General features: G+C 46.4%; 58 protein-coding genes, 3 tRNA genes, 2 pseudogenes and 1 riboswitch (2 of these 64 running past the window's edge). Of the genes and pseudogenes, 35 read left to right on the top strand and 28 right to left on the bottom strand.

Going from position 1 to position 57259, the window contains the following annotated elements; translation table 11 throughout:
• A protein-coding gene (locus OCV82_RS06410) for a type IV secretory system conjugative DNA transfer family protein (protein ID WP_004320491.1) crosses the window boundary here: on the top strand, positions 1-695 show its end. The gene continues 1492 nt to the left of window position 1, outside the view; 695 of the gene's 2187 nt are visible here — the last part of the coding sequence; its start codon lies beyond the left edge, outside the window; its stop codon occupies positions 693-695.
• 87 nt (positions 696-782) lie between these two features.
• On the opposite strand, the gene OCV82_RS06415 is transcribed toward OCV82_RS06410, so the two are convergent.
• A complete protein-coding gene (locus tag OCV82_RS06415; protein WP_004320495.1) occupies positions 783-1997 on the bottom strand; it encodes a PDDEXK nuclease domain-containing protein in 1215 nt (404 codons plus the stop codon).
• Positions 1998-2145: 148 nt separating this feature from the next.
• Here OCV82_RS06415 and OCV82_RS06420 point away from each other — a divergent pair, with 148 nt between their 5' ends.
• A complete protein-coding gene (locus tag OCV82_RS06420; RefSeq protein ID WP_008782490.1) occupies positions 2146-2328 on the top strand; it encodes a hypothetical protein in 183 nt (60 codons plus the stop codon).
• Between the two features lie 68 nt (positions 2329-2396).
• Complete coding sequence (locus tag OCV82_RS06425) at positions 2397-2540, top strand: Fic family protein (RefSeq protein ID WP_157447996.1); 144 nt, start codon at positions 2397-2399, stop codon at positions 2538-2540.
• 102 nt (positions 2541-2642) lie between these two features.
• Here OCV82_RS06425 and OCV82_RS06430 read toward each other — a convergent pair whose 3' ends face one another.
• The 10 genes from OCV82_RS06430 to OCV82_RS06475 all read right to left on the bottom strand — a co-directional run bounded on the left by OCV82_RS06430 (position 2643) and on the right by OCV82_RS06475 (position 9736).
• A complete protein-coding gene (locus tag OCV82_RS06430) occupies positions 2643-3023 on the bottom strand; it encodes a hypothetical protein (RefSeq protein ID WP_004320499.1) in 381 nt (126 codons plus the stop codon).
• 33 nt (positions 3024-3056) lie between these two features.
• Complete coding sequence (locus OCV82_RS06435; protein WP_004320500.1) at positions 3057-3329, bottom strand: hypothetical protein; 273 nt, start codon at positions 3327-3329, stop codon at positions 3057-3059.
• Between the two features lie 7 nt (positions 3330-3336).
• Positions 3337-3612, bottom strand: a complete 276-nt coding sequence (locus OCV82_RS06440) for a hypothetical protein (protein ID WP_004320502.1) — start codon at positions 3610-3612, stop codon at positions 3337-3339.
• 441 nt (positions 3613-4053) lie between these two features.
• Positions 4054-5781 carry a ParB/RepB/Spo0J family partition protein gene (locus tag OCV82_RS06445; protein WP_004320504.1) on the bottom strand — a complete coding sequence of 576 codons (1728 nt, stop codon included), beginning with the start codon at positions 5779-5781 and terminating at the stop codon, positions 4054-4056.
• Positions 5782-6218: 437 nt separating this feature from the next.
• The gene (locus OCV82_RS06450) at positions 6219-6473 is read right to left on the bottom strand and encodes a hypothetical protein (RefSeq protein WP_004320506.1); all 255 of its coding nucleotides are present in this window, start codon (positions 6471-6473) and stop codon (positions 6219-6221) included.
• A 7-nt stretch (positions 6474-6480) separates the two neighbouring features.
• Complete coding sequence (locus OCV82_RS06455; protein ID WP_004320508.1) at positions 6481-7236, bottom strand: ParA family protein; 756 nt, start codon at positions 7234-7236, stop codon at positions 6481-6483.
• A 280-nt stretch (positions 7237-7516) separates the two neighbouring features.
• Positions 7517-7879: a hypothetical protein gene (locus OCV82_RS06460; protein ID WP_004320510.1), complete on the bottom strand. Its 363-nt coding sequence runs from the start codon at positions 7877-7879 to the stop codon at positions 7517-7519.
• A gap of 10 nt (positions 7880-7889) precedes the next feature.
• On the bottom strand, positions 7890-8231 hold the full coding sequence (locus tag OCV82_RS06465; RefSeq protein WP_004320512.1) for a hypothetical protein: 342 nt from the start codon (positions 8229-8231) through the stop codon (positions 7890-7892).
• Between the two features lie 600 nt (positions 8232-8831).
• Positions 8832-9464: a hypothetical protein gene (locus OCV82_RS06470; RefSeq protein ID WP_004320516.1), complete on the bottom strand. Its 633-nt coding sequence runs from the start codon at positions 9462-9464 to the stop codon at positions 8832-8834.
• A gap of 47 nt (positions 9465-9511) precedes the next feature.
• Positions 9512-9736, bottom strand: a complete 225-nt coding sequence (locus OCV82_RS06475) for a DUF7688 family protein (RefSeq protein WP_004320520.1) — start codon at positions 9734-9736, stop codon at positions 9512-9514.
• 284 nt (positions 9737-10020) lie between these two features.
• Here OCV82_RS06475 and OCV82_RS06480 point away from each other — a divergent pair, with 284 nt between their 5' ends.
• The gene (locus tag OCV82_RS06480; RefSeq protein WP_004320523.1) at positions 10021-11295 is read left to right on the top strand and encodes an ATP-binding protein; all 1275 of its coding nucleotides are present in this window, start codon (positions 10021-10023) and stop codon (positions 11293-11295) included.
• 5 nt (positions 11296-11300) lie between these two features.
• Here OCV82_RS06480 and OCV82_RS06485 read toward each other — a convergent pair whose 3' ends face one another.
• Positions 11301-11954: a M23 family metallopeptidase gene (locus OCV82_RS06485; RefSeq protein ID WP_004320525.1), complete on the bottom strand. Its 654-nt coding sequence runs from the start codon at positions 11952-11954 to the stop codon at positions 11301-11303.
• Positions 11955-12173: 219 nt separating this feature from the next.
• On the opposite strand from OCV82_RS06485, the gene OCV82_RS06490 reads away from it, so the two are divergent.
• From OCV82_RS06490 to OCV82_RS06570, 17 genes and pseudogenes are all read left to right on the top strand, one after another.
• Positions 12174-12932 (top strand): DUF4099 domain-containing protein, encoded by a 759-nt coding sequence (locus OCV82_RS06490; protein WP_004320528.1) that lies wholly within the window; start codon positions 12174-12176, stop codon positions 12930-12932.
• An 18-nt stretch (positions 12933-12950) separates the two neighbouring features.
• Positions 12951-13175, top strand: a complete 225-nt coding sequence (locus OCV82_RS06495; RefSeq protein WP_004320530.1) for a hypothetical protein — start codon at positions 12951-12953, stop codon at positions 13173-13175.
• 16 nt (positions 13176-13191) lie between these two features.
• Positions 13192-14769, top strand: coding sequence for a hypothetical protein (locus OCV82_RS06500; RefSeq protein ID WP_004320531.1), 1578 nt, complete (start codon positions 13192-13194; stop codon positions 14767-14769).
• Positions 14770-14772: 3 nt separating this feature from the next.
• Positions 14773-16161, top strand: coding sequence for a toprim domain-containing protein (locus tag OCV82_RS06505; RefSeq protein WP_004320533.1), 1389 nt, complete (start codon positions 14773-14775; stop codon positions 16159-16161).
• Positions 16158-16655, top strand: coding sequence for a PH domain-containing protein (locus tag OCV82_RS06510; protein ID WP_004320535.1), 498 nt, complete (start codon positions 16158-16160; stop codon positions 16653-16655). Before OCV82_RS06505 ends, OCV82_RS06510 begins: the two co-directional genes overlap by 4 nt.
• A complete protein-coding gene (locus OCV82_RS06515) occupies positions 16636-17325 on the top strand; it encodes a hypothetical protein (protein WP_004320537.1) in 690 nt (229 codons plus the stop codon). The genes OCV82_RS06510 and OCV82_RS06515 overlap by 20 nt, the downstream gene beginning before the upstream one ends.
• 13 nt (positions 17326-17338) lie before the next feature.
• Positions 17339-18022, top strand: a complete 684-nt coding sequence (locus OCV82_RS06520; protein WP_004320540.1) for a hypothetical protein — start codon at positions 17339-17341, stop codon at positions 18020-18022.
• Between the two features lie 13 nt (positions 18023-18035).
• Positions 18036-18701, top strand: a complete 666-nt coding sequence (locus OCV82_RS06525; RefSeq protein WP_004320541.1) for a hypothetical protein — start codon at positions 18036-18038, stop codon at positions 18699-18701.
• Positions 18702-18726: 25 nt separating this feature from the next.
• Entirely contained in the window at positions 18727-19557 is an 831-nt protein-coding gene (locus OCV82_RS06530; protein ID WP_004320543.1) for a M23 family metallopeptidase, read from the top strand.
• Between the two features lie 23 nt (positions 19558-19580).
• The gene (locus tag OCV82_RS06535; protein ID WP_004301295.1) at positions 19581-19862 is read left to right on the top strand and encodes a hypothetical protein; all 282 of its coding nucleotides are present in this window, start codon (positions 19581-19583) and stop codon (positions 19860-19862) included.
• 8 nt (positions 19863-19870) lie between these two features.
• Positions 19871-21670: a hypothetical protein gene (locus OCV82_RS06540; protein ID WP_004320545.1), complete on the top strand. Its 1800-nt coding sequence runs from the start codon at positions 19871-19873 to the stop codon at positions 21668-21670.
• Positions 21671-21697: 27 nt separating this feature from the next.
• Positions 21698-23959: a MutS N-terminal domain-containing protein gene (locus OCV82_RS06545; RefSeq protein ID WP_004320548.1), complete on the top strand. Its 2262-nt coding sequence runs from the start codon at positions 21698-21700 to the stop codon at positions 23957-23959.
• A 12-nt stretch (positions 23960-23971) separates the two neighbouring features.
• Positions 23972-25528, top strand: coding sequence for a glucosaminidase domain-containing protein (locus tag OCV82_RS06550; RefSeq protein ID WP_004320549.1), 1557 nt, complete (start codon positions 23972-23974; stop codon positions 25526-25528).
• A 272-nt stretch (positions 25529-25800) separates the two neighbouring features.
• On the top strand, positions 25801-26409 hold the full coding sequence (locus OCV82_RS06555) for a hypothetical protein (protein WP_004320554.1): 609 nt from the start codon (positions 25801-25803) through the stop codon (positions 26407-26409).
• A 5-nt stretch (positions 26410-26414) separates the two neighbouring features.
• Positions 26415-26915: pseudogene (locus OCV82_RS06560) on the top strand (ArdC family protein); the annotation flags it as partial.
• A 566-nt stretch (positions 26916-27481) separates the two neighbouring features.
• The gene (locus tag OCV82_RS06565; RefSeq protein ID WP_057258715.1) at positions 27482-29293 is read left to right on the top strand and encodes a reverse transcriptase/maturase family protein; all 1812 of its coding nucleotides are present in this window, start codon (positions 27482-27484) and stop codon (positions 29291-29293) included.
• Between the two features lie 13 nt (positions 29294-29306).
• Complete coding sequence (locus OCV82_RS06570; protein ID WP_253280247.1) at positions 29307-30614, top strand: zincin-like metallopeptidase domain-containing protein; 1308 nt, start codon at positions 29307-29309, stop codon at positions 30612-30614.
• 52 nt (positions 30615-30666) lie between these two features.
• Here OCV82_RS06570 and OCV82_RS06575 read toward each other — a convergent pair whose 3' ends face one another.
• The 4 genes and pseudogenes from OCV82_RS06575 to OCV82_RS06590 all read right to left on the bottom strand — a co-directional run bounded on the left by OCV82_RS06575 (position 30667) and on the right by OCV82_RS06590 (position 32682).
• Positions 30667-31041 (bottom strand): hypothetical protein, encoded by a 375-nt coding sequence (locus OCV82_RS06575; protein ID WP_004320558.1) that lies wholly within the window; start codon positions 31039-31041, stop codon positions 30667-30669.
• A gap of 14 nt (positions 31042-31055) precedes the next feature.
• Positions 31056-31310, bottom strand: coding sequence for a hypothetical protein (locus OCV82_RS06580; protein ID WP_004320560.1), 255 nt, complete (start codon positions 31308-31310; stop codon positions 31056-31058).
• On the bottom strand, positions 31307-31774 hold the full coding sequence (locus tag OCV82_RS06585; protein ID WP_004320562.1) for a hypothetical protein: 468 nt from the start codon (positions 31772-31774) through the stop codon (positions 31307-31309). The genes OCV82_RS06580 and OCV82_RS06585 overlap by 4 nt, the downstream gene beginning before the upstream one ends.
• A gap of 426 nt (positions 31775-32200) precedes the next feature.
• Positions 32201-32682: pseudogene (locus OCV82_RS06590) on the bottom strand (hypothetical protein).
• A 517-nt stretch (positions 32683-33199) separates the two neighbouring features.
• Positions 33200-33391, top strand: a riboswitch (cobalamin riboswitch).
• Positions 33392-33644: 253 nt separating this feature from the next.
• Between OCV82_RS06590 and OCV82_RS06595 the strand changes: the two are divergent.
• The 3 genes from OCV82_RS06595 to OCV82_RS06605 all read left to right on the top strand — a co-directional run bounded on the left by OCV82_RS06595 (position 33645) and on the right by OCV82_RS06605 (position 35742).
• Positions 33645-34598, top strand: a complete 954-nt coding sequence (locus OCV82_RS06595; RefSeq protein WP_154043668.1) for an IS110 family RNA-guided transposase — start codon at positions 33645-33647, stop codon at positions 34596-34598.
• Positions 34599-34702: 104 nt separating this feature from the next.
• Entirely contained in the window at positions 34703-34900 is a 198-nt protein-coding gene (locus OCV82_RS06600; RefSeq protein ID WP_154043669.1) for a hypothetical protein, read from the top strand.
• A gap of 263 nt (positions 34901-35163) precedes the next feature.
• The gene (locus OCV82_RS06605) at positions 35164-35742 is read left to right on the top strand and encodes a porin family protein (RefSeq protein ID WP_154043670.1); all 579 of its coding nucleotides are present in this window, start codon (positions 35164-35166) and stop codon (positions 35740-35742) included.
• A gap of 143 nt (positions 35743-35885) precedes the next feature.
• Here the strand turns inward: OCV82_RS06605 and OCV82_RS06610 are convergent, their stop codons facing one another.
• On the bottom strand, positions 35886-36401 hold the full coding sequence (locus tag OCV82_RS06610; RefSeq protein ID WP_154043671.1) for a flavin reductase family protein: 516 nt from the start codon (positions 36399-36401) through the stop codon (positions 35886-35888).
• A gap of 323 nt (positions 36402-36724) precedes the next feature.
• Here OCV82_RS06610 and OCV82_RS06615 point away from each other — a divergent pair, with 323 nt between their 5' ends.
• Both OCV82_RS06615 and mutS read left to right on the top strand, forming a co-directional pair.
• Complete coding sequence (locus OCV82_RS06615; RefSeq protein WP_154043672.1) at positions 36725-37537, top strand: CPBP family intramembrane glutamic endopeptidase; 813 nt, start codon at positions 36725-36727, stop codon at positions 37535-37537.
• Between the two features lie 103 nt (positions 37538-37640).
• On the top strand, positions 37641-40265 hold the full coding sequence (gene mutS / locus OCV82_RS06620) for a DNA mismatch repair protein MutS (RefSeq protein ID WP_235340564.1): 2625 nt from the start codon (positions 37641-37643) through the stop codon (positions 40263-40265).
• Here the strand turns inward: mutS and OCV82_RS06625 are convergent.
• Entirely contained in the window at positions 40258-41004 is a 747-nt protein-coding gene (locus tag OCV82_RS06625; RefSeq protein ID WP_154043673.1) for a NigD1/NigD2 family lipoprotein, read from the bottom strand. The two genes, mutS and OCV82_RS06625, sit on opposite strands and share 8 nt — an antisense overlap.
• A 316-nt stretch (positions 41005-41320) precedes the next feature.
• Between OCV82_RS06625 and OCV82_RS06630 the strand changes: the two genes are divergently transcribed.
• The 7 genes from OCV82_RS06630 to OCV82_RS06660 all read left to right on the top strand — a co-directional run bounded on the left by OCV82_RS06630 (position 41321) and on the right by OCV82_RS06660 (position 49404).
• Positions 41321-42604 carry a site-specific integrase gene (locus OCV82_RS06630; RefSeq protein WP_071150061.1) on the top strand — a complete coding sequence of 428 codons (1284 nt, stop codon included), beginning with the start codon at positions 41321-41323 and terminating at the stop codon, positions 42602-42604.
• Between the two features lie 69 nt (positions 42605-42673).
• Complete coding sequence (locus tag OCV82_RS06635) at positions 42674-43969, top strand: PDDEXK nuclease domain-containing protein (protein WP_154043674.1); 1296 nt, start codon at positions 42674-42676, stop codon at positions 43967-43969.
• A 7-nt stretch (positions 43970-43976) separates the two neighbouring features.
• The gene (locus tag OCV82_RS06640; protein ID WP_154043675.1) at positions 43977-44996 is read left to right on the top strand and encodes a hypothetical protein; all 1020 of its coding nucleotides are present in this window, start codon (positions 43977-43979) and stop codon (positions 44994-44996) included.
• A gap of 220 nt (positions 44997-45216) precedes the next feature.
• The gene (locus OCV82_RS06645; RefSeq protein WP_025066904.1) at positions 45217-45525 is read left to right on the top strand and encodes a DUF3853 family protein; all 309 of its coding nucleotides are present in this window, start codon (positions 45217-45219) and stop codon (positions 45523-45525) included.
• Between the two features lie 14 nt (positions 45526-45539).
• Positions 45540-46616, top strand: a complete 1077-nt coding sequence (locus OCV82_RS06650) for an AAA family ATPase (RefSeq protein ID WP_071150059.1) — start codon at positions 45540-45542, stop codon at positions 46614-46616.
• A gap of 207 nt (positions 46617-46823) precedes the next feature.
• A complete protein-coding gene (locus OCV82_RS06655) occupies positions 46824-47777 on the top strand; it encodes a toprim domain-containing protein (protein WP_154043676.1) in 954 nt (317 codons plus the stop codon).
• 226 nt (positions 47778-48003) lie between these two features.
• On the top strand, positions 48004-49404 hold the full coding sequence (locus tag OCV82_RS06660) for a coiled-coil domain-containing protein (protein WP_154043677.1): 1401 nt from the start codon (positions 48004-48006) through the stop codon (positions 49402-49404).
• Between the two features lie 48 nt (positions 49405-49452).
• Here the strand turns inward: OCV82_RS06660 and OCV82_RS06665 are convergent, their stop codons facing one another.
• Positions 49453-49947: a nucleotidyltransferase domain-containing protein gene (locus OCV82_RS06665; protein ID WP_087408334.1), complete on the bottom strand. Its 495-nt coding sequence runs from the start codon at positions 49945-49947 to the stop codon at positions 49453-49455.
• Positions 49948-50030: 83 nt separating this feature from the next.
• Here OCV82_RS06665 and OCV82_RS06670 point away from each other — a divergent pair, with 83 nt between their 5' ends.
• Positions 50031-50207 carry a hypothetical protein gene (locus OCV82_RS06670; RefSeq protein WP_262543153.1) on the top strand — a complete coding sequence of 59 codons (177 nt, stop codon included), beginning with the start codon at positions 50031-50033 and terminating at the stop codon, positions 50205-50207.
• A gap of 180 nt (positions 50208-50387) precedes the next feature.
• Here OCV82_RS06670 and OCV82_RS06675 read toward each other — a convergent pair.
• The 4 genes from OCV82_RS06675 to rbr all read right to left on the bottom strand — a co-directional run bounded on the left by OCV82_RS06675 (position 50388) and on the right by rbr (position 52777).
• Positions 50388-50461: transfer RNA gene (locus OCV82_RS06675), tRNA-Asp, on the bottom strand.
• A 29-nt stretch (positions 50462-50490) separates the two neighbouring features.
• A tRNA-Asp gene (locus OCV82_RS06680) sits at positions 50491-50567 on the bottom strand.
• 171 nt (positions 50568-50738) lie between these two features.
• Complete coding sequence (gene eno, locus OCV82_RS06685) at positions 50739-52019, bottom strand: phosphopyruvate hydratase (RefSeq protein WP_154043678.1); 1281 nt, start codon at positions 52017-52019, stop codon at positions 50739-50741.
• 179 nt (positions 52020-52198) lie between these two features.
• Entirely contained in the window at positions 52199-52777 is a 579-nt protein-coding gene (rbr, locus tag OCV82_RS06690; protein ID WP_154043679.1) for a rubrerythrin, read from the bottom strand.
• Between the two features lie 216 nt (positions 52778-52993).
• Here rbr and OCV82_RS06695 point away from each other — a divergent pair, with 216 nt between their 5' ends.
• A complete protein-coding gene (locus tag OCV82_RS06695) occupies positions 52994-54688 on the top strand; it encodes a SulP family inorganic anion transporter (protein ID WP_154043680.1) in 1695 nt (564 codons plus the stop codon).
• 292 nt (positions 54689-54980) lie between these two features.
• Here OCV82_RS06695 and OCV82_RS06700 read toward each other — a convergent pair whose 3' ends face one another.
• From OCV82_RS06700 to OCV82_RS06720, 5 genes are all read right to left on the bottom strand, one after another.
• A complete protein-coding gene (locus tag OCV82_RS06700; RefSeq protein WP_154043681.1) occupies positions 54981-55601 on the bottom strand; it encodes a lysine exporter LysO family protein in 621 nt (206 codons plus the stop codon).
• The gene (locus OCV82_RS06705) at positions 55598-55876 is read right to left on the bottom strand and encodes a LysO family transporter (protein ID WP_154043682.1); all 279 of its coding nucleotides are present in this window, start codon (positions 55874-55876) and stop codon (positions 55598-55600) included. The genes OCV82_RS06700 and OCV82_RS06705 overlap by 4 nt, the downstream gene beginning before the upstream one ends.
• Positions 55877-56248: 372 nt before the next feature.
• Positions 56249-56319: transfer RNA gene (locus OCV82_RS06710), tRNA-Gln, on the bottom strand.
• Between the two features lie 125 nt (positions 56320-56444).
• On the bottom strand, positions 56445-57218 hold the full coding sequence (locus tag OCV82_RS06715; RefSeq protein ID WP_154043683.1) for a metal ABC transporter ATP-binding protein: 774 nt from the start codon (positions 57216-57218) through the stop codon (positions 56445-56447).
• A gap of 2 nt (positions 57219-57220) precedes the next feature.
• Positions 57221-57259 carry the 3' end of a metal ABC transporter solute-binding protein, Zn/Mn family gene (locus OCV82_RS06720; RefSeq protein ID WP_154043684.1) on the bottom strand. Its footprint extends 846 nt past the window's final position, so 39 of the gene's 885 nt are visible here — the last part of the coding sequence; its start codon lies off the right edge, out of view — the gene reads right to left on this strand; its stop codon occupies positions 57221-57223.

The raw sequence follows: 57259 nt of genomic DNA on the forward strand, positions 1-57259 counted from the left end.
TGAACCGTCTCGTTACCCGTGTGAACACCGGGCAGGGGAAAAATATTCCGGTCAGCATCATCGTGGATGAGCTACCGACACTGTATTTCCACAAGATAGACCGACTGATAGGTACGGCGAGAAGCAACAAGGTAAGCGTAACGCTGGGTTTTCAGGAGTTGCCGCAGTTGGAGGCTGACTACGGAAAAGTGGGAATGCAAAAAATCATCACGACAGTGGGCAACGTGGTAAGCGGTTCAGCTCGCGCAAAAGAGACACTGGAATGGTTGTCGAATGACATTTTCGGCAAGGTGGTACAGGTCAAAAAGGGCGTGACGATCGACCGGGACAAAACGAGTATCAATCTCAATGAGAACATGGACAGTCTTGTACCCGCCTCGAAAATTTCGGATATGGCGACGGGATGGATTTGCGGACAGACGGCACGTGATTTCGTGAAGACGAAAACCGGTACGGGAGGCTCGATGAACATTCAGGAGTCGGAAGAGTTCAAGACTACAAAGTTCTTCTGCAAGACGGATTTCGATATGAGGGAGATAAAAGCGGAGGAAGCGGCCTATGTACCGCTACCGAAGTTCTACACTTTCAAGTCGAGGGAGGAACGGGAACGCATCTTGTATAAAAATTTCATACAAGTCGGACAGGATGTAAAAGACATGATAGCGGATGTACTGAACAAGCGTGGGGCGAAATAAATCAAAATCCCTGCAATAATTTACGTGGTTATTGCAGGGATTTTTGTATTCCATTCAGCTACCCGAAATCTTGCGGACATAAATGAATCATCTGACAGTTTCCGATTTGGAATCGTTTTCCGACAGCAGATTTTGTAATTTGTCGATGTCCGGTAGAGTCTTGCGCAAATTTTCCGGCATTTCTTGGGCTGTGCGGTATGTCGCCACGCCCATAGGCTTATCATAGTCGCGCACCATGATTTCGACAAATTGGCGGTTGGCATCCTGACATAGGACAATACCGATTGAAGGGTTCTCGTGCGGTTTCTTGTCGGTCATATCATATACAGTCAGATAACCGCTAAGCTGTCCGAGATAATTCGGGCGGAACTTGCCCCGTTTCAATTCCACGATTACGCTGGCATTCAGTTCTCTGTTGAAGAATACAAGGTCAGCAAACATTTCCTCTCCGGCAACTATCAGGCGATGCTGACTGTCGATAAAAGTGAAGTCGTTTCCAAAACGGAGAATGAACTGCTTGATATTGGTTACGATTTGGTTTTCGATGACCTTTTCGTTCCAGTCCTGTTCGCGTTCTCCCACATTCTCCAGATTAACCATTTCGAGCATATACTCATCCTTGAACGCCAATGTCGCTTTTACGGCATAAATGGCTTCGGGCAGCACTTGAAGGAAGTTGCTCGGCAAAGATCCGCGATTTGAATAGATGTCTTCTTTCAAGTAATTTTTGAGAGAGGATAGCGACCACGCATTTTGAGCGGCACAATGGATATAGAACAATCGTTCTGCGATGTCTTTTGAACGAGTCAGGATTTCAATATGATGTGAAAAGCTAATCTTGACAAAATCGTCCCAGGTAAATTCGGTATTGACCGGTTGCCCGATAAGTTGCAGCAGTAGATGCTCGTCAATATCCAATTCGCCCAACGCTGTTGGATGAATTAAAGCCGTACCCTTTTCCGACGAATGGTTTTCCAATTCGCCCAACACTGTTGGACGAATTAAAAACGTCCTCCATTCCTCATAGAATGAGCGCATCCGTTTCAACCCCGATTCAGAAAAGCCGTGCAGACCGGGCAACTCCCGTTGAAGGAGCTTTGATATGGTAGGCAATGCTTTAGTACCCCAACAGCCGATGCGGGAATTTTCAGACACGAATTTCCCCACTCCAAAATACAACGAGAGAGTTTCTTTGTTGACCGCAGCCGCACTTCTATACCGGCAGCGTTCGATGGCATGTTTGATTATCTCTACTGCCTCTGCATATTGTGTATAATCCGATGGGATAACTTGTTGTTCCATATACATACGTTTTTGTGCCGCAAAGGTACGAAAAATACGGGATATACAGGGCAGAATGCCAACATATTATAGTGCCGTGTGGGTCTTATTCGGTATTTTTAGCGTTCCGGTTTCCTGCACTCGCTTTGCTGCCAATCTACTCACTTAGATGTTCATGTGTCTGGGGCGTGCCGAGAAAGCCGGTAGCGGTGTGGATAAGATTGTGAGCGGTTGGCAGTCTTTGGGTTGGCCGCTTCCTACTGTAGCCGAGGAAACACGTCCGGACTATGTTGTGCTGACCTTGCAGTTAGGGATGAAAACCCGACAAGAAAACCTCGCAAGCAGGATTTGAGAAAAGAGCAAATCTTGGAGTTCTGTGTTGAGCCGCAATCCCTATCTGATATTTTGCAACATTTAGGATTGAAAGATAGGGAAAATCTTATGGAGGTCTATATCAATCCGATGATTGGTGCAGGGGTATTGGAAATGACGGAGCCGGACAATCCCACAAGCCGTAACCAGATGTATGTAACGGTAAAAGTGGAACAAGAATTTCAAAAGTAAGTTTATAATAGGATATTGCGGCTTGGACGCATCCAACCTCATACAAATAACACTGCCCGCGTGAAAATGGGGGCAGTGTTATTTATATGGTAGTTCGCTTATTTAAGCTCGTGTACCGCTTAAAAGTTCGGCAAGTTGCCGGTCGCAGAATTTATCGTATTCCTCCTTGTCTGTACCGCTTTCGATAGCCCGGTCGATAACATCGCCCAGTTCGTCGAAGCAGACTTCTTCATTGACACACTTTGCATTGCTATCATCTTCTTTCAGTAGATAGACCTCGTAGTAATCAGAGCCGTTGAGAGCGATAACGACATATCCGGCGTGTAACCGTCCGTTTACTTTCAGCCGCAGTGCCGGTAATTCTTGGAATACCGTAGCGACAAATTCGCTGACTCCCCACGACATAAAGACGGGTATGGGGGTAAATGACAGTAATTGTTCTTTGATGGTCTGTGCGATGTGCATTACATACTCTTTATCCATAACTTTGATTTTTAATATGATTATTGATTTATGTTAGTTGAACCATTCGGGGTTATCCTCTTTTAATTCCGTGATGAGTTCATCGTCCGGTAATTTGAGGGTCTTCGCATCGGCGAAAAAGAAAACCTCGTCATATATTTGTTCGGCTTCCTTACTTGCAAAACCTTCGCTCTCGTCCTCGAAACTGCCCGGATGAAGTGCATCGAGCAGAGCGGTAGAGCCGATAAGTAGTTCTTCACCTTCGTTGGATTTCACGATACGGCAGATGTAGATATTGCCGTCAAATTGTAGTTCTTTCGTTTTCATACGCCTGTTATCTTAATGGGATATGTCTCCCGTTTGCCTTGAGGTATTCCATGATACACTTCGCTTCTTCGTGCGATGCACGGTTGCGGTCATCGTAATTGCGTGTCTCGTCTGCCATGACCACGATACACTCCTTTACCAACCTGTAAAGGCTTTGCTGCAGCGTGGGGTGCATTTCGGGGATAGCGGCTGCAAACCGTTTGGGATTGAAGCCGTAATCGTTCACTGCTCTTTCCCAGTCTTTGGCGAGCTGGTACTCCTTGCTTTCCTTGATGTTGTCCATAATCTTGAATTTTAATGATTTGTTTTTTATTCCCTCCGTTCGATTCCTTTCTGTCGGAACCGCTTTGGGATTTTATAGATGCGGTAAACGGTTGTCGGTACAGCTTCATACGGGAGGCTTTTCCTGCCAATTACTCTTTCTGAGGGAAGGAAGAATTTGCAGGAAATACATTTCAAGCCGCCGGATCAAGCGCGACGGCCGACCTTTGCATCTGATAAAACCAAACCGGGGCTGACAGGGAATGAAGCTGGGGAAACGCTATAAAAGGGAAGTTGAAAATGGTAAAAAAGAGAGGAAACGAAAGCTATGAATGGAGGAAGGGTGGGTGGTGACGGGTTCGTCAGAAAGTTAAAAGAGGTACTTGGGTCCTTTGTCCGGAGCATACAAAAATGAATAGAGGGCGGATTTCCCCCCCCCTATTCGTTATGACAACAACATTTGTCAGGCAGCTATTTCTTCCGTTTGCGGTTCGGTCTGTGCTTCCGCTTCGGGTTGCGGTTCATCGGGTTGTTCCGCTTCCTGCGTGGCTTGTTCCTGCAAAGCGGCTTTTTTTTCCTTAATGCGTTGGTGCCGCTTTTCGTACACTTCATTATATCCGTCTTGGATATTGGCAAGTTCTTCGGGCATATGCTTTTGGGCGAAGCCAAGCAACAGGGAGGCTGTGGCGTTGTTACCGAATGCGTCCTTGAAATTGGCAATCAGATAATCCCTGCGGATAACGGCTTTCTGCTTGGCGGTAAGGTTCTCGATGATGCGCATTTTGTCCTCGCTCGTAAGGTAGTAATAAGAACCTTTATCTTCAATTCCCACCTCATTGAAATGCTCTTTGCGGAGTGAGGAGAGCAGGAAGAAATACACCATTTTCTCCTCGTCCTGTCCAAATTTGCGCTCTGACATATCGACCTCTAAAATCCGCTTTTTGGTGTCTTCAACGGTCTTTTCGAGGGCAATCTCCTTGTTGCGTTTGTCCTGCTTTTCCAACTTCTCGATAGGTGAAAGCGGCATTTCGGTTGCTGTACCGTTTACGGTGGTAGCGGTATTTGCAACATAGCACAGTGTAATGTCGTTGCTCTCAATACGGAGATAGAGGGAGATTTCTCCTGCTTCGCTTCGGGTGCGGATTGCTTCGCATTTTTCGGTGTAACCGTTCAATTCCTGCCCGTAATCCTTTTCTGCATCCTCGTATTCCTCGGTGGTATCATAATCCTCTTTTTGAGGTGCTTGGGGGCTTTCGGGGTATTTCGTTGCATAGGTTTTAAGGCTTTCCACTTCGTAGCCCATAGCGGTAAGTCGGTCGATGACAGCTTCATTGTAATTGTAGCTTTCGTGGCAGAGGGGAACGGCAGGGTGCTGTTCCATGAGCCGCATAGCCTTTTCGGTAAGGTGCGATGTGTTCATTTCCACCAAGCAAGCGCGGTTGGCGCAATTTCCGCAACCACCCTCACAGAACAACATCATATTATTGGTATTGTGAGGGCATGAAAGACAAAGGGTTTTGTCGAATGAATAGCGATTGAGGTCTGCGGTGTATTGCCGTTCGATGCTTTGTGCCACCTCGGAAGCTTTCATGCCTCGCCAACTATTGTACTGCACCCCCTCTTTCAGATGTTGGTCGTACACCTCACGCTGTATCTCTTCCCCATAACGGCAGATTTCACTTGCCACGCTGATTGTGATTTCGTCCTGCTCCAACAGCAAAGCGATTTCGGGTATCAAGGAAACGAATTTAAGTCGTGTACGGATATATGCCTCCGTCTTGCCGAACTGCACGGTCAAGGACTGTACATCGTGGCGACCGCTGTCTATGAGCTTTTGGTAGGCGTTGGCTTCCTCAATCGGGGTCACATCCTTACGCTGCAGGTTCTCGGTAATCGCCATTTCCTCGGCTGTCTCGTCTGAAATTTCCATGACGATAGCCGGAATTTCCGCCAATTCAGCCATGAGGGAAGCACGGTATCTGCGTTCTCCGAATACAATCTCGAAACGGTTGTCCGCAATAGGGCGCACACCGATAGGCTGAAGCACTCCCTGCTGACGGATGCTCTCGGCAAGTTCCGCAAGGCTTGTCTCGTCAAAGTTCTTACGTGGGTTGTAGTTACTCGGCTGAATGTCTGCCAATGCTACCGATGTGATGTTCTTCTCTACTGCTTGAACTGCTGTTGTTGCCATAATCATAAAATTTAATTGGTTGATATTTGATTTTTTTATTTTCCCTTTTTTCGGTTCTTTTCTCTGCCTGAACCGCTTGGGATTTACAGATGCTTCAAGGGACTGACGAACAAGCTATTTTCAACGCTTTTTCCGGAAAATTACTCTTTCGCAGGAAGGAAGAATTTTACGAGAAATGCACTTCAAAGCGGTGAAATCAAGCGCGGCAGTCCAAATTTGCGTCTGGAAAACCAACCGGCGATGGCAGGAACGAGGCCGGACAAGCGGCAAGTGGAATAAATAAAAAAGTAATACAACCATGCGGTTATAAGAGGTAATAGAACAGGAGAACACCCAGGAGGGTATAAACAGGAAAAACGCTACCTTGTGGACGTGCCCATAAGATAGCGGTATGCTATAAAAGGTATATCGGATGGGGACTACAACCGCCGTACCGGTTATTTCTCGTGCTTTTCCAAATACTCTTTCATCGCCTCGTTCACGATGTCCCGTAGAGACATATTCTTTTCGATGGCGAGGTACTTCATCCGGGTATGAATACTTTTGTTTATGACAAAGTTGCAATGTACAGCAGGCTCTTTTTCCGTTTTGACCGGTGCAGGTTCTTTCTTTTGCGTGGACTTCCCGGTGGATGACAGCAAGCCGTCCAGTCCGCTTCTCATGCCGTTTTTCAATGAATCACTTTTGCCCATATCGTTTTTATTTTAATTTCAACACTTCTTTTGCTAACTCCATGTAGTCCTTTGCCCCGTTGCTGTTCTTGTTATACTCAAAGATATTCATGCCTTTTATCGGAGCTTCGGCCAATGATACATTGTCCCGGATGACGGTCTTGAATACCTTGTCGCAGAACGATTCGCTGATTAGTTCCGCCACACTTTTGTTGAGCGTCTTGCGCTTGTCAAACTGGGTGATGACAATGCCGCCGATATTTAGGTTTGGGTTCAAACGTTCCTTGACAATCCCGACCACATTTGTAATCTTTGCCATTCCGCGCATGGCGAGGAACTGCGCCTGTACCGGGATAATCAGGAAATCCGCCGATGTGAGGGCGTTCAGTGTCAGCAAACCCAGCGAGGGCGGACAGTCAATCAGGATATAGTCGAATTTACGGGTTTCAAGCAATTTTGCAATCAGCCCTTTTAGTATTAATTCCCGCCCCGGCTCGTTGATAAGCTCGGATTCTGTCGCCGACAAATCGAGGCAGGACGGTACAACGGAAAGACCGTTTTCCAACTCGAATACCGGTAAGGTATATTCGCCTTTCATCGCTCCGTACACCGTCCGTTCCTCTTCGATGGAGAGACCGCAGGATTCCGTGAGGTTTGCCTGACCGTCCATGTCGATGAGCAGTACACGCTTTTTCTTCTGCTGCAATGCGGCAGCAAGATTGATGGTGGTAGTTGTCTTTCCGACACCGCCCTTGTGGTTCAAAACTGCGATTATTTTTGTCATAATTTCGTGTCTTTATATCTGATACAAAGATAATACTATTTTTAGTATTTACTATTATTAGTGTATACTATTTTACTACTTTTGTATATTTTAGTATTATAGCATCTACTACTATACTAAAATACTGATTGACTAAATGTAGTGCATTCTATCATTTCTGATGGGATATTTCCTAATATCCTACTTTACTAACCTTAGTATATACTACATTTAGTATTTGTTGTATAACAGCAAAATAAGCTCATTTTGGAATTAGTCTTATAAATCATCATCATGCGCATTAGATAAATTCTGTCTCAAGTGCTTCCAACAAGTCGTGTATTTGTTTTTCCGCTTCCTCCATATCCGATACAATGTCCTTGATGTGGTAAGGTGCGCCATTTTTACCGTGCCCATCATTTCCAATCCATAGATAGGCTTCGTAATCCGGGTCAAAACCCTCGAAATATTGTTCCATGTCAGCAATGAGGGTATCAATGTCCTCACATTTCATTTCGGCACTGAAATTAAAATCCTGCCCATAGTTGGTATAGCGTTGGAAGTCGAACTGAATATTTGATTTATTTTTGTCATCCACACTTATACTCCAGCCTTTGCTTTGGGATATTTCCGTTACTTTTTGTATCTTTTCTTGAGCGGTCATAGTTTTGAGTTTATAGTGGGGAGACTTCACACCGTCCTACCGATTGCTTTAATCCGTTATTTGAAAGTAATACTCCTGCAGCTCGTCTGGCCATTCGGCGGTCATAGAGCGTGGCTTTCTGGTTGTCCCGCTCGTGCCATTGCCAAATTTTGTGATTAAGTACAAGGCACAGCTCTGTCCAATGCTTGTAGTTATCTTTCCATTCTGCCTTAACCTTTCTGTATGTGTCAGCTATGGCTTCATTCCCGAACTTGTCTGCCATAGAGAAGTCCTGCCAAAAGGTTGTCATCGGGTCATAGCCAGTAATTTCCGCTATATTCCACTTGGGAATTACTATTTTTAATATTTCCATACTTATTATTGTTTTTGTAATACTCATGAATCAAGATTACTATTTCCCTTTGTTCGGTCTGTTTGCGACCGCCGGGAAGATTTTTCTGCTTTCAGAAGGTGGCGGGGAACAATCGGACAAGGCTGATCCGGAAAAATACGCTCGACAGCGGAGAGGAAGATTTTTACGTGTCATTTGCGGCAGTATGCCGGCATTGGCAGGATTGGAGCCGCCGGTTACCTTTGCGGAAAATTCTGTTCCGTAGGTCGCACGGCAGCGGACTTGGGTTTAATGGGAATCCGTTAGAAAAGGAAAGATTTATGAATAAAAGAGTGAGGCGGCCAGCCGGGACGGACTTTCCGATGGACTGTCTTGGGACTACAGAGGGCAGGATTTATCCCGCCCCCTGTAATGCCAAGTCTGTCCGTGTCCGTCCTTTTGCAAAAAGGGGCTTCACGCACTTTATGTAACGTGTTACACAAAATGCGTGAGGCTGCTTGAAGCAAACTGGCCGCAGGATGTAAGGCTATATGAGGGAGAAAGGAATTTTATAAAAGGCCGTTGGTCGATCGGAACAACAAACCGTACCGAGACTTTGCCCGATACGGTCTTGCATATAACTCAGTCTATGTCATAGCCTATCATGTATTCATCGTTGATAAGCAGATAATAGTAGCCGTTGCCACAATTCCTGTATTCTTTGCTGAATCCAGCCGCCATATCTCCATTTTCGCGTGGCTCACACCATAACGTACCGTCATAGCCACAAAAGTCGAAGCGTCCGGTGGAAAACTTTTCGCCTTGCTTCAGTGCCGTTCTGAAACGAGCCATATCCCAACTGCTGCAATACTTCTCGATGGTGGCAAGTCCGATACACTTGCCGTCGATGCGTGTGCCGGTCGTGATGCGGTTCTCGTAGAGGGATTTATCCAAATCGGCATTAGCGATTTTGCGAAGCCAATCATTCGTATGCGTGGCAAGTCGGGCAAGTTTCTGGTATTTCAAGACCTGTTTCTTTCCTATGTCCGCTGCATCTTCGGGAGAGGATGACGGATAGTATATCTTCTCAATGCTTGCCCAATCCGTGAAGATGTACCCGCTTTTTCGTTTTCTTGGCGCAATAATGCCGATGACGTTTTCATTGCGGTTGATGAATAATCGCCTACGTTGTCCTGCAATCCTTACATATAAAGAGGTGGAATTCTGCTCGTTTCGGAGATAGGCTTCTGCCGGATGAATAGTTGTTGTTTCCATATTTGTATAAATTTTGATTTTTGCTGTTCCTATTTTGGTTTACCTGTTCAAAGTTCCGGGATTGTGCCGTTCTTATATAGAACACCGTCCCGATAATGGGACACGATGCCCGGCTTAAGTCCCATTTCCTCAAAGGCTATATGCCTGATATAGTCCTTGTATTCTTTGCCAATGAAATTCTTTCCACAAAGGTTGTTGAAAATCATAGGGACGGAAAAACCGTCTTCGCTCGATAATATCACTTTGTCGTCTTGTCTAATTTCTTCTACCATACTTGTTTACTTTTAATTGGTTGAACTATCATGCTGATTTTTCTTTTTCCCTGCTTTCGTTTGCCGTGCAGGTTTGTTTTCAGCTTTTTGAGGCAGCCAGAGGATGAAGCTGTGGCATCATAAGCCAAACCCGGATAGAAAACCGACCGTGTAACAGTCTGTTTTCGTCATCCGAATGCAATGCGGCTTGGCGATTATGCGCTTCGTCCTACATTCGCCGACGAAAAGAGTAAAGAATGACCTGCCGGTAAAAGCAAGGATTTTGTAAAAAAGAAGAGTCGTATATGATAGAAAAAACGGCTTGGGATGTGAGAAAATACCCTGAAAAATTTGCGGTGTATCGTATTTTATGTAATTTTGCAGTTGTATTTCAAAATTGCATAAACAGTATGGAGGCAAAATATATCCACAGGGAGCTATCCGCCGTGATAGAAGAGGCTTACCGCTATTTTTCAGTCATTACGGTAACAGGACCGCGCCAGTCCGGAAAGACGACGCTGCTCCGCAACTTGTTCTCATACCTACCGTATTACTCGTTGGAAAATCTTGATGTCCGGAGTTTCGCCGAAAACGACCCGGTCGCTTTTCTGAACCAGCACACGGAGGGCATGATTCTTGACGAGGTACACAACGCTCCGAACCTGCTGTCGTATATTCAGGGTATGGTGGACAATGATGCCGACCGGCGGTTTATCCTTTCGGGCAGTTCGCAGTTTGCCATGCTGAAAAAGGTTACACAGTCTTTGGCAGGACGTACCGCCGTTTTCGAGTTGCTCCCCCTGTCATACTCCGAAATACGGGAGCAGATCACCGATACGCCTCTTGACAACCTGCTGTTTAACGGGTTTTACCCTGCCATTTATTCGGGCCGTAACATACCCAAATTTCTTTATCCGGCGTACATGAAAACCTATCTGGACAAGGACGTGCGCGACCTGCTACAAATCAAGGACATGATGCAGTTCCACACATTCATCAGGCTTTGCGCCGGACGTATCGGATCGCTGTTCAAAGCCTCTGAACTGGCCAACGAAATCGGTGTCAGTTCACATACCGTTACGGCATGGCTGTCCGTCTTACAGGCATCTTATATTGTTTTCCTGCTACCTCCCTATTTCGAGAACACACGCAAACGGCTGACTAAAACTCCCAAGCTCTATTTTACGGATACAGGGCTTGCCTGTCACCTGCTCGGCATCGAATCGCCGGAACAGCTTGCACGGGACAAGATGCGTGGGGCGTTGTTCGAGAACTTCATCGTAACGGAAGCCTTGAAGCGGCGGTATAACCAAGGCAAGGAAAGCAACCTCTATTTTTACAGGGATTCGAACCAGAACGAGGTCGATTTGCTGTTGAAAAAACATTCGGGGCTATACGGTATTGAAATCAAGTCGGCGATGACCTACCATGCGGACTTCGAGAAGGCGTTGAAACAAATGGACGGCTGGGTCAAAGAAACCATACTGGGTAAGGCGGTGGCCTATGCGGGTACACTCGAAAATACTGCTGGAGAAATCAAACTTCTGAATTACAGTCACCTGGATGAGGTGTTGGCTTAACAGCCCTATAACAGTCCAGCTAATGCCGACACACACTCCTGCTGCATGGATTTGATGTAATCGAAGAGAACCGAGGGATTGATATTCTTGCCATTTAGCTTGCAGGTGACGTGCAAGTGCTCGCCTGTACTTCGTCCGGTCGAGCCGGTAATACCGACGGCATCGCGGGGACGGACTACCGTACCCTTGGCGGCCAGCACCCGTGAAAGGTGGCAATAGCTGACGGTGTAATTTCCGTGCCGCAGTGTCACATACTTGCCGGACGTCTTGTCTTGTCCCACTTTGACGACCACCCCCTCCATCATGGCCAATACCTGCTCGCCCCGTGCGTGCAGGTCGATACCCCCGTGAAACTTCCTCTTCCCGGTAAACGGGTCTTTCCGGTAGCCGTATGGCGATGTAATTCTGATGCGCTGCAATGGATAAGACACACTGAGATAACGGTCAATCCACAACTTCTTACTTTCATCGGCAGGTTTTGTCGAAGTCTCCTGTGCAGGAGCCATGCTTTCGGGTGTCGGCTCCGGCTTTTTCATACCCTCCTGCAAGGCTTCTACCTTGTATCTTTCTGGTGTCTTGGCAATCGTGTTGAACTGCGCCTGAACGGGCATCGTGCAGAATGAAATACCCGATATTGCTATCAGTAGAATTTTTCTCATTCGGCAAAGTTATAACGGGAATTTTCATGTCGGAAACAAACTACCGTCATTTCTTGTATTGGTTTGATATTTTGCGTCTATTAGTACGATTTTGATTAGATAATTGTACTAATGAAGATAAAAACAGCATATTACAACCATTTATATAGCTGTATTTTTGTCCGTCATAATAAGATGTCTCTATCTTTGTATAGTACAATTTTATAATATGAATATAGTATGAAAAAAGTTCAGATTGAATTTGATGAATTACCCTTTTCGACACTGGAACGATTCGGTCTTACAAGGGAAATGATCGAGGACTTGCCGATGCGTGTGTTGGAAGACATCTGCAACGGCCGGCATTCTCCCGTGCTTCCCGTGCGTGTCACTGACGAGCATGGCGGGCAAATCGAGAGCCGCAGCCGCTTTGCCTTTATCCGCATGGACGACGGTCAGGTGGATGTGGTGTTCTATCCGGCACTGAAATCCTCTCCACTGGAGCGGTATGACGAAGCACAGCAGAAACAGTTGCTCGACGGCAAGGCGATTGTCGCCGATGTGGAAATGTCGGACGGACGGAGCAGCAAGGCTTTCGTACAGATTGACGCCGAGACGAAACAGGTGATGTATGTCCCCACGCCCATCATCGCACGCAACCTGAAAGTGCTGGCCGAGGTCATGCGCCTCGGTACGGTGGAGGTAAACGGGATGCAGCACGGCGAGCCGCTGACGGTAGTCGTGGGCGGCGAGCCTGCCACAGTGGGCATCGACCTTCATGCCAAGACCGGCATCCGCATCTGTTCGGGCGACGCGCAGCAATGGCGCAACCAACCCAAGCGAGAGTGGGACAAATACACCTTCGGGTGCTACGGCTGCTGGGTCATGGACGATGACGGTAACCTTGACTACGTTTCGGAGGAAGACTACACCGAAGAGCTGTGGAACGAACAGAAGAAGAGCGGCGAGCGCAATCGTGCGACAGCTCTCCATAAGTAAAACATCAATCCGTACATTATGGCACAGAACGAATATTATCCCGAAGACGTACTTGTCGGGAAGATGCAGAGCGGCGAATACGGCTGGCTCGATTACGTCAATCATTTCTCCGCCGACTGGCAGGAGGAATACGCCCGTTACTGCGAGGAAAAAGGGCTTGCAGTCGGCAACGAATCCGCCGCCGAGTTCGTCCGCTTCAAGGACGAACAGTTGGAGGCAGCAATGGAAAGCGGAGACGCATAACGAAAACAATCAGACTATGGCGATACGAACGAATACCAATCCCCGGCAGATGGACTTGCAGCCCGAAATGCGCGATATGCTGATGCGCAACGGGCTTCAAGCCCATGTTGCACTTGACGATGCAGGGTATCGGCTGATCGTGCAGGGACATGACTCGCCCCTGCTGGTCTATCCGATCACCGAACGTCAGATGTTGGCACTCACGGACTGGGGAACGAACACTGCCAACAAGAAGGCCTACAACGTGCTGACGAGCATCGTGGGCAAGGACTTCTATATGCCCAAGAACTTCGTCCATGCCCGCAATGCCAACGGTCGTGTGGCTATGGGGCTGCACGGCTACCGCATCGTCATCGGCGAGTACGGGCGCATGGGGCGTATGGGAATGCCCCCGCCGTTCCTTGGCTGGACACCTCGCAACCAGTTGGGCTTCCACCTTCGCAGGGTCGGCGGCCAACTGTTCTTTCCGGGGCCGTCCATCGTACCCGAACGCCCCGACGGGCGCATGAAGCCCGGCGAACTGCAATCAGGCGGTTACGGCTTCTATTACAAGGGGCATCAACAGGAGCAGCCCGTACAGCAACGGGATGTGCTGCAGGACTTGCAGGCGGCTATCACGCCGATGGTCAGCCGTCCACGCAGCAAGGAACCGGCACGGCCGTACAAGGAGCTTATAGCCTCTCCGGTCTATTTCTCCAACGAGAAATGGGCGGAGTGCCTTGCCTCGCACGGTCTTGTCGTGGATGCGGAAAAGCAGACGCTGACCGTGCAGTCGGAAAGCGTCCAAGCCGATATGGTCTATGACCTGACGGAAGAGGAAGTGAGGACACTGGTTGCCGCACCCATCGAGGAGCAGCCCGTAGAGAAACGTCTGGAACTGCTGAACGGCATTATCGGGGCTGACTTTTCCGACAAAGTGACGATGGAGGCTCTCAACAGCGATCAACGCATCGCTATCGGTCTGCATCCCGAAGTACAGCAGGATTTGAAACAACGCCAACGGCAGGAGCAAGAGGCTTTTATGCCAGTGAAAACCTCGCTGCAACAGCAAGAGGAATCCGTACAGGGAAATATCGGTGCGGTAGTGGACGGGCGTGACCTCCAGTTTTTGAATGAAAACAAGGGATGGTATCGGGAAGAGAAACACGGGCGGGAAGTCGAAGTGAGCCAGATAGCCGTTCAACCGGCACAGACCGAGGGGAAATACAGGATGACCGCCGTTATCGACGGTCAGGCTATCAGCCATGAGATAACCCAACGGGACTACGACAAGTTCCTTGCTGTGGATGACTATCACCGGATGAAGCTCTTTTCCAAGATTTTCAGCGAAGTGGACATGAAAACACGCCCGGAAGCACAGCGGGGTCTCGGCACGAAAATCTTTGCCGCCCTCACCGCAGGTACGGTAGTCGCGGCGGGTGTCGCACACGGCATCCACCATCACTGCCATGCCCCGGAGTTCTACGGCGAGTGTTTCGGCGGTCCGCCACGCCCGTACTTCAAGCCGGGTGTCGATACGCCGAGGGATGTGGCCATCCGTTGTTTCGAGGCAGAGATGAACCGTGAAATCAATGATATGAGAATGGGGAGGTAAACCATGAGAGAGGGCGAACTGACTTATGACGATTTTCTGCGCAGGCTGAACATTCAGGACGTGCTTATCGACGCGGGCTATCACCTGAACCGGCGTGACGGCCTGCGCTATCCCTCGTATGTCCGGTTGGACAGCGAGGGGCGGCGCATCCGCAACGACAAATTCATTGTCACGCAGCAAGGGAAATGTTGTTTCAAACCGCAACAGCAGAAGTCGTATAACATCATTTCCTTTATCAAGGAGCATCCGCATTTTTTCGCGGAATACCATGCCGGTGTGTCTCCCGACCGACTGGTAAACCTTGTCTGCAACCGGTTGCTGAACCATCCCGTCGCTGACCGGGATACCCGGATTATCCAGCCTAAACGGGATGTGAAGCCGTTTGACATGGCGGATTACGACATTCACCAGTTCAATCCGCAGGATCGGGCGACACAAAAGAAGTTCTATCCGTTCTTCAAGCATCGGGGCATCGACCTTTACACGCAATACGCCTTCCACCGGAACTTTTGTCTGGCGACGAAACACCGTGAGGACGGCATGAAATACACCAACCTCGCCTTTCCGCTGACCGTTCCGAAAGATACGGGACAGGTTGTCGGTCTGGAAGAGCGAGGGCGCCCTCGCATGGATGGCAGCGGCAGTTATAAAGGGAAGGCGGAAGGGAGCAATTCGAGCCAAGGGCTATGGATTGCCAGCCCAGCCAAAACTACGCTTACCGAAGCCAAGCATATCTACTGGTTCGAGAGTGCATACGACGCGATGGCCTATTACCAGCTTCATCAGGCCAACGACAAGGATTTGCGGAAAGCGGTCTTCATATCTACCGGCGGTAACCCGACGGTGGAACAGATGCGGGGTGTCCTCACGCTCTCGCTTCCTGCCAAGCAACACATCTGTTTCGATACCGACCTTGCGGGAATCGAGTTTGCCAAGAACCTGCAACAGGAGATGTACCGGGCTGTCCGTTCCACCATCGAGGAGACACCGGAGCGGAAGCCTTATCTGGATTCCGTCGCTGACGGCAAGAACCTCGATGAAGGAGACATAGACCTGCTGCCCGACGCTTTGCGGTCGAGCTACGGGAAATATGAATCCGCATGGGAAGAAGCCATGTCGATGCGTTCGAGCGGCCTGTGCCATCCGGACGACATACGGGAACAGACGGATATCATGAACGGAAATTACAAGGAGTTCCGTGAAGGATTGCGGGAGTTCCTCGGTCTGGACAAGGCGAATGACGCCTCTTTTGTCCGTGAACAGCCTACCTATCCCAACAAGGACTGGAACGAACAGCTTTTGGCCGGGCAGAAACAGGAAGAGACGGTCGATGAGACACAGGCGAGAGAACAGTCACCGGAAGAGGAACAACAAACACACTTTCGCCGATGATGACCGATGCACCCACAGGACATTTCCAAAGCATCGTGCTGCAACCGCACGCCGGACAGTTCGTCATCGACGAGCTGCCCGCAATCGTATTGTGCTGTGCAGCATGGGTGTACGGTGGCATGGAGGGACTGCCTCTGACAGCTCTTGCCGTATCGGTTGCCGCATTGCTTTCTTTGGCATTGCTGTACCGTTTCATCTATCTGCGCCGGACACGCTACCACATCGGTAGCGAGCAGCTTATCAGCAGGCATGGGGTGCTGTCCCGGAAGACGGACTACATGGAACAATATCGTATCGTGGACTTTGTGGAACACCAAAGCCTCATGCAGCAGCTTTGCGGCCTAAAGACGGTACGCATCTTCTCGATGGACAGGAATACACCCCGGCTTGATTTGGTAGGCATCAGACACAACTTCGATGTGGTAACGCTTATCCGGGAACGGGTCGAGTATAACAAACGAAAAAAGGGAATATATGAAATCACGAATCATTAGTCTGGTCATTTTTGCCCTCTGCCTGATGCCACACTGGGCAAAAGCCCAAATCACGGCGTCCAATCCGTTGGAATGGATGGCGTTGGCCGAGGGCAACGAGGTTATCAATGACCAAATAGAGAAACAGATAAATGGTCAGACGAAGACAGCTATGCTGCAGAACAGCATCGCCGCCGAGTTTAACCGCATCCACAAATGGGAGAAGCAGTACAACAGTTATCTCAAGACGGTAAGCGGCTACGCTTCATCGCTGAAAGCCTGCACCCATCTCTACAACGACGGCGTGAGAATCTTTCTCACGTTAGGGAAATTGGGCAACGCCATCCGAAACAACCCGCAGGGCATCATCGCCTCCATGAGCATGAACAATCTGTATATCGAGACGGCAACGGAACTGGTATCGGTCTTCACGCTCCTGAATGACGCAGTGGCCAAGGGCGGCAAAGAGAATATGCTCACGGGTGCGGAACGCAGCAAGACCTTGTGGGCGTTGAACGACAAACTTTCGGTTTTCAGCCGGAAGCTGCACCTGCTCTACCTGAGCATACGGTACTATACCCTCAATGACGTGTGGAACAACGTGACGGCCGGGATGCTCGACCGCAACAACGGAGAGGCGGCACGGATGGCCATGTCCCGTTGGCGCAGGGCTGCCGTCCTTGCACGATAAAATCAGGTGAATGATGAAACGGACGATTTGGATAGGCATCTTATTGCTGTGCATCGGTATCGGCAAGGTTCGGGCACAGAACGACCCCGTGCTTGCCGGGATGATCCTGCTCTATACCGACAAGGCGGAAAAGGAGCTGAAGAACCAGGAGAAGGTCATGCTGATACAGACCACCGGACACCTGTGGACGAAAGAGGAAGTGAAAGCCACGACCGACCTGCAACGGGAGTTCAACAACTATTTGGACTCTTTCCGGTCGATAATCTGCTACGCAGCGCAGATATACGGTTTTTACCACGAAATATCAAGGCTGACGGACAATATGGGAGACTTTACCAGACAGGTAAGCCGCAATAGTCCCAACGCGCTGGCCGTTGCTCTCTCCACGCAACGGAACCGCATTTACCGGGAACTGATTATGAACAGCGTGGAGATTGTGAATGACATCCGCATGGCGTGCCTGTCAGACAACAAAATGACGGAGAAGGAGCGCATGGAAATCGTATTTGGCATCCGTCCGAAGCTCAAGATGATGAACAAGAAACTGCAACGGCTGACCAAGGCGGTGAAATACACGACGATGGGCGACATCTGGCGTGAAATCGACGAGGGGGCACGCCCGGCAGCCGACAAACGGGATATCGTGGAAGCCGCCAAAAGACGCTGGCGGCAGATAGGAAGAAATGTAAGACCTTAAAAACAGACAACGTATGGGCGTTTGGAGTACACTATTGAAATATGGCGGCAAGGCCATGAAAGGTGTCGGTACGGCTACAGCGACTACCGGCAAAAGTATGGGTAAGGCAGTGCTGCACCCTTCGCAGACCTTGCGTGGCGCGGGTCAGGCCGTCAAGACGGCGACCATCGGCGGTGCGGTCGGTTATGTGGGCTGGGAGAAGCTGACCACCGACAAAAGCGTGGTGCGTATCGTGAGCGATGCGGTCATCGGCGAACCGGCAACGAATACCCTCGCGGAGACGGCGGACGGAGTGCGTGAACTGACGGGCAAGGCCGGGGAAGCCGTCAGTTCGGTCAGCGGTGCGGTAACCGGCATCGACAACAAGCTGAACGGTGTGTCGAACTTTTTGCGCCAAGCCTCCGGTGGCGGAGGCCTTGATATGTTCGGCAACTTTTTCCGTAACCTCGGCAGCGGCAACGTGTCGGGGCTGAGTATTGCCGGGCTGGTTGCGGCGGCGTTCCTCATATTCGGACGCTTCGGCTGGCTGGGCAAGATTGCCGGCGCATTCCTCGGCATGATGCTCATCGGCAACAATGCGGGTGTCTTCCGAACGCCGGAGACAGAAAACGTGCAGCGCACCCGGACGCCCGAACTTCCGGCAGAGGAACAGACGCATGGCGGAGGGATGAGAAGATAGGGATATGAATCAATAGGTAAACAGCATGAAATATACAGAAGAAATGATCCTGCAATCCGATAGCGGTTATTGTATGCCTTTCGAGGAACAGCAGGGCAAAGACGTGGAGCTGTCGCTCGGCTACGGCGAACAGACCGACCCGGCGACGGGCGAGAAATTCTTTCATCACGGCATTGACTTCAACGTGCGGTGCTATATGCTTTCTGCCCTCGCCAGCGGCATTGTGTCGGGCGTGGGCAACGATTCCGGACACGGCATCTGCCAGACCATCCGCTACGGGGAGTATGAGGTGACATACGGAAATCTGTCCAATGTCTTCGCTCAATTCGGACAGCGTGTAAAGGCCGGACAGACGGTAGCTTTGAGCGGTGACAAACTGCACATGACCGTCCGCTTCAAGGGCGAGGAACTGAACCCGCTGGAGTTCCTGACGATGCTGTACGGGAACATACAGGCAATGCGTCAGGCCGGCGGACACGAGACAGACTATTTATCCGGCTTGGAGATGGAACTGAAAACCGATTATGAACGGGACAAAAGGGAGATAGAGGAACTGATGCTGCACTTCCTGCCGCACTATATGGAGGATTTGCGGCATGGAGCATACACCTTGCCCCGGAATACGGAGCAGTCGCTACGCCACATCTTCACGGTGGGCGCGATGAAGGAGTATTTCTACGAGAATATGCCGAGCATGGCCAATCCGCTCGGACTGGGACACAAGGCCATGCCGCTGGCCTGCAAGGTGCAGAACCTCCTTATTGCGGATTTCCTGCATTACCTCGCCCTGCGGCATGATGTGTACCTCTCCACTGCGAGCAGCGACATAAAAAAAAACTCCATGACGAAGCCCTGACCTATGGCGGCATCATAGACCCGTTGGCGGAACTGGACATCGACATACAGAGCTTCGACATACCGAGGCTTGTCACGGTCTATCCCGACCGGGCGGGTGTGCGCTGGTGGACCAAGGCATGGTTCAACAATCGGGAAGAGGGCGAGACATCCGTCGAAATCGAACGGGAGCAGGCGATACGGTTCATGCAGGACAACATCGAAAAGGACGCATGGCTGGAAGAGTTCTTTCCCCGGCAGATGGAGGTTTACCACAACGCCATCGAGCAGACGAAAGAACAGCTATTGAAACAGATAAATATATAATACACAACATGGATGGAATCAGACATAGCCGGCAATTCGCGGAAATAGAACGTCTTGTGAGCGATTATTTCCATTGCCATCTCGCTCCCGTCATGTCGAAAACGCAGGCTTTCCTCACGAAGAAGCAGGGCGAGGAAATGAGGGAGTATTCCACCTCATTGGGCGGCATACTCAGCGCAATGGCGTCTGCGGCACAGCCGATGGGCGACCCGTACCAGGTACTCAAGGTTACGGGCGAATGGAACTCGAAGACGACGGAGGACTACATCGGAATGTGCAAGGCGGAGATTACCGGCTCCAAGGAGATACAGCAAGACCTCGCATACATGGCCGGGCAATGGCGCGATACCGTCGTGCGGGAAATCGGGCGTGAACGGTACAACGAACTGTCGGAACAATTGGGCGGTGACCTTGCCTACGCCTATATGGACTACCGGGTAGAGGAACTGATGATCGACCGGCTGGTCAAGGAGCGAATGCCGAAATCGTCAGCCGACTACATCATCCGCAAAGCCGCAGAATCAAGCTTGCTCGGACTTTCGCAGACCTTGAACCGCTCGCCGCTTGCTGAGGAAATCGAGGCACGGGGCGAAGCGGCCTACCGTCCGAAAGGATGGGAAAAAGGTGCGGGTCGGGTATTGGGCGCAACGGCGGATGCCGTCATGATGGGTGGCGCAGGTTCGTGGGCGACATTGGCAAAGTTTGTCGGGGCGGACGTGGCTATCTCGGCAGTCGCCTCACGCTTCGAGCCTGAAAAGTCGCCCAAGCTCTCTGTGGAGCAATGTATCAGCAAAGGTGTGTTCGGTAGCGAACGGAACGTGTTTACGGACTTCCGTAAGGAGGCTGCAACAGTACAGACGGGTGATAGTGCGCTTATTGTGGCGGCCAACGAGCAGTTGAAGAAAAAAATACCTGTGATGAACTTTAATTTTTTGGAGTGGATGCAGACACCAAAGTTTACCCCTTTCCAAATGTCCGAAAAGCCCGGACACCCTGAAAAGAAAAATGAACGTGCCGAACGGTACAAGGATGTGCCGCTCATCGTCGCTCCCGGACAGGAAGAAGCCTATTTGAAGCATTTGGAGAAATATAAGAATGCAACGGCTGTAAAATCCACAAAGGAATCAACACAGCCGGAAATGGAACAGAGGGAAAAAGTGGAGAAAGAGGAACGGCAGGTGGTTATTCCACATGAGGAAGAAAAGCAAGAGAGAGAGGCTGTGCAGACCAACACGAACGGATGGAGCGGATTGCTCGGTACATTGGGATTAGAGGGATTGGGCGATATCACGGGCAACCTCGGATATGTCATGGCCATGCTGCCCGACATCCTGCTGGGAGCTTTTACCGGCAAGACGCAATCGTTGCGCTTTGGGGACAACCTGTTGCCGATAGCGAGTATTGTGGCCGGTCTGTTCGTGCGTAACCCGCTGCTGAAGATGCTCCTTGTCGGTCTGGGCGGCGCGAACTTGCTGAACAAGGCTGGACACGAGGCGTTGGGGCGTCCCATGCCGTCCGCCGACGTGCATACGGAAAACCAGTACCGCCGTTATCCCGACGAACCGCTCAATTCCCGTATCGTAAACCCTGTACTGCAAGGCAGCACGCTCATCGCCACGATAGACCGTGTGCCTTGTACCATCCAGCTCACGCCGACCGTCGCGGAGGCTTACCGTGCAGGGGCATTGCCGCTGAACACGCTGGCGAACGCCGTGCTTGCCAAGAGCGACCAGTTGCGCCATATTGCCTCGCAGAATTACGACGACGGACAGCGGGAGACGATTGTGCGCACACGGGGCATCCAATAAATCCATGAACAATAAAAGCATGATGATATGAAAGAAAAGTCGCAAATCGAAAAAAAAGCCGAAGAAAAGCAGACGGAACTGCTGTCTGCCGCACTGGGCGGGGCATCGAACGCCGGCGGCCATTGGCTCAACGTATCGGGCAAGGGATTTCCCCGGCTCTATCCGCAAGGGGTCTCGGCCAGCCCGTTCAATGCCCTCTTTATGGCCTTGCATTCGGACAATAACGGATGCAAGACCAACCTGTTCACGCTTTACAGTGAAACCAAGGCACGGGGGGCTGCGGTACGGGAGCATGAGCAGGGCGTACCGTTCCTGTTCTATAACTGGAACAAGTATGTCAACCGGAACAATCCGAATGAAACCATCGACCGTACCGCCTATCTCCAATTGGACGAAGAGCAGAAGGCACAGTTCAAGGGTGTCCACAACCGAGAAATCCGCACGCTTTTCAATATCGACCAGACGACGTTGCCCTACGTGGACAAGCCGGCTTACGAGGATGCGGTAAAGCAGGACGGCAGTGTTCAGGAAAGAGGATATGCCGAGGCGGACAACCGCAGGTTGCGCACTCGGTTCAACGACTTTCTATTGAAGATGCGGGACAACCTCGTTCCCGTGCGCTCGGACGGTAGCGGAGTTCCTCATTACGAGACGGACAAAGATGCGGTCTATATGCCGCGCCAAAAGGATTTTGAGCATTACCACGATTATGTGCAGGAAGCCTTGCGGCAGATCGTGAGTGCCACAGGACATCAACAACGACTTGCCCGTGAAGGCATGGTCATGAAGAATGGTGTGGCTCCGTCAGAGGATGCGGTAAAATATGAAAGGTTGGTTGTGGAACTGGCTTCGGGTATCAAGATGTTGGAACTGGGACTGCCCGCGCGTTTGTCCGATGCAAGCCTGAAGACGGTGGATTACTGGTGTCGGGAGTTCAAGGAAAACCCGTGTATAATGGACGCTCTCGAAAGCGACGTGAACAATGCGCTTGATGTTATCCGAAAAGCGGAACGGGGCGAGAAAATTGAGTACGCCACCCTGCGAAACAGACGGCAGACCACGACCATGCAGGAACAGATGCCCAAGCATTACTTTGTGGCGAATGAAATCCGCCAGCACCCGGACAAGGCGGCGAAAAGCATCGTCCTCGTCATCGACCGGGAGGCGAAATCGGCGGATGTCATTTTGCCGGCAGGAGCTTCGACCGAGGCGAACAACGAGATTCCCGGCATGAACAAGGGGCGTATCGAACGGGCATTGCAGAAAGAGGGTATCGAGCAGGTGCGTTTCTATAATACTGACGGTGCATTGGGTTACAGACCCGATGACAGCTATTTCAATGAAAAAATGGTGACACTGGCCCGGTTAAGGAACTACACGTTGGAAAAGCTCTCCACGCTGGACGTGTCGGAAGCTGTCAGACGGGCGAATGAGGTCGGGTTCGATGCCGTGCAGATGATTCAGGATGACAAGAACCGTTGGGCACTCTATATCAAGCCGGAAAACAAGGAGGGGTACAGCGTCTATCCCGACAAGGAGGATGTGAACCGTTTTTTCTCCACGCTCAAGCAGGCGATGGACAACATCGACAAGGTACGGATGGAGCTGGCGCACAAGTATTATGCACTGGCGGAGGTCAAACCCGACCTGAAAGTGGATTTGTTCGGCAGCGATACGCCGGAGATTGACCTGAACCGTATTCAGCGTGTTGCCATCTTCAAGACCAGGCAGGATGGAATCCAGTGTGTGGCAACCATCGACGGACAAAAGCTGCAGCCCCGCAGCGTCACTCCACAGCAGTGGCAACGGATGTGGGTGGCGGAAGACCGTGACGGCTACAAGCGGCATTTGGCGGCTACGCTGTTTGCCGATGTGCTGCAAAAGGGACAATCCGTCGGGGAACAGAAAGCGGAAGAGCAGGTACGGCAACAGAATGAGGTGGTGGCGGAAAATCGGTCGGAAGAGACGAATGATGAAAATATGTCTCCGAAACGGCAGTTTTGGGACAACCTCAAGGAAAAGCATCCCGACGCCCTGTATCTGATTCGTGCAGGAGAAGTCTATCGGCTTTATAATGAGGATGCGGCAAAGGGAGCTGATATATTGGGGATTACGATGAAGAAATATCCGGAACGTGGATTTTCGGCTTTCGCAGAGTTCCCAAGGACGCAACTGGACAGCTATCTGCCCAAACTTGTCCGTGCTGGTGAGCGTGTCGCCATCAGTGAGATAGAGCTACAGGATAAACGGCAGGACGAGCAGGAAACACATAGGGGTATTCATAGATAAGGAGTGACGATTATGACCAAGAATCAGGAATATGCACTGCAATACGCAGATTATGCGATGGCACAGATGCGAAGGTATGGCATCCCGGCTTCCGTCACATTGGCGCAAGGCATACTGGAAAGCAGCAACGGACAGAGCCGTCTGGCAAGGAACGAGAACAACCATTTCGGCATCAAGGCAACTTCCTCGTGGATTGCCGAAGGCGGCAAATACGGAATCTACACCGATGATAAGCCGAATGAAAAGTTCTGCAGCTATGACAGCGTGGGTGATTCATACGAGCATCATTCCCGCTTTTTGAAGGAGAACAGCCGCTATGCCGGTTGCTTCAAACTCTCCCCGGACGATTACAAGGGCTGGGCACAAAGCATTGAGAAAGCCGGTTACGCCACAGGCGGCAAGTATGCCGAGAACCTGCAGAAAATCATTGAGCAGAACGGCTTGCAGAAGTATGACAGACAGGTGATGCAGGAGATGACGGCACAAGGCCGGCAGTTCGGGGTGGAACACAATCCGCTCCAGACTTCCGAGAGTGCGGAACATGGAACGGGGTATTCGTTCCCGGTGGAACGGGAGGAATTTCTGTTCATTACCTCTCCGTTCGGAACACGGCAAGACCCGTTGGACAGCACAAAGCAACAGATGCACAAGGGCGTGGATATCCGTTGCAAAGCCGACGCGGTACTGGCTACGGAGAGCGGCGGCAAGGTCGTGGCGGTAAACCAGAACAAGAATACACCCGGCGGCAAGTCGCTGACGGTGGAATATGCTCGGACGGACGGCAGCAAGGTACAATGTACCTATATGCACCTCAAGGAGATTTCCGTCAAGGTCGGCGATACGGTACAGGCAGGCGGACGGCTTGGCACATCGGGCAATACGGGGACACGGACGACCGGGGAACATCTGCATTTCGGTGTGAAGAATATCTATGCCGACGGGACGAAACGGGATATAGACCCTGCGGCGTATCTGGCTGAAATCGCACAGAAAGGACATATCAAATTGCAAATGCTGCACAACGGAAATGACCTGCTCGTCAAATACAAGGCGGCGGAAGATACCGTGCCTGAAAAGAACCTTTCGCCAGACGGATGGATGAAAAAACTCCTTTCGTCGGAGGATAGCGGTGTGGGAATATCGGGATGCAACGACCCGATTGTGGAGATGGCGATGACCGCTTTCGCCTCCCTGATGCTTTTAGCCACACAGATTGATAACCGGGAGGAAGAGGAACAGAAGACGGCGATATCCGCCGCGATGGATCTTCGTACCATCGACCTGAAGCCGTTGTTGCCGAATATGAAGAACTGCGACCTGACTATCGGCGAGAACGGCAAGGCCATTCTGAAAGCGGACAACGGGGAACTGCATGTCTCGCGGGAGCTGACCGCTTCCGAGCTGAACCGGTTGTCTGCCACGTTGAACAACGGTACACTCACGGAAGAGGCCAAACAGATGCGTGTAACCGGTATGCTGAATACGGTTATCCTGTCGGAAGCGGCCTCACAGAATTTTGAGCAGGGGATGACCCGGCAACAGGGACAAACGGAAAACCTGCGAAGATAAAGGCATGGCGATATGATAAAATGCGTGATGATACAGCTATGCAAGTGTCTGGCGGGAGTTTCCCTCCTTGCGTTGCACCTCCGGTTCTGCTACCTGCTGTTGGGATGGATCGGGACGCTCGTTGTCGTGGGCGTGCAATTAGCCATCGCCGGATGGATGGTCTGGGCGATGATACGCGCACCCGACTGACCGCACTCTACAACAGTTCAACATCAATCAACCCATGTATCACTTGTCCGGATGATCCATGTATCATTAAAGACAAAAAACAGATGATTAAATGTAATGTTACGGTATGCGGCGTTATCGGCCGCGATGCGTCGGTTCGCAAGAATAAAGAAGAGAAAGAATTTCTGGTGTTTCCGCTCCGGGTACAGATTCCGGCGACGGGTGGCGGGCACACTATCGAGGTGGATGTCCGCAAGGAGGGCTGTCAGGAGGAAGCCGCCGGTTATCGGAACGGCTCCCGTGTAGAAGTGAGGGGTACGATGTATCTCAAACGCCGGGGCGACAAGCTATATTTCAACCTGTTCGCCGATGAAATCTGCAATGCCGCTACGGATGATGCGGATTGCGTCAAGGGCGAGCTGGTGTTTCGTGGTAAGGTCGGCCAGAACATCGAGGAAAAAAGGGATAAGAAAGACCAGCCTTATACGGTGTTCTCGGCGTTTAGCGCAGAGAAGGTCGATGACGGCTTCGAGTACCAGTGGGTGCGCTTCTTCTGTTTCGGTAAGGAGCGCGAAGCGTGGTTGCAGCCGGGTGTAAAGGTGGATGCCAAAGGTGAAATGAACCTGTCGGCACACAACGGGAAAATCAACCTTTCCTGCAAGATGGAGGAACTGACGCAATATGTGGCGGATTCGTCTAACTATAATCAATAAGGGTTATGGCCGGTTACAGAAAGAAGAATGCCGACGGACCGAACAGCGAGGACAAGGCTCTTGACCTGTTCGCCGAAATGATGATCGAGAAAATCGAGGGCATTCAAAAGGACTGGAAAAAGCCTTGGTTTACGGAGGGTACGCTACAGTGGCCCCGCAACCTTCACGGGCGCGAGTACAACGGGATGAATGCTTTTATGCTGCTTTTGCACTGCGAGAACGAAGGGTACAAGATTCCCCGTTTCTGCACGTTCGATTGTGTTCAGAAGCTCAATAAGCCCGGAAAGGATGGAGAGGAACTGCCGCGTGTCTCCGTGCTTCGTGGTGAAAAATCCTTTCCGGTCATGCTCACCACGTTCACTTGTATCCATAAGGAGACTAAGGAGAAAATCAAGTATGACGATTACAAGAAACTCTCCGATGACGAAAAGGAACAATACAATGTCTATCCGAAGATGCAGGTGTTCCGGGTCTTCAATGTCGCGCGTGCGTCCGTAATGGTCGCGTAATAAATATCTCGATAATAAGAGATTAGGTTAGTGTTCAAAGTTTAGAAATAAACAATAGACCTATCCCCGACTGACTTACTCGGAGAGGAAACTCAAAGAGGAACACAGCACGTCAGTAAAGCGATAAGTTAGCTAATTGCCATGCTACGACTGAATTGCAAGGGGAAAGACAGATATGAGGATGAAGCCTGATTGGTTGAATGATAGTTCAGTGACAGAAGTTGAAGTTGTGGCGAAAGGCAGTTATATACGCCACATCATGGTACTACAGCCCATTGCGCGAGGGCAAGTAGCAAGAACAAGCCATGACACGACCGCAGTAAGTGGAGAAAAGAACGAAAGTCGCATCCGACAATCTGTTGCCTATCGAAAGATAGACGTTATTACGTGGTTAAACGGAGATTACCTAAATCGGAACGCCGTAAGGCTATGAGGATTTGCCTCTGAATATCCGACAAGGTAACGGAACTCCCGTAGTAGTCTGAGCAAGGGAAAACCTTGTACATGGCGAAGGGGAGTAGTTAGTAACTTTAATACAAACAAAAGAAAACGAGAGATTCGTTATGAGAAATCCAGAGATTGTATTAAACACATTATGCCAGCACAGTAAGGTCTCGGACTATAAGTTTGAGCGACTGTACCGCATTCTGTTCAACAAAGAGATGTTCTTCATTGCCTATCAGCGCATATATGCGAAGCCAGGCAATATGACTCCAGGCACAGATGGTCAGACTATCGACCAAATGAGCATTGGAAGAATTGAACGTCTCATCGAAACACTTAGGAATGAATCCTACAAGCCGCATCCTGCTAAAAGGGTGTATATACCAAAGAAGAACGGCAAGAAACGCCCTCTTGGTATACCATCCGTAGAGGACAAGCTTGTGCAAGAGGTAGTTCGGATGATTCTTGAAGCCATCTATGAGGGGCACTTTGAAAGCACCTCTCATGGTTTCAGACCTCATAAGAGCTGCCACACAGCTCTGACAAGCATTCAAAGGACTTTTACAGGTGCAAAGTGGTTTATTGAGGGAGACATAAAAGGCTTCTTCGATAACATAGACCACGATGTACTCGCCAGCATTATGCAAGAGCGTATTGCAGATGAAAGGTTTCTTCGTCTTATCAGAAAGTTTCTCAAAGCGGGGTACATCGAAGACTGGAAGTACAACAACACGTATTCGGGAACTCCTCAAGGTGGAATAATCAGTCCTATTTTGGCAAACATCTATCTTGACAGGTTCGACAAGTACATGAAAGAGTATATTTCACACTTCGACAAAGGGAAAGAAAGGGCTCACAACAAAGAATACTGTTGTCTCAACACGAAAACAGTAAACCTAAGGAAGAAATGGAAAGCGGAAACAGATGAAACTGTAAAAGCAGAACTGTTGATGAAAATAAAAGCCATGCACGAAGAGAAAAATAAGATGACATACAGACTTCCAATGGATGAGAATTATCGGAGATTGAAATACGTGAGGTACGCAGACGATTTTCTGATTGGAGTTATAGGGTCAAAAGCAGATTGTGAACGAATCAAGGCAGACATCACAGAATATATGATGAACAACCTTAAACTCGAACTTTCTGCTGAGAAGACACTCATAACTCACGCAAAAGAGAACGCTAAATTCCTCGGTTTTGACATCACCGTTAGGACATTGGATGTGTTTAAAAGGAACAGCAAAGGAATCAAAAAGCGAGAATTTGTTGGAAAGGTCATGCTTATGCTCTCTTCTGAAACAGTGAAAAAGAAGCTTCTTAGCTACGATGCTGTAAAGTTTACGAACGTAAACGGCAAAGATGTATGGAAGCCAAAATCACGGGAGAAAATGGTCGGTATGAAACCCGAAGACATCCTTGCACAATTCAACTTGGAAATCAAAGGCTTCTACAACTATTACTGTATAGCCAACAATGTTTCGTCAACATGTGCCGATTTCGGCTACATTATGGAGTATAGTCTTTATATGACTCTTGGTCAAAAATTAAGAAGACATGTAGGGCAAATCAGAGACAAGTACCGTAAAGGCAAGAATTTTGTCATCCCATATAAGGATGCAAAAGGCAAAGAACGGTTCAGAACACTCTATAAAGAGGGATTCAAACGTAAAAGCTCATTAACGGACGATTTTCTCGACCGTACCCCATGCACTATGTATGTTCCCAAACCAAGCCTTGCAGAAAGGTTGAAACAGCAAACCTGTGAAATGTGTGGTGCAACTGACACTAACGTCGTAATGCATCATATACGCACTCTTGTTGGGGTAAAGGGAGAAACTCCATGGGGCAAGTTGATGTTGTCGAGACATCGTAAGACGCTTGTAGTGTGTGAATCTTGTAATGCTATAATTCAGTTTCATGGGAAATAATGTGAGCTTACTAATGGCAAGCCGTATACACGGAGACGTGTACGTACGGTTTAGGGGCAGGTATGCGGAAACCTGCCGCCGTAAGGCGGTAAGGCGCTGCATACCGAGCCTACAAACTAACTTGCAGGAAGCGAGACCGGAGCTGTGGCAAAAACTGGAGCGAGAAAATTCGCGTCCGGCAATCGAGGAGGGCGAGCATTTCAGTTTTGCCCCAGTCGATACGATGATAAGGGATAACCTGTGGATTTGTCCGATTACGCCGAAATATCAGAATGACGCCTACTATTCCATCACGAAGAACGAAATCATCGTACCCGAAAAGGAGCAGTTCAAATCGGGAGAATCGTTCTACGGGACACTGTTCCACGAGATGACGCACTCCACCGGAGCGGAAAACGTACTTGACAGGTTCAAGCCGACTACTTTCGGTTCTCCTGAATATGCCCGTGAGGAACTGGTGGCAGAGTTAGGCAGCGCACTGGTCGCACAGCGTTACGGCATGACCAAGCATATCAAGGAGGACAGTTGCGCGTATCTTAAAGGTTGGCTTGATGAGCTGAAGGAATCGCCACAGTTCATCAAGACAACGCTTCTGGACGTGAAAAGGGCAACCTCGATGATTACCCAGAAGGTGGATAAGATAGCGCAAGAACTGGAACAAAATGTCGGCGAGAAGCAGGAAAACGGAGCGGCAGCAAAGGAGAATACATTTTATTCTTCTGTTGCGTATCTCCAATTTTCGGATGACACGAGGCAGCTTGACGAACTTCGGGAGAAAGGCGATTACGAGGGATTGCTGACGCTTGCCAAGGAGTATTACGACGGCAATGGCATCAACGAACAGCATACTTATTTATCGGCCACGAACAACAAGGGTGACAGCCTTATTGCCGAGGATGAGAATTTCGCTGTCGTGTACAACGGGAGTGTCGGGGGAACCTACGAGGTGATGTTGAAATTCACGGAGCAGGAAATCCGAGACCATATCCGGCGTTACGGTGTCGATATCGCCGGAGATACAATAAAAGGGGTTGCCAGGGAGATGGCGGCGGAACAGTTCTCCGCTTTGGCGTATCAAAAGATTCCGGCCTTCGAGATGCCGAACGGTGAAGTGCTATATGTCGAATATAACAAGGAATCCGATACGCTTGATGTCGGGCAACCCACCAATGCCGGGCTGGTCGCGCAGCATCGTTTCCCTTACGACCACAATGTCGGGCTGGATGCCAATCTGCAAGCCGTGAACGAGAAGCTGAACGAGCTGGAAGAGTATCGGGCAGAACTACAAGAGGCAGAATACGGCAGCGGTATGCGCCGGTAAGGATGGAAAGAAAAAGATGCGGAACTGGTTGGCTCCGCATCTTTTTTGCAGTTTATTTCCCCAACAAACCGTCTATCATAGACTGTAAATTTGCTATGTCGCAATACTGGTTACATCCCCCTCGGTAGTCCTTTCCATTTTGAGCTGTCCGTATCAGAAACGAATCGAGTTCAATTCTTACGCCGCTGCCCATTCGTGACAGACCGGAAGAGTGGCTGATGTAAACGAACTTGCCGTTGCGCTCAATGAAGCAGGAGGTGTCATAATGCCCTTTTGAATTGGAAGCCACCTTTGCACCAACGGCTGCGGCATATTTGGAAATCTCACGCACCAATGCTGTCTGGAAACTGCGGTACTCTTTTGAAACATAGTCTCCTGCATCTGCAAGTATAGCGTCCTGCCATTTGGTATAAAAATTCTGTGCCATATTGATATTTATTATTATTCGTTCCGCAAATAACTTTTCCATTTCTCGCCGTCAATGGTCAGTTTGCCCATTTCCCAATCGTATTCCACTTCCGGTATATTGGTATAAGGGAAATGAACGGTGTAGCCTATCTGTCCGTAAGAGCAATGCAGAGGGGTAACGCAAATCTCCCAACCGAAGTAAGATTGCGGCGTGCAGTATTTTCGCCAGTTGAAACGACCTGCGGCAATATTGCCGCAAAGTCGTTTGAGTATGTCGTTTGTTGTCATTCTGTACCTCCTTTGCTGAGTATGGTGAGTTGTTCGGGACGGTCTGGAAACCAATAAGCATCACTGTCGATATATACGCATCTATAGCCATTCCAAGGTTTTCTGAAAGCTAATACTTCTTTGGGGCCAAATACCACCCCGTAGTCGTTTGTAAACGCCACCATATCGCCTACAGCCAAATCACTGTCTGTTTCCATGACTTCGGACAACCGGCTGAAAAACTCCATGCCCTCGGCTTCACGCTCTTTCTTCCAGCGCATAAACTCCTCTTTGTGGCTTCTTGATGAGCCAATAGGTAATAACTCCGATGCCAAAACCTCTGTCTCGGAAGAGCTTGTTGAGATTAAGATGATGCTGTCACTATCCACTTTTTCGGGAGTTGAGATAATTCGACATTCTATATCATTATCGGCAGTGTGCCAAAAAAGGAGGTTGCCTTGCTTGATGAAATCGTACTTGCTCATTGTCTTTTGATTTATTGTTTTTTTTATTTCCCTTTTCTTGAAGCCTTTTGACTTCGCCCAAAGGGGTTGTTTTCATGTGCGTCACAAACGGGGGGATGCAAGAACGATGAGCAAGGAACCTGCAATGAAATTTTATGAAATACCGTCATCTCCGATTACGGAAAGTTGTCGTCAAATTTTATTTCAGGTAGCGATAGCGGTACTTGGGCAATGTTCGTCCACCGTACCTTTGCACACGAAAACAGACCTGCGGCGTATGTCGGGGCTGTGAAGGGATTATACCCTTAAAACAGGAATATACCGGCTGTGAAACCGGTGGCGGAAGCTCTGCAGAGCATATTTATAAAAGTAACCGGGGAGCCTGTGCAAAAAAGAGAGCAACCACCCACTTTTGAGGCGGGTGGTTGCCAATGTTTCGGACAAACATCAGAAGTGGTAATCAACAACTCCTCCGATGTAGAGTATCGTTCCCGGTTCAAGCCTACAAACAAACTCCATAAACGTAAAGGACTGTTCGGCAAAAGACTGCAGCCATCGCCATCCAAATAGAAATGATAGGCGACATCCAACGGATTTTCCACTGCCTGTTTGAGATAATAGGTCGAACCCCATTCCAACATATTATCTGCCGTAAGAGCATTCGCTCTTTTTTTGATATTGGCGACATACTCCTCTTTCCATTGCTCTATTCCACCATTATAGCGCATGGTGTCATCGGATATAAGCTCGAACATTCCTTTGGGCAAGGCATGATTGACCAAATTGGCAATATCCTCTTTACGGTCTTCCTCGTCTATTTCTGAACAATAGTCATAGAAGCTCCCGTCTCCTTGCTGGAGTGTGTCCTCATTCAGATAGTTTTCTTTGTCTATCGGCTCCGTTGAAATTTGAAAAATCCTGCTGTGCATAATTGTAAATTTTAGATTGTCAAATATTTTCTTTTTTTTTCCTTTTCTTGAAACTCTTTTGGCTTCTCGTCGGGGAATGATTTTTATGCAGGACTGACAGCGGGAAAAGGACGGATAAGGCAAGTAAACAGTGTACGGGATGAAACGGAATACCCAACCGCCCAATGTAAGAGCACAGTCAGGCTCGTCCGACTATGCCCTGCAACGAGGTGGGGAGTGAAAGTCAATCTTCGATTTGTGGAAGGCTGCCGTGAAGAATATCCGGGAACCGTTAGTGAAAGCGATACTTGACGACCAGACGCACGCTGTACCTTTGCATATAAAATCTCTCCGAAGAGAATTGCCGACGTGAGATGAAAAGAGACCATAATTGAGAAACGCTATTATTCATAAGGGGAAAAGACTATTCGTGGTTGTTATAAATGCTTGATTAACATGAAAATACAATTCGCGCCATAAAATAATCCTTTCTTGAAATAAAAATCACAGAAAAAGAAACAAGATTAAAAAATAACCATTAACTTTGCACCAGTCAAGTTTCCAATCGAAGCGTCGAACGGAATTAAAAGGGAATCCCGGTGAAAATCCGGAGCTGTACTCGCAGCTGTAAGTCCTATTAAAGTTTATCGCACTCTTTGCCACTGGTGAAAGCTGGGAAGGCGCGATAAGCGGGATGAGCCAGAAGACCTGCTTGATGAGATAGATTTAGTGACCACGGGATAATTGGCATTAGATTAAAATGAACAGAGGCTCGTCCACAGGCACCTATATTCTTTTTGATAACCGATTTCTCATTCGTTGCAAATCTGTCGCAATAAAAACGAATGTGTGTTTAAACTTTTTGTTTAACTTTTAATAATTAAGTTATGAAATTCCCATGAGATAAAAAAATCACGCCAAAGAGAATGTAAATAGTCAAGCTGAAGTTACCTTTGTATAGTGTAACCCTAAATGTATCAGTTATGGCAGAAGTGACATTCCCTCAGTTGATACAGCGTGCTTGCGGTATCGACGTCCATATGAAGGTTGTGGTGGCGACAATAGACGGAGTAGGCATCCAACGTGATACCCGCTCATTCAAAACCTTCACGAGTTCTTTGAATGAATTGAAAGAATGGCTATTGTCCAATGGTGTAACGCATGTGGCAATGGAGAGTACCGGTGTTTACTGGAAACCTGTTTATAAGGTTCTTGAAGATTCCATTCCCGATGTCTGGATAGTCAATGCCCGTCACATTAAGAATGTTCCTGGTCACAAGACAGACAAGATGGACAGCGAATGGATCTGCAAGCTTCTTCTGGCAGGTCTTCTCAAACCGAGCTATATTCCTCCCAAGGAGCAGCGTCAGCTTCGTGACCTGACCCGTTACCGGAACAAGCTTATTCAGCAGATAGCTTCAGAGAAGAACCGTATGATGCGTATTCTTGAAGACTGCAACATCAAGCTTTCAAGTGTTGTAAGTAACACAAGCGGTACGACAGCTACTTCTCTTATTGATATGCTTTGTGAAGGTAAAGTCCTTACTCTTGATGATATAAAGTCAGTTTACCACGGAAAACTGTCAGCCAGTCCGGAAGAGTTGTTGGAAGCGTGTACCGGTTTTGTTGAAGAGCATCACATTTATCTTCTTCAGATGATCCGAAAGGATATAGACCAGACTCAGACTTTAGTTGATGATTTGTCCGAACGTATAAATAGACTGTTGTCCAAGTACGAGAATGTCCTTGAACTTCTCAGGGAGATTCCCGGTTTTAGCACCAAGGTTGTAGAGGATCTGGTTTCTGAGATAGGTCTTGACATGTCCCACTTCCCTTCAGAAAAGCATCTTTCGTCCTGGGCCGGTCTTTCTCCGGGCAACAACGAGAGTGCGGGCAAAAAAAAAGCGCACGAATCACTCACGGAAACAAACAGGTAAAGGCGGTAATCACAGAAGCCGCATGGGCTGCGACCCGTACAAAGAATACGTTTTTCAGTGAGAGATACCATCGTATAGCTGCCCGCAGAGGAAAGAAACGTGCCTTGATTGCAGTGGGACATTCTCAGTTGATATCCGTTTATCTTATACTGAGTACGGGAGCCCGTTACCATGAGCTTGGTGCACAATATATGCAATCCAAGATAGAGCAGAAACGCAAGGTATATTTGTCTTCCGAACTTAAAAAGCTTGGATACAATGTCTCGCTTACTAAAGTTCCACAAGCAGTAACACCCAATTAACAATACAGACCAAAGGCCGACTTTTACTGGAATTACCATAGTCCGAAAATGAAATTGGTCTCAACAGCTAAGCGCCAAAGATTGTGACTTATGTACACGTGTATGAAACTTTTAAATTCTTAGCTGTTTCTATTTGTCATCGTATAATAGCCGCATTTGTGTTTTCATGAATGCTAATCTTTCTTTTGTCAAAATACTCGGTTTTATATCAATTTTAGTATAAACCTGTCCTACTTTATGTGTAGGACGCTTAATATTTACGTATGAAAAAGGTTCTTATTTTATTCGTGTGTTTAATTGCGTTCTCTTTTAGTAATTTGAATGCTCAGAGTCAATGGTCGTTCGGACCACGTGTTGGTGTCGGATTCTCCAGTAGATATGGTGATAATGGTTATTATTCCAAAATGTTAGGCGGTGTGTTTGGAGAATACAGAATCAAAAAGTTTGCAACAGAACTTGATGTTTTATTTACCAAACAAGGAGAAGGTGGTGAAGATTATCTGGAGAAAAGTAAATGTATTCTTATTCCATTAAAATTTAAGTTTTATCCTTGTTCTACATTGGGGCTAAATATCTTTGTCGGTCCCCAGTTGGATATCTATTATAATGGTTTGGAAGGAATGCAACCGGATGGTAGTCCTATGATTCATTATCGAAAGACGTCGGCATCTTTAACGGCAGGTCTTGGTTATCGTTTCAAGTTTGGACTTGATTTGACATTCAATTATAATTATGGTCTTGTAAAATTGAATAAGGATGAATTTCCCGGATTGGAAAACTATAGAGACAGGGTATTTCAGATTTCCTTGGGATATGATTTATTCAGTCTGTTCAAAAAGTAGAGAATAAAGATAACTCAATTTTTATAAGAAGGCATATCTGACTTGTTTCCAAGTAATGATATGCCTTCTTTAGTTGTTAAGTTATAATACTTATTTTTATACTAATGAATTTACTGACATTCTTATAATCAGCTGATTTATGCTTAGTTCTTTGTTTTTCTCCAAATATGTTCTATCTCCAGTATAATCATCTTGTGGTAATTGCCATGCCCATTGCCGTACCATTTTCCGTCAAGCGATTTGTCTATGAATTTTTCCGGCTTTATGTCGTCTTCGTAAAGCTTTCTGCATTCCAGTGTAAGGCGTGCCTGATCAAATGTAATATTACCATTTTCTGTTAAAGCCGGTTTAAGTCCTGTTTCTGCTATCTTGTCCGTGTCACGTCCTGATTTTGAGCCGCACACCTTATGTATAGCCTTGTTTTCTTCACCCAGGAACGAGAGTGTGAGAGTGTCACATTTTTCTATAAACTCGTATGTATAGCGTTCAGGACGTATGAAAATAAATGCGACTGTTTTTCCCCATAACACTCCTGTGCCACCCCAAGAGGCTGTCATTGTGTTGAACTTTTCCTGTGTACCCGCAGTTACAAGCATCCATTCTTTACCGATGGCTTCAATCATATTGTATGTCAATTGTGATACGTTAATTTCTTTCATTCTTCTTTTATTTTATATATGTGTGTTTACAAAAATAGTGAAAAGCAGAATGTAAAGAAACAAGTTACGATGAAAATATATGTTCTTAATGTTTGAAAATATATTTTGTTCTTACATATTTTGTAAATATAGTATGTGTTTTTATAAATACAAGTTATATTTATAAAGATATAAGTTATATTTATGTATATATAGTTTGTATTTATAGAATATAAAAAGATATTTTTACTTTATCATCTGATGATTTTACATAAGCTTTTTGTGATGTTTGGTTTGTTACAGTAAACTGTATAAATTTGTAGCATTATATAATAGAGCTTATTATGGGACGTACAATAAAATTACTATTGCTTTATTTTGCCTATCAGCTGGCATTTTTCGGAGTGCTTGTAGGAATATATATGCTGAAGAACGGAGTTGTGGAAATGCCGGACGTGTCCGGTAGTGGATATATGTCTGTCATTATGTGGGCACAATTTCTTTCCACATTGTCTGTAGGTCTTCATGTAGTATTGGGAAAATATGTATCTATTGATGTTTTCAGATTGAAAACTCCCAATAGAAGGGCTGTATTGTTTGCATCAGCTGTGTTTATCGTGGCAATGGGATTGTGGACCAACTATTTCAGCGAGCTTGCCGGACTGCCTGACAATATGAAGGATGTGTTTGAACAGATGATGAACAATCCGTTGGGGATAATATCCATTGTAGTTATGGCTCCGCTGGTGGAAGAACTGCTGTTCCGTGGTGCTATACAGGGTCATCTTATGCGAAAGTGGAAAATGCCTTATCTTGGTATAGTGGTGTCGTCGCTTATATTTGGCGTGGTGCATGGTAATCCGGCTCAGATTCCGTTTGCATTCGTAGTGGGAATGGCTCTTGGATGGATGTATTACCTCACAAGAAGCCTTATTCCTGGAATGTTGATGCACTTTATCAATAACGGAAGCTCGGTGTTGCTTTATGTTTTGTCGGGCGATCCTGATGCGACAATGATTTCATCGCTTGGCGGGGCTGGCTCTCTGGCTTTGGCAGTGGCAGGAATTATTCTTACTGTTGTATGCATTTTCATTATCAGAAGGAAACTGGTGAAAGAACCGGTGCAGTGGAACGAAGAAAATAACTTGCAGGCATAAATGATATTCGTGGATTTTGGAGTATCTTTGTGCGACAATAAAAATTTATCGAACAATATATAAAAGAAAGGATTTTACCGTGGCAAAAGACAGCGAAGTAGTAATGACCCCCATGATGAAACAGTTTTTCGACCTGAAGGCGAAGCACCCTGATGCTATCATGCTTTTCAGATGCGGAGACTTTTATGAGACGTATTCGGAAGATGCGGTGGCAGCATCCGAGATTTTGGGCATTACCCTTACAAAGAGGGCCAACGGACAGAACAAGACTATCGAGATGGCGGGATTTCCTCACCACGCTCTTGATACATATCTGCCAAAACTTATCAGAGCAGGACGACGTGTGGCTATCTGTGACCAGCTGGAAGACCCTAAAACCACCAAGAAACTGGTGAAACGCGGTATAACCGAGCTTGTTACGCCGGGTGTGGCCATAGGCGACAATATTCTTTCTTATAAGGAGAACAACTTCCTGGCTGCTGTTCATTTCGGAAAGACAGCCTGCGGTGTGGCTTTTCTGGATATTTCTACAGGCGAGTTTATGACTGCCGAAGGAAAACTTGATTATATCGACAAGCTTCTCAATAATTTTGCTCCTAAGGAGGTACTTTTCGAACGTGGAAAGAAACCTATGTTCGAAGCTAATTTCGGAACCAAATTCTTTACTTTCGAACTTGACGACTGGGTTTTCACTGAGACATCGGCTGTGAAGAAACTGCTCAAGCATTTTGAAACGAAAAATCTGAAAGGTTTCGGAGTGGAACATCTGAAGAATGGTGTGATAGCTTCGGGAGCTATTCTTCAGTATCTTGAAATGACTCAGCATGAGCATGTCGGGCATATCACATCGCTGTCGCGCATAGAAGAGGAAAAGTATGTGCGCATAGATAAGTTTACTGCCCGCAGTCTGGAGCTGATGGGAAGTATGAACGATGGTGGAACTAGTCTGCTCGACGTGATAGACCATACTATAAGCCCGATGGGGGCACGTATGCTGAAACGTTGGATTATATTCCCGCTGAAGGATGTGCAGCCTATTAACAGGAGGCTTGATGTGGTGGAATATTTTTTCCGTCATCCGGACTTTAAGGAGGAGGTTGAGGACTGCCTTCACAGAATAGGTGATTTGGAACGTATAGTGTCGAAAGCTGCTGTGGGCAGGATTTCTCCACGTGAAGTGGTGCAGCTTAAAGTGGCTTTGCAGGCTATTGAACCTATCAAGATGGCTTGTCTTGAGGCTGATAACGAGAGTCTTCGCAGGATAGGTGAACAGCTCAACCTGTGTGTTTCTATTCGTGATAAAATAGCAAAGGAAATAAACAATGATCCTCCGCTCTTGGTCAATAAGGGTGGTGTGATAGCCGACGGTGTGTCCGAAGAACTGGACGAACTGAGACGTATATCATATTCCGGAAAAGATTATCTTCTTCAGATTCAGCAGAGAGAAAGCGAGCTTACAGGTATTCCAAGTCTGAAGATAGCATATAACAATGTGTTCGGCTATTATATAGAGGTGCGTAATGCGCATAAGGATAAGGTTCCTGCCGAATGGATAAGAAAACAGACTCTTGTGAACGCTGAAAGATATATCACTCAGGAACTGAAGGAATACGAAGAGAAAATCCTCGGGGCTGAGGATAAGATTCTTACGCTGGAGACACGTATTTATAACGAGTTGGTAATGTCGTTGGCTGAGTTTATTCCTGCAATTCAGATAAATGCCACTCAGATAGCAGTTCTTGACTGTCTGCTTTCGTTTGCATCGGCTGCAAAAGCTAACGGGTATATCCGTCCGGTTATATCGGAGGATGAAGTGCTCGATATTCGTCAGGGAAGACATCCGGTGATAGAAAAACAACTTCCTTTGGATGAAAAATATATAGCAAATGATGTATATCTTGACACGGAGAAACAGCAGATTATAATCATCACGGGTCCTAATATGGCGGGTAAGTCGGCTTTGTTAAGACAGACTGCCCTTATCACTCTTATGGCTCAGATAGGTTGTTTTGTGCCGGCTGAGAGTGCGCATATAGGTATTGTAGATAAGATATTTACCCGTGTGGGTGCAAGCGACAATATATCTGTGGGAGAATCTACGTTTATGGTTGAAATGAACGAGGCTGCAGATATTCTGAATAATCTTTCACAGCGCAGTCTGGTGCTGTTCGATGAGCTTGGACGAGGTACATCTACATACGACGGTATATCAATAGCATGGGCTATTGTGGAACATATACACGAGAATCCTAAGGCAAAGGCACGTACTCTGTTTGCAACCCACTATCATGAGTTGAATGAAATGGAGCGTACATATAGCCGCATAAAGAACTATAATGTATCTGTCAAGGAAGTTGATAATAAGGTAATATTCCTTCGTAAACTGGAACCTGGAGGCAGCGAACACTCGTTCGGTATTCATGTGGCTAAGATGGCAGGTATGCCTAAGTCTATCGTTAAGCGTGCTGACGAGATTCTGGCCCTTCTGGAGAAAGAAAACCGTCAGGGATCTATATCCGGTAAGGAAAAGGAGATAACTTCGGAATTAAAGAAAAAGAAAGGTGCTTCATCGTCGTCAACATCAGACGGTATTCAACTGAACTTCTTCCAGCTTGACGACCCCGTATTAAGCCAAATAAGGGATGAAATTATCAATTTGGATATCAATAATCTCACCCCTGTTGAAGCTTTGAACAAATTAAATGAAATAAAGAAAATTCTTAATTGATGAAATTCTTGGCTCTCACGCTTGTCATTTCCGGATTTGCCGGAGTTGACTGGCGTGTGCAGTAGTCAAACTCGTGGCTCTTTTCGCCGCTATATGAATTCCATATCAGTTTAAGTTTTACAGTCTCGCCTTCTGTGTCGGGCAATATTCCGTCAAGCTTGAATGCTACAAGTCCGTCAGCAGGATGTCCGTAAGTATCGCCGTATGCATTGTGGCGGAATTCCACTTCGTATGGATTTTCAGGATTGTTTGTCGAAATCAGGTTTACGAAGTGTTTTGTACCTGTATTACCCCATGCGGTGCTGAAACGTAATGTCAGATATCCGTCTTCTGAAACAGTCATCCAGCTGTTCATAATCTCTACCGGGTCATTTCCGTAAACATTGTCATTCTCTTCGTCGCCCAGGTTTGCTGCAATAGGTTTAGTCAGGATACTGTCTATCCAGTTGATGTGTACAGCCTTGCTGAAACCTTCCGAAGGATCTGTAGTCTCTTCAAAATTAACCAATGCTCTGACTTCTTTTTCTCCGAAAGGTGATTTTGTAACATTCACCGGAAGAAGTGTCGTTTCATTGTCAAGCTGAAGGAAGAAAGTATCATTGGCATCTGTTTTTACAGTAACCAGCGCGTTAGGGAACATTAGAGAATAGTCATAATCATCGTCATTGTCGCATGACTGGAGTGAAAATATGGCAACCGAAGCTACCAATGCATGTTTAAGAATTGAACGTAGTCTCATAATAATTTAATTTTTTACGTGTTAACTTTGAATGTTTGTCTATACGTTAAATGCATTATTATGAGATATCATGCATCATTTTGTGTTAAAAAAGCTCAATAGGGATATAATAAAAAAACCTTCACTGAGAAGTGAGGGTTTAAGCGGTGCGTACGGGACTTTAACTTACACAATCAAGAAATCTCATAAAACTGCAATATACTGATAATAATCAAGTTATTATAAATCGGCTATATTACTAAATATCATTAAATACCTTTTGCTATTTCAATTATTGGGTGTATATTTGGGTGTTGAATTTCAAACGCACCCAATTATGAATATCAAACGAAACATCATCTTTTCATTGGAAAGCCGGAAGAAGAACGGAGTGCCAATCGTGGAGAATGTCCCTATCCGTATGCGTGTGGTTTTCGCCAGCCACCGCATTGAGTTCACAACGGGCTACCGCATTGATGTCGCCAAATGGGATGCCGACAAGCAGCGGGTAAAGAACGGATGCACCAACAAGCTGAAGCAAAGCGCATCGGAAATCAATGCGGACTTGCTGAAATACTACACCGAAATACAGAATATCTTCAAGGAGTTCGAGGTGCAGGGATTCATGCCCACTACCGAACAGGTAAAGGATGCGTTCAACAGATTGCACGATGGGAAAAAGGAAGAGGAGGAAGCCCCGGTGGTGTTTCTTCCGTTGGAGGTATTTGATGAGTTCATTAAGGAGTGCGGCACGCAAAACGGTTGGTCTGATGCCACCTATGAGAAATTTGCCGCAGTAAGGAAACATCTTGAAAAGTTTGACAAGGGACTGACTTTTGAATCGTTGGACGAACCCAAGCTAACAAAGTATGTGAATTTCCTGAAAGACACCGAAGATATGCGGAACACGTCCATCATGAAACAGGTTGCTTATCTGAAATGGTTCCTGCGCTGGTGTACCAAGAAAGGGTATTGCATGAACAATGCCTATGAAGATTTCAACCCCAAATTACGAAGCACACCGAAAAAGGTGATATTCCTCACTTGGGAAGAACTGAACAAACTCAAAAATTATCAGATACCCGACACAAAGCAATACCTTGAACGGGTGAGGGATGTCTTTCTGTTCTGTTGCTTTACCGGACTCCGGTATTCGGATGTGCATAATCTGAAGAAAAGCGACATCAGGGACGGATATATAGAAATTACTACCGTAAAGACCGCAGAAAGGCTCATCATCGAACTTAACAACCACAGCAAGGCAATACTCGACAAATACAAGGGTGTGGAATTTGAGGGGCACAAGGCTCTCCCTGTCATAAGCAACCAAAAGATGAATGACTATTTGAAGGAACTGGGCGAACTTGCCGAAATCAACGAACCTGTAAGTGAAACCTACTACAAAGGAAGCAGCCGTATAGACACCATTACACCCAAATACGCATTGCTGGGTACCCATGCCGGGAGAAGGACTTTCATCTGTAACGCTCTGGCTCTCGGTATTCCGGCACAGGTAGTGATGAAATGGACGGGACATAGCGACTACAAGGCTATGAAACCCTACATCGACATTGCCGATGATGTGAAAGCCAGTGCGATGAACAAATTCAACCAACTATAAAAACAATCAGCAAGTTTCACGGGATGCCTGTTATTGGGCTTATCTTTGTAACTTTCAATACATATAACAATGAGCAACAACGATAACAATATAGAGAAAAGGAGTTTCGAGGCTTTTGTCAATGCCATTGGGTCAGAAATAGAGCAGGCGCAAGTCCGGCTCATTAGTGCCGCCAATGCGCAGATGCTGTTCCATTACTGGAAGATGGGCAACTACATATTGTACCACCAGAACCGACAAGGCTGGGGCGGCAAGGTCATCAAGAAACTGGCGCAGGCGATACGGTTCAATTATCCCGAAAAGAAAGGATATTCGGTCAGGAACTTGGCTTATATGTGCCAGTTCGCACGTTCATATCCATTGACCGTATTACGGAGTTTCATCGAAACCGATGCGAAATTGATTACTCCAAGTGTGCGGAAAATCACGGATGAAATCCAAAGCCTGAACAATGTGCCATTTACGCAAGAACCTCTTGCGCAAATACAATCCTCAGACAACAAGGAAGTTGCAATTGTGCAAGAACCTCTTGCGCAAATTCAGGATGTAACCCAGACAGTAGCCGTCGTTTACCGGATGCCGATTGAGGACATGGAAAAACTGTTCCTAGCATCACCTGTTGCAAGAATCAATTGGGCAAGCCATGTGATTCTGCTGAACAGTTCCCTTCCGTTAGGTGTCGATTACTGGTATATGAAGCAATCCGTGGAAATGGGCTGGAGCAGCAATGTTCTTAAAATGCAGATTGAAAGCAAATTGTTTGAACGGCAAATCAACAGTCACAAGGTCAATAATTTTACCGCCACGCTTCCTGCACCTCAAAGCGGCCTTGCCAACTACCTGTTGAAAGACCCGTATATCTTTGACTTGGCAGGAGCCAAAGAACGTGCGGACGAAAGGGACATAGAGGAACAGTTGGTAAAGCACGTCACCCGATACTTGTTGGAGATGGGCAACGGATTTGCCTTTGTCGCAAGGCAGAAGCATTTCCAGATTGGCGACAGCGATTTCTATGCCGACCTGATTCTGTACAACATAAAGCTCCATGCATACGTAGTTGTGGAACTGAAAGCTACCCCGTTCAAACCGGAATACGCCGGACAGTTGAACTTCTACATCAATGTGGTGGATGACAAACTGAGGGGAGAGAATGACAACAAGACCATCGGGCTGCTGTTGTGCAAGGGCAAGGATGAGATTGTCGCGCAATATGCACTGACAGGCTATGACCAGCCTATCGGCATCAGCGATTACCAGCTCAGCAAGGCTGTGCCGGAAAGCCTGAAATCGGCGTTGCCAAGCATAGAACAGGTGGAAGAAGAACTGACTATGCTTCTTGACAATGAAAAGAACAGACAAAAGTAGGACACCTATGGCAGACAAGATACAGACGATGATTCCCCGATACGGGGAACTCAATAGAATATACAGGGACTATATAGACAATCGCGTTTTCTCTTTTGACAGACAAAAATTCATTTCCGATTTCTGTCAGGAATACAATGACATGAAGTCTTTTGAGGCTGCTATCCTTGAACTGGTGCTTGACAGGCAAAAAGAACAATACACCTTGATACTCAACAGCCTGAAAACCGAAATAGAAAAGAGCATACAGGCTTATGAGGTGTGCCCGTTGAGTGATAGTGCCGTAGAGCGTGCTTGCTATCGACACATGGAAAGGTATTCCCTTGAAATTGAAGCCCAACAGGATGTAACAAGGAGCCTAAGCAAGCCGCTGAATGAAGCCAACAACAGGTATGATTCCATTGGCTACAGGGAACATACTGCCGAAGAGGAAAAACAGGCTGAAAAAGAATATGAACGCTGCAAGGCTGAATATGACAAGGAAAGAGCCAAACTGAATGAACTCTATGACCAGCAAAAGGCAGCAAGGAAAGAGGCATTCCAATATATGAAGAACCGTTGTGCGGACATGTACCGTCAAAGCTGCCTTTTTCTGGATATATTGAAGAAATACATTCCTGACGGGAAACGACAGGACGAGCCGGGCAAGCCAATCAGTCAGCAGGAAACGGCGGATGAACAACAAGAGTATTTCAGCATGAAATTGCTTTCGCTCATTCATGAGGTATGTGTTGGAGAACAGTTCGAGGAAATTTCCGCACCGGATTTTTATGCCAATATGAACTTGCACCCCTGCAACTGCAAGTTGAGAATTAAACCGAGAGAGAAGATACGTGTATGCTATCTGATATTCCTCATGAGCGAAAAACTCTCCAAACAGGACAAGGACAAATGGAAAGCCGGGATACTGAAACTGCTGGATATTGATGACAGCTACTACAAGTCCAAGTACAAGGAGCCAGTTTCTGATTTCCCCAGTGACAGCAACCAGAAATTCGCCAAAGAAATGGAGCATATATTCAGATAATCGGTGACATATCCTGATATTTTACGAAAGTTCCACTTTTACCACTCAAATTAATTTTTGAGTGGTATTTTTATTTTCTGATATTCAATAAGATACAGCGATGCTCGGATTATACCGTCCCCATCCTTACCACCCATAACCCTACCTAATTTTGCACCGTTCGAGAACAGAAATAACAGCCAGTGCGCAGGGCTGATTGTTGAATCAAAAAAGTAGAACTATGCAAAATCTACAAGAATTATTATCCAAACCCGTCTGGCAGATGACGGGTGAAGAGTTCATAATGTTAAGCAGACACGCTTCCGTTCAGACGGAAGCGCAGCCGCAGCCCGTAACGGACACAAACAGAAAGTATGTGTACGGAATACCCGGCATAGCCAGACTGTTCGGATGCAGCCTGCCCACCGCCAACCGCATAAAGAAAAGCGGAAAAATAGACAAGGCTATCACCCAGATAGGGCGCAAGATTATCGTGGATGCGGAACTTGCCCTTGAACTGGCAGGGAAGAAAACAGGCGGACGCAAGTAACGGGAGGAATTGCTATGGACTATATGAAAGACATCCGGGAAATATCGGACGAACAGGCGGTAATCCTCTGGCAAGCCTCACGGCTTAGCCTGTCGGGAAAATACGAGAAAGCGCCAGAAATCCTCAGCGTGAAAGGTTCTGTAATCGGCACGTTGGGAAATTTCAGTGCATCCATCGGCAAAGCCAAAAGCAAGAAGACATTCAATGTGTCGGCTATCGTGGCTGCGGCTTTGAAGAACGGCACGGTGCTCAGGTATGCGGCTGAACTTCCCGAAGCCAAGCGGAAAGTGCTGTATGTCGATACGGAGCAAAGCCCCCACCACTGCCTGAATGTGATGGAACGCATCATGCGCATGGCAGGGCTGCCCGATGACAGGGACAACGAGAACCTTGAGTTCCTTGCCCTGCGGAAATATACGCCGGAGCAACGCATAAGGATTGTCGAACAGGCAATCTACCATACACCGAACCTCGGTATGGTGGTGATAGACGGCATCCGTGACATGGTGTATGACATCAACAGCCCCAGCGAATCGACACGCATCATATCGAAACTGATGCAGTGGACGGACGACAGGCAGATACATATCCACACGATACTCCACCAGAACAAGGGGGATGAGAACGCAAGGGGACATATCGGCACGGAACTGAACAACAAGGCTGAAACCGTACTGCTCGTTGAAAAGGACAAAAGTAACGGGGACATCAGCAAGGTTTCCGCCATGCACATCCGTGCGATGGACTTCGAGCCGTTTGCCTTCCGCATCAATGAAAGGGCATTGCCTGAACTGATGGAGGATTACCAGACAGAAGCCAAAGCGCCCGGCAGACCCCAAGGCGAAAGGTTTGATGCCTGCAAGGACATTTCCGAGCAACAACACCGGATAGCACTGGAAGCAGCATTTTCGTTGCAGGACGAATACGGATATAAGGAACTGAGCAAAGCATTGAAAGAGTCGTATGCCTTGGTGGGTGTTCCGTTAAGCGACAACAAGCTGGTTAAACTCATCACAGTGTTGAAGAACAAGCGGATGATAGTGCAGGAAAATGGCAGGAAGTACAGATACGAACCGGATTTCCACTATTGACACGCTTCCTGCAATCACTTCACTTTATTCTCCGGGTCTATATATTAGGATAAAGCGAAGTGGTTGCAGGGTAGCATCAAACCGCTTCACTTTAAGCCGTATTCTATATATACGACAATAAAGTGAAGTGGTTATACAGCCAGTAACCTATATGAAAAGGTACTGGCGAAAAGAAAAACAAACGATAACCGATAAAGACAATCATTTATGGATATACAGACAGCAAAACAAATCAGGCTGGAAGAGTATCTTCACAGCTTGGGATATAGCCCGGTAAAGCAGCAGGGCACCAATCTCTGGTACAAATCGCCGTTCAGGGAGGAAACCGAAGCATCGTTCAAGGTGAACACCGAGCGGAACCAATGGTATGATTTTGCACTCGGCAAGGGCGGCAACATCATCGCACTGGCTTCGCGCCTCTATGCAACGGACAGTGTGCCGTACCTTCTGAAACGCATAGAGGAACAGGCACCGCACGTGCGCCCCGTCTCTTTCTCTTTTCGCAAGCAGTCCTTTACGGAGACAAGTTTCCAGCAGTTGGAAATCGTGCCGCTTTCTTCCCCTGCCTTGCTCGCTTATTTGCAGGAAAGGGGTATCAATCCGGCACTGGCGAAAAGAGAATGCAGGGAGGCACGGTTTACGCACAACGGCAAGCGGTACTTCGCCGTTGCGTTTCCGAACATATTGGGCGGCTATGAGATACGCAACCGATATTTCAAGGGCTGTATCGCGCCGAAAGACATCACCCACATACGGCAGCAAGGAGAACCGAAGGACACCTGTTACGTTTTTGAGGGATTTATGGACTATCTCTCATTTCTGACCCTGCGGCTCGAAAGCTGTCCGCAATGCCCCGATTTCGACAGGCAGGATTACATGGTGCTGAACTCTGTCGCCAATGTTTCCAAGGCACTCTACCCGTTGGGGAGCTATGAGCGCATCCACTGCTTTTTTGACAATGACCGTGCAGGAATGGAAGCCTTGCGGCAAATCCGCAAGGAATACGACAGCACCCGGCATATACGGGACGCTTCACAAATCTACTGCGGATGCAAAGACCTGAACGAGTATTTGCAGAAGCGCATGGCTGATGAGCAAATGCAATCCGTCAGAAAGAAGAATGACACGCTATCCAAGAAACCGAAAGGCTTCCGGTTATAGCCCACTATAACTACACGCTTCGCTTGCGTAGTTGTGGGCTCTCCCGAGGGGATTAGGGCTTTGCCCTAATGACCCACTCAGGGCGTTTCACCCCTGAGAACCCCGACCAAAGAGTGACCCTCTCTTTGGAAACTCCGCTTATGGGTTGCACCCCTAAGACCCCCATGCGGTTATGAGCGGAAAGCAGCAAACAAAATTAGTAATTACCGAATCAAAAATTGAAAAGATGGCAACAAAATCAAGCATACATATCAAGCCTTGCAACGTGGCATCAAGCGAGGCTCATAACCGGAGGACTGCCGAGTATATGCGCAACATCGGCAAGTCCAAAATCTACATCGTGTCCGAACTTACGGCTGATAACGAACAATGGATAAATCCGGATTTCGGCAGTCCCGAATTGCAGACGCACTATGAGAACATCAAACGCATGGTCAAAGAAAAGACAGGCCGTGCCATGCAGGAAAAGGAGCGTGAGCGCAAAGGGAAGAATGGCAAGATTATCAAGGTGGCGGGATGTTCTCCCATCCGTGAGGGTGTATTGCTAATCAGACAGGACACCACGCTGGAGGATGTGCGTAGGTTTGGCGAAGAGTGCCAAAGGCGATGGGGCATTACACCGCTCCAAATCTTCCTCCACAAAGACGAGGGGCATTGGCTGAACGGTCAGCCCGCACCGGAGGACATGGAGAGTTTCCAAGTAGGCGAAAGGTGGTTCAAACCGAATTACCATGCCCATATCGTATTTGACTGGATGAACCACGATACAGGCAAGAGCCGCAAACTCAATGATGAGGATATGACCGAAATGCAAAACTTGGCATCTGATATCCTGCTGATGGAGCGTGGGCAGTCAAAGGCTGTAACAGGCAAAAAACATTTGGAACGGAACGACTTCATCATTGAGAAGCAGAAAGCCGAACTGCAACGCATGGATGCAGCAAAGCGGCACAAAGAAGAACAGATAAACCTTGCCGAACAGGAACTCCGTCAGGTGAAATCGGAGATACGCACGGACAAGCTCAAAGGCGCAGCCACCGATGCCGCTACGGTCATAGTGAGCGGAGTGGGTTCTCTTTTCGGCAGTGGAAAAATGAAGAAACTGGAACTATCCAATGAAGAATTGCATCAGGAAATAGCCAAACGGGATAAGGGAATTGATGACCTGAAAGCCCAAATGCGGCACATGCAGGAACAGCACGGCAAGCAGATACGTAATCTGCAAGGAATACACAATCTGGAGCTTGAAGCCAAAGACAAGGAAATATCACGACTGAATGCTATTCTTGAAAAGGCGTTCAAATGGTTCCCGATGCTCAAAGAAATGTTGAGAATGGAAAAGCTATGCACTGCCATCGGCTTCACCAAAGAAATGATAGAGAGCCTTCTGACGAAGAAAGAGGCTATCAGGTGCAATGGCAGGATTTATTCCGAAGAGCACAGACGGAAGTTTGACATCAGGAATGATATTTTCAAAGTGGAAAAGAATCCGACCAATGACAGTAAACTGGTACTGACCATAAACAGGCAACCGATTGGCGAATGGTTCAAAGAACAATGGGAGAAACTTCGGCAAGGTTTACGAAAAACAGAAGAGCCAAGAAAAAGTAGAGGATTCAAGTTATGATGTAACGAGGGCTGAAAAAGCTGGGGGAATTGATCCTCCAGCTTTTAATTATGATTTTGAAATAGCATCAAGAATAGATAAGTCATGAATATCCTTATCCCGCAATTCATATCCCGAATGGAATATCTTTTGCCCTTTCAATGAAATACATGGAATAACCCTGCCATCCAAAGTAGTTTCACCAAAATAGTCCGACTGAAATTCATACCAACCACCTTGCAAATCCGCTTGTCTGGATGTACCATCCTCATTCAATATAAACGGGTGTATGTCTATATACCCTAATTCGACGCTGTATAATTCCATCCTCGCAGGAAGCCAGTCCGTTTCTATGACGAAACCATTTTCCTGAAGAAAGGCAATCAATTTGTCGGTATAACGGCTGTCAAAATCAATATCCACATCTCTATGGATTCTGGTTTGCCCTCCATGCAGGGCATCTACGCCCCATCCTCCATCGAGCCAATACTTCACGCCTGTACTTTCCAATAAATCCAATATTTGGAATAAGTCTGAAATCGTAATGTGTTCTTTTTTTGTCATAATAAACGATGTCTTTGTGATAAATATGTTATTGCAGAGATTTTATCGAAGAGATGAAACACGCGGCTACTCCGACCGCTCCAATGAGCGTCCCACAGATTACAAACAAGGTTGCAATACTCATGTTTTCAGCCAAATATCCCGATACCAATATCCCCAACAAGGAAGAGAGCGTGCTCAGACTAAATATCAAAGAAAACGTGCGCCCGAGAATTTCCGAAGCGATATTCTGCTGGACAACAGCAATGAACAAGGCGTGATAAATGGCATAAGCAATACCCCCGGCAAACATCAGGCACATAAATCCTATGAACGCATCGACAAAAAACTTTTATACTCTCCCTTTATAATCATAAATAATACGAAAACACCCAACTTTACATTCTTGGGTGTAAAATCGGGTGCTTAATTTGTAAAACATTGATTTCCAATGTCTATTGCGGTGCGTACGGGACTCGAACCCGTGACCCCATGCGTGACAGGCATGTATTCTAACCAACTGAACTAACGCACCAATTATTTCTAACTGTTTATTTTTTTTGTTGGCGGTGCGTACGGGACTCGAACCCGTGACCCCATGCGTGACAGGCATGTATTCTAACCAACTGAACTAACGCACCAATTATTCTCGGCTTTTGAGTTGTTTTATGTCTCAATTGCGGTGCAAAGGTACAACAATTTTCCGTACTTGCAATACTTTGACCGATTTTTTTTCAAAAAAAGTGATTATCACCTCATTTTTTACCGAAATCCGGCTGTTTTGAGGTGATAATCGTTGAATTATGGGCAAGTTATTTTATTCTCTTATATCCGTATTTTGCCAGGTCTCCAAGCTCTTCTTCGATACGGAGAAGCTGGTTATATTTTGCCATTCTGTCCGAGCGGCTCAAAGAACCTGTCTTTATCTGACCGCTGTTGGTTGCTACAGCGATGTCTGCTATTGTGGCATCTTCTGTTTCTCCCGAGCGGTGTGATGTAACAGTAGTATAGCCATGTCTGTGTGCCATTTCTATTGCATCGAGTGTTTCGCTCAGCGAACCAATCTGGTTTACTTTTATCAGGATTGAGTTTCCGCATCCCATTTCTATACCTTTTGAGAGGAATTCCACGTTAGTAACGAACAGGTCGTCGCCAACCAGCTGGCATCTGTCACCGATTCTTTCTGTAAGTTTCTTCCATCCATCCCAGTCATTTTCGCTCATACCGTCCTCTATTGAGTCGATAGGATATTTGTTTATCAATTCTTCCAGATAGTTAATCTGTTCGTCAGAAGTACGTTTCTTTCCTTTTTCTCCTTCGAAGATTGTGTAATCGTATATACCGTTCTTGTAAAACTCTGACGAAGCGCAGTCCATACCAATCATAATGTCTTTTCCCGGTTCGTAGCCTGCGGCTTTGATGGCAGAGATTATTGACTCAAGAGCGTCTTCTGTACCGTTGAGTGAAGGTGCAAATCCACCTTCATCGCCTACTGCAGTGCTGAGTCTTCTGTCGTGAAGTACTTTTTTAAGGGCATGGAATACTTCTGCCCCCATTCTAAGTCCTTCGCGGAAGGATTCTGCACCTACAGGACGAATCATGAATTCCTGGAAGGCTATAGGAGCGTCGCTGTGAGAGCCTCCGTTTATGATGTTCATCATAGGTACAGGCAAAGTGTATGTATTCACACCGCCAATGTATCTGTAGAGAGGGATGTTAAGATAGTTTGCGGCTGCCTTTGCTACAGCAAGCGATACGCCTAGAATTGCGTTTGCTCCAAGCTTTGATTTGGTCTTAGTGCCGTCCAGTTCAAGCATCTTCTTGTCTATAGCTCTTTGTTGCAGCACGGACCAACCTGTAAGTGCAGGTGCAATGACATTGTTTACGTTATATACAGCTTTCAATACGCCTTTACCTCCGTATCTGCTTTTGTCATTATCGCGCAGTTCAAGAGCCTCGTTTTCACCTGTTGATGCTCCTGAAGGAACAGATGCTCTACCTGTAATTCCTGACTCAAGACGAACTTCTACTTCTACTGTCGGGTTTCCGCGTGAATCCAAAATTTCACGTCCTTTGATTGATTCTATTCTCATAATCTTAAATTGTTTATTTGTTTTATATTTTACAAAGATGGAAATCTCCATCATTATTTACAATACCTAAAAGTTGGTATTTTTAATGTCATGGTATAAAAGAAAACAGGTTGCTGTGGCAAATGTAGGTACATTTTACCAAGGCAACCTGTGTATCTATATGTTATAAGGAACTGTTATCAATAGTTGTTTTTCTTAACTTCGAAATAAGCCTGTGGGTGAAGGCATGCAGGACATATTTCAGGAGCCTCTGTACCTACGTGTACATAACCACAGTTGCGGCACTGCCATACTGTTTCAACATCTTTCTTGAATACCTTTCCTTCTTCGATATTCTTAACGAAAGCTCTGTATCTTTCTTCGTGTCCCTTTTCAGCTACGGCAATTTCACGATACATTTTTGCGATTGCAGGGAAACCTTCTTCGTCTGCAATGTCAGCAAAACGTGGGTAATCCAATGACCATTCTTCGTTTTCGCCGGCAGCTGCTGCTTTCAGGTTTTCAAGTGTTGTACCGATTACGCCTGCTGGATAGCTGGCTGTAATTTCTACCATTCCGCCTTCAAGCCATTTGAACATACGTTTTGCGTGTTCCTTTTCCTGATCTGCAGTTTCAGTGAAGATTGCAGAAATCTGTTCGTAACCTTCTTTCTTTGCTACACTTGCAAAATAAGTGTAACGCATTCTAGCCTGTGATTCACCTGCAAATGAGATTGCCAAATTTTTCTCTGTTCTTGTTCCTTTGATGCTTTTTTCCATAATTGTAGTTATTTTGTTGGGTTAGACTTCTTGTTTTATTTTCACACTGCAAATGTAATATATTTATTCAAATTTGTAATTATTACAATTTTTAATTTATAATCTTTTAAGCTTTTAGCCTCAAATCATAATTTATATAGTTATAAAAGTATGTTATATGGCAGAAAATACGTAATTTTGCAAAAAAATATTTATAAATAGAAATAAGATTGTTTTATGAAAGGGGTTGAGTTTCATCCTAAACTGTTTTCTACACTCAAGAATTACAGTAAATCAGATTTCATGACTGATTTGATGGCGGGTATAATAGTAGGTATTGTAGCCTTGCCGTTGGCTATCGCGTTTGGTATTGCTTCAGGTGTAACTCCTGAGAAAGGTATCATTACGGCTATTGTGGCTGGATTTATCATTTCGTTCCTTGGTGGCAGTAAGGTGCAGATAGGTGGTCCTACAGGTGCTTTTATTGTTATCATCTACGGTATTATCCAGCAATATGGATTGAGCGGACTTATGGTTGCCACTATGATGGCGGGAGTCTTGCTTATATTATTAGGTGTATTCAAGTTGGGAACTGTTATAAAGTTCATCCCCTATCCTATTATTATAGGTTTTACCAGTGGTATTGCCGTAACAATCTTTACTACACAGATAGCAGACATCTTTGGCCTTGATTTCAGGGGAGAGAAGGTTCCTGGAGATTTCATTGGTAAATGGATGCTCTATTTCAGACATTTTGATACAGTGAACTGGTGGAATGCCATAGTAAGTGTAGTCAGTGTGTTTATCATAGCTATAACTCCAAAGTTCTCAAAGAAGGTGCCTGGGTCGCTTGTTGCCATTATTCTGGTTACTGTAGGAGTGTATTTGCTGAAGCAGTATGCAGGAATCACATTTATTGATACTATAGGCGATCGTTTCAGTATTAAGGCTGAGCTTCCTTCGGCAGCTGTTCCTGCGATAAATTGGGAGGCTATACAGAATCTTTTCCCTGTAGCGATAACTATAGCAGTTCTTGGAGCAATAGAATCTTTGCTTTCTGCTGCTGTGGCTGATGGTGTGATTGGTGACAGACACGATTCAAATACAGAACTTATAGCTCAGGGTATTGCCAATGTGGTATCTCCTATTTTTGGAGGTATTCCTGCAACAGGAGCAATTGCCCGTACTATGACAAATATCAATAACGGAGGAAAGTCTCCTGTGTCAGGAATTGTACATGCAATAGTTCTTCTTCTGATACTTCTTTTCTTAATGCCGCTTGCACAGTATATACCTATGGCATGTCTTGCCGGAGTATTGGTTATTGTATCATATAATATGAGTGGTTGGAGAGTGTTTATGGGATTGCTCAAGAATCCTAAATCGGACGTTACAGTTCTTCTTATTACATTCTTTCTTACAGTAATATTCGATTTGACAGTGGCTATTGAGGTGGGATTGCTCATTGCCTGTGTGCTGTTTATGAAACGTGTGATGGAAACTACTCAGATTTCTGTTATAAAGAACGAGCTTGACCCTAATAAGGAATCGGATATGGAAGTACACGAAGAGCATCTTATTATTCCTGACGGTGTAGAGGTGTATGAGATTAACGGTCCTTATTTCTTCGGTATAGCAACTAAATTTGAGGATTTGATGGCGCAGTTGGGTGACAGACCTAAGATTCGTATCATACGTATGCGTAAGGTTCCGTTTATCGATTCTACAGGTATTCATAACCTTACTACACTTTGCCACATGTCGCAGAAAGAGAATATACATATCATCTTGTCTGGTGTAAACGAGCATGTACATAAGACACTTGAGAAATCAGGATTCTATGAACTCCTTGGCAAAGAAAATATCTGTAGCAATATAAATGAAGCCTTGGCTGTAGCTACAAAAGAAATTGAAGAACTCAATAGAAAATAAAGCTTTTAACAATTAACATAAATGCTCCATGTTGTTAACAAACGTGGAGCATTTTCTTTATTTATTAAACTATGTTATAAAGCATAGATTTTTGGCTGAAATACTTGCAGATTACCAGAAAGTCCGTACCTTTGTACTGTGTTTTTCATAGTATTAGATTTTAAGGTTAACAAAGGTTGGAGTACAGCGGTACTCCTTTTTTTATGTCTATACGTTTCGTACGATAAAATATAGTAAAAACCGCCGGCTAGAGATATGTGATGTATATCTAGCCGGCGGTTTTTGTTTCTTATTATAAATTACAGAATAACGATACGAAGAACGGTACGCTAAGGTTTATCAGAATTCCGTGAAGAATAGCCAATGGGATGGCCTCCTTGCCTGAATATTTGCTGATAGTGGCCAATAGAATATCTGATGATCCTATACCTGCGGCAGATATAGGTGCAAGCTGTCCGAAATATTTTCTTATTACCGGGGCACAAATCAGGGCCGTCATTTCGCGGAATATATTTGCAAGCAGGGCGATAGTTCCGAGTTCTGTGGCAAGCTGAAGTCCTATACTTGGTGTTTTAAGCTGGGTTATAAGCACTGAAGATACAGAATAGTATGCAAAACCGCTACCCACTGCCATACAGTCGAATATGCTCCATCTGCTCAGAATAAATGCTGCAATTGCAGAGAAAACGAATGTTCCTGCCACTGTAGCCATTGGTACAAGAAGCATTTTAAAACTCAGTTGTGATACAAATCCTTTTATGTCCTGATTACCTCCAAGATTGATGCCAAGCAAAAGCATAAGTACATACAACACATATACCGATAGCTTATGCGCATCGAAATCCATTGTAACAAAATAACCGCCCAGACATCCCAATATAAAGAATACCAGAATCATTATGCTTCCTTTCATTTTCCGGCTCCTTTCTTGAAAAACATGTTGAATACCAGCATGGCTGCTACAGAGCTTCCTACGAGGCTTAAGGCAGATATTATTGCTGCTTGCTCGCAGTAGTAAGTCAGATTGTTAATTATTAGTTTGTTTGCCCCTACCGACAGTCCGAGAATGAATAAAAGAAGACAAACTACAATTTGTATAAGTACAGTTACCTTGCTTAGGTCTTTTTTACTGCGCAGACTATAGCCTATCAAGGCACCGATTGCCATAATAGAAATAAAAATGAACATGTGAAGTTATAAATTAAAATTAGAAATAGAAAATAAAAATCCTCGCTTGGAGTATATTCTATGGCACATTAGTGAAATTAAAAGATCGTATAGACCAGATTATTTTCATTTTTAATATCAATTTATAAGTTTTTGTGTTGCATGAAATCGGGCGCAAAGGTACGCTTTTTTCTTTTAAGTTATATTTGATATACAAGAAAAATGTTTTGTGCTGTAATTCGAATATTTTATGTTTATATTGCTTACAATTTGATATGTATATTATATTACGAATTGATAGTGTATTATTAATGATGAATAAATATTCGTTTTTATTACACAATTATATAAACAAAAAAGCCCCAAGAGATTGTCTCTTGAGGCTTCCTTGTGTTGGACTACCAGGATTCGAACCTGGACAAACAGAACCAAAACCTGTTGTGCTACCATTACACCATAGTCCAAACTTATTGCTTTCTTTCGAAATGCGTGGCAAAGATACTATCTTTTTACGTTATCTTCCAAATTTTCTTTAACTTTTTTCGTACTTACAGGTTTATATTTATCATTAAATCATCGAAAAATAACACTATTGTTCTCCTTCGTGATTATGCTTCCTCAATACCCTGTGCGGCAATTCTCCGTGTCCAAGCAATTCTATAGGGCATTGCAGCTTTTCTTCTATCCATTCGGCAGAGACTTCGCTTTGAGGGTGATAGTCCAATGTACCGTTTACGCAAGCTATACTCTTTACGTTTTGCAATACCGAACCTATGTCGTGGCTTACCAGAATTATGGTTCTTTCCTTGTTTATTTCTTCAAGCAATGAGTACAGCCTGGCTTCGAAGCGTTTGTCGATATAGGTATTGGGTTCGTCAAGGATTATTGCCTTTGGATTTGATACTATGGCCCTGCCTAGTAAGGCTCTTTGCATCTGTCCTCCGCTCAACTGTCCGATAGGTTTGTTTTCCAGTCCTTCCAGTCCCATCATAACCAATGTCTCTTCTACTCTTCTATGATGTTCTTTAGTGAATTTGCTGAATAGTGTCTTTTGCTTGTTTAATCCCGATAATATTACCTCATATACTGATATGGGGAATTTTTTGTCTATTGAATTATATTGCGGCAGATAGCCTATTTCCAACCTGTCTGCGGGTATTCCGTTATTGTAGTATGTTATTTTTCCTTCCGTAGGTTCAAGCAGTCCAAGTATAACCTTAATCAGTGTGGTCTTTCCTCCTCCGTTCGGTCCTATTATACCGAGGAAATCCTTTTCTGATATTTCAAGGTTTATGTTGTGCAGGACAGTTTTTTTCTCATATCCGGCAGAAAGATTTTCTATTTTTATTATGGTGTTGTTCATTATTATTTTGCTGTATCTTCTTTTGTACGTAATGCCTTTGC

This window comes from Bacteroides cellulolyticus (genome assembly GCF_025567135.1).
Lineage (GTDB): Bacteria > Bacteroidota > Bacteroidia > Bacteroidales > Bacteroidaceae > Phocaeicola > Phocaeicola cellulolyticus.

What these genes read in the sequence shown, in the direction of transcription:
- OCV82_RS06565 (WP_057258715.1), top strand. Translation starts at nt 27,482, where the DNA reads ATGAGAAATCCAGAGATTGTATTAAACACATTATGCCAGCACAGTAAG.
- OCV82_RS06705 (WP_154043682.1), bottom strand. Translation starts at nt 55,876, where the DNA reads ATGTTCATTTTTATTTCTATTATGGCAATCGGTGCCTTGATAGGCTAT.
- OCV82_RS06655 (WP_154043676.1), top strand. Translation starts at nt 46,824, where the DNA reads ATGGATATACAGACAGCAAAACAAATCAGGCTGGAAGAGTATCTTCAC.
- rbr (WP_154043679.1), bottom strand. Translation starts at nt 52,777, where the DNA reads ATGGAAAAAAGCATCAAAGGAACAAGAACAGAGAAAAATTTGGCAATC.
- OCV82_RS06660 (WP_154043677.1), top strand. Translation starts at nt 48,004, where the DNA reads ATGGCAACAAAATCAAGCATACATATCAAGCCTTGCAACGTGGCATCA.
- OCV82_RS06540 (WP_004320545.1), top strand. Translation starts at nt 19,871, where the DNA reads ATGGATGGAATCAGACATAGCCGGCAATTCGCGGAAATAGAACGTCTT.
- OCV82_RS06420 (WP_008782490.1), top strand. Translation starts at nt 2,146, where the DNA reads ATGTTCATGTGTCTGGGGCGTGCCGAGAAAGCCGGTAGCGGTGTGGAT.
- OCV82_RS06520 (WP_004320540.1), top strand. Translation starts at nt 17,339, where the DNA reads ATGAAACGGACGATTTGGATAGGCATCTTATTGCTGTGCATCGGTATC.
- OCV82_RS06635 (WP_154043674.1), top strand. Translation starts at nt 42,674, where the DNA reads ATGAGCAACAACGATAACAATATAGAGAAAAGGAGTTTCGAGGCTTTT.
- OCV82_RS06530 (WP_004320543.1), top strand. Translation starts at nt 18,727, where the DNA reads ATGAAATATACAGAAGAAATGATCCTGCAATCCGATAGCGGTTATTGT.
- OCV82_RS06630 (WP_071150061.1), top strand. Translation starts at nt 41,321, where the DNA reads ATGAATATCAAACGAAACATCATCTTTTCATTGGAAAGCCGGAAGAAG.
- OCV82_RS06480 (WP_004320523.1), top strand. Translation starts at nt 10,021, where the DNA reads ATGATAGAAAAAACGGCTTGGGATGTGAGAAAATACCCTGAAAAATTT.
- OCV82_RS06545 (WP_004320548.1), top strand. Translation starts at nt 21,698, where the DNA reads ATGAAAGAAAAGTCGCAAATCGAAAAAAAAGCCGAAGAAAAGCAGACG.
- OCV82_RS06670 (WP_262543153.1), top strand. Translation starts at nt 50,031, where the DNA reads ATGAGCGTCCCACAGATTACAAACAAGGTTGCAATACTCATGTTTTCA.
- OCV82_RS06550 (WP_004320549.1), top strand. Translation starts at nt 23,972, where the DNA reads ATGACCAAGAATCAGGAATATGCACTGCAATACGCAGATTATGCGATG.
- OCV82_RS06640 (WP_154043675.1), top strand. Translation starts at nt 43,977, where the DNA reads ATGGCAGACAAGATACAGACGATGATTCCCCGATACGGGGAACTCAAT.
- OCV82_RS06505 (WP_004320533.1), top strand. Translation starts at nt 14,773, where the DNA reads ATGAGAGAGGGCGAACTGACTTATGACGATTTTCTGCGCAGGCTGAAC.
- OCV82_RS06695 (WP_154043680.1), top strand. Translation starts at nt 52,994, where the DNA reads ATGAAAGGGGTTGAGTTTCATCCTAAACTGTTTTCTACACTCAAGAAT.
- eno (WP_154043678.1), bottom strand. Translation starts at nt 52,019, where the DNA reads ATGAGAATAGAATCAATCAAAGGACGTGAAATTTTGGATTCACGCGGA.
- OCV82_RS06595 (WP_154043668.1), top strand. Translation starts at nt 33,645, where the DNA reads ATGGCAGAAGTGACATTCCCTCAGTTGATACAGCGTGCTTGCGGTATC.
- OCV82_RS06580 (WP_004320560.1), bottom strand. Translation starts at nt 31,310, where the DNA reads ATGACAACAAACGACATACTCAAACGACTTTGCGGCAATATTGCCGCA.
- OCV82_RS06460 (WP_004320510.1), bottom strand. Translation starts at nt 7,879, where the DNA reads ATGACCGCTCAAGAAAAGATACAAAAAGTAACGGAAATATCCCAAAGC.
- OCV82_RS06485 (WP_004320525.1), bottom strand. Translation starts at nt 11,954, where the DNA reads ATGAGAAAAATTCTACTGATAGCAATATCGGGTATTTCATTCTGCACG.
- OCV82_RS06585 (WP_004320562.1), bottom strand. Translation starts at nt 31,774, where the DNA reads ATGAGCAAGTACGATTTCATCAAGCAAGGCAACCTCCTTTTTTGGCAC.
- OCV82_RS06625 (WP_154043673.1), bottom strand. Translation starts at nt 41,004, where the DNA reads ATGAGACTACGTTCAATTCTTAAACATGCATTGGTAGCTTCGGTTGCC.
- OCV82_RS06455 (WP_004320508.1), bottom strand. Translation starts at nt 7,236, where the DNA reads ATGACAAAAATAATCGCAGTTTTGAACCACAAGGGCGGTGTCGGAAAG.
- OCV82_RS06605 (WP_154043670.1), top strand. Translation starts at nt 35,164, where the DNA reads ATGAAAAAGGTTCTTATTTTATTCGTGTGTTTAATTGCGTTCTCTTTT.
- OCV82_RS06445 (WP_004320504.1), bottom strand. Translation starts at nt 5,781, where the DNA reads ATGGCAACAACAGCAGTTCAAGCAGTAGAGAAGAACATCACATCGGTA.
- OCV82_RS06570 (WP_253280247.1), top strand. Translation starts at nt 29,307, where the DNA reads ATGGCAAGCCGTATACACGGAGACGTGTACGTACGGTTTAGGGGCAGG.
- OCV82_RS06715 (WP_154043683.1), bottom strand. Translation starts at nt 57,218, where the DNA reads ATGAACAACACCATAATAAAAATAGAAAATCTTTCTGCCGGATATGAG.
- OCV82_RS06500 (WP_004320531.1), top strand. Translation starts at nt 13,192, where the DNA reads ATGGCGATACGAACGAATACCAATCCCCGGCAGATGGACTTGCAGCCC.
- OCV82_RS06510 (WP_004320535.1), top strand. Translation starts at nt 16,158, where the DNA reads ATGATGACCGATGCACCCACAGGACATTTCCAAAGCATCGTGCTGCAA.
- OCV82_RS06430 (WP_004320499.1), bottom strand. Translation starts at nt 3,023, where the DNA reads ATGGATAAAGAGTATGTAATGCACATCGCACAGACCATCAAAGAACAA.
- OCV82_RS06515 (WP_004320537.1), top strand. Translation starts at nt 16,636, where the DNA reads ATGAAATCACGAATCATTAGTCTGGTCATTTTTGCCCTCTGCCTGATG.
- OCV82_RS06440 (WP_004320502.1), bottom strand. Translation starts at nt 3,612, where the DNA reads ATGGACAACATCAAGGAAAGCAAGGAGTACCAGCTCGCCAAAGACTGG.
- OCV82_RS06555 (WP_004320554.1), top strand. Translation starts at nt 25,801, where the DNA reads ATGATTAAATGTAATGTTACGGTATGCGGCGTTATCGGCCGCGATGCG.
- OCV82_RS06525 (WP_004320541.1), top strand. Translation starts at nt 18,036, where the DNA reads ATGGGCGTTTGGAGTACACTATTGAAATATGGCGGCAAGGCCATGAAA.
- OCV82_RS06490 (WP_004320528.1), top strand. Translation starts at nt 12,174, where the DNA reads ATGAAAAAAGTTCAGATTGAATTTGATGAATTACCCTTTTCGACACTG.
- OCV82_RS06435 (WP_004320500.1), bottom strand. Translation starts at nt 3,329, where the DNA reads ATGAAAACGAAAGAACTACAATTTGACGGCAATATCTACATCTGCCGT.
- OCV82_RS06415 (WP_004320495.1), bottom strand. Translation starts at nt 1,997, where the DNA reads ATGGAACAACAAGTTATCCCATCGGATTATACACAATATGCAGAGGCA.
- OCV82_RS06450 (WP_004320506.1), bottom strand. Translation starts at nt 6,473, where the DNA reads ATGGGCAAAAGTGATTCATTGAAAAACGGCATGAGAAGCGGACTGGAC.
- OCV82_RS06495 (WP_004320530.1), top strand. Translation starts at nt 12,951, where the DNA reads ATGGCACAGAACGAATATTATCCCGAAGACGTACTTGTCGGGAAGATG.
- OCV82_RS06615 (WP_154043672.1), top strand. Translation starts at nt 36,725, where the DNA reads ATGGGACGTACAATAAAATTACTATTGCTTTATTTTGCCTATCAGCTG.
- OCV82_RS06650 (WP_071150059.1), top strand. Translation starts at nt 45,540, where the DNA reads ATGGACTATATGAAAGACATCCGGGAAATATCGGACGAACAGGCGGTA.
- OCV82_RS06665 (WP_087408334.1), bottom strand. Translation starts at nt 49,947, where the DNA reads ATGACAAAAAAAGAACACATTACGATTTCAGACTTATTCCAAATATTG.
- OCV82_RS06700 (WP_154043681.1), bottom strand. Translation starts at nt 55,601, where the DNA reads ATGAAAGGAAGCATAATGATTCTGGTATTCTTTATATTGGGATGTCTG.
- OCV82_RS06465 (WP_004320512.1), bottom strand. Translation starts at nt 8,231, where the DNA reads ATGGAAATATTAAAAATAGTAATTCCCAAGTGGAATATAGCGGAAATT.
- OCV82_RS06645 (WP_025066904.1), top strand. Translation starts at nt 45,217, where the DNA reads ATGCAAAATCTACAAGAATTATTATCCAAACCCGTCTGGCAGATGACG.
- OCV82_RS06475 (WP_004320520.1), bottom strand. Translation starts at nt 9,736, where the DNA reads ATGGTAGAAGAAATTAGACAAGACGACAAAGTGATATTATCGAGCGAA.
- OCV82_RS06610 (WP_154043671.1), bottom strand. Translation starts at nt 36,401, where the DNA reads ATGAAAGAAATTAACGTATCACAATTGACATACAATATGATTGAAGCC.
- OCV82_RS06470 (WP_004320516.1), bottom strand. Translation starts at nt 9,464, where the DNA reads ATGGAAACAACAACTATTCATCCGGCAGAAGCCTATCTCCGAAACGAG.
- OCV82_RS06575 (WP_004320558.1), bottom strand. Translation starts at nt 31,041, where the DNA reads ATGGCACAGAATTTTTATACCAAATGGCAGGACGCTATACTTGCAGAT.
- mutS (WP_235340564.1), top strand. Translation starts at nt 37,641, where the DNA reads ATGACCCCCATGATGAAACAGTTTTTCGACCTGAAGGCGAAGCACCCT.